This window comes from Mesorhizobium sp. LNHC252B00, from assembly GCF_000502955.1.
Classification (GTDB): Bacteria; Pseudomonadota; Alphaproteobacteria; order Rhizobiales; family Rhizobiaceae; genus Mesorhizobium.
In genome coordinates, this window is sequence record NZ_AYWO01000018.1 from 1 (window position 1) to 56,645 (window position 56,645).

Here is a 56,645-nt window from a genome sequence, read left to right on the forward strand (position 1 = left end):
GCCAGATGGAACAGAGACTTCCTCTTCCAGCTCTTTACTCATATGCGATAGCCCTGCCCACAAGGGGGAGGGTGAATAGTGCGTTTATGCCGACCGTACTGGGTCGAGCGTTACCTTGAAGAGTTCGTTGTCGTCGCGGTCCATCAGCCGCACCGTCATCTGCTCGCTGGCGCCTGAAATATCGACCAGCCCGAAGAATTGCAGGCCCGCCGATGGCGGCAGGTTCTGACCCTGTTCGGCAGTCGGCGCCTTGATGAACTTCAGCTCCGGCCCGAATGTCATGTCAAAATCGTTGGGGCCGAACGTGCCGGCGTGGATCGGGCCCGAGACGAATTCCCAGAACGGATTGAAATCCTGGAACTGCGCCTTGTCCGGGTTGTAGTGGTGGGCGGCCGTGTAGTGCACGTCGGCGGTCAGCCAGACTGTGTTGCTGATGCCGGCGTTCTTGATGAAACGCAGCAGGTCGGCGATCTCGAGCTCGCGTCCCTTTGGCAAGCCATTATCGCCATTGCTGACCGCTTCGGCGCCGACCTTCTTGGTGCCGTCATCCCAGACGACGAGGCCGAGCGGCATGTCGGCGGCGATGATTTTCCAGGTCGCCTTCGAACTCGCCAGCTCGCGCTTCAGCCATTTCGTCTGCTGTTCGCCGAGAATGCGCGATTGCGGGGTCATCTCATCTTGCATGTCCGGACCATTGGGGCCGCGATAGGACCGCATGTCGAGGAAGAACACGTCGAGCAGCGGCCCGTAAGCGATCTTGCGATAGACACGGCCGGGCTCGGAGGGTTCATAGCGGATCGTCGTCATCTCATGGAAGGCGCGCGCCGCGCGGGCCGCCAGCACGTGGATGGATTTCTCCGTATAGCGATTGTCGGCGCTGAGATTCTTCGAATCCGACCAGTTGTTTAGAACTTCGTGGTCGTCCCATTGGTAGAAGGTCGGGCAGATGGCGCTCAACCCGAGCACGTTCCGGTCCATCATGTTGTATTTCCACTGGTCTCGGTATTCGTCCAGCGTCTCGGCGACCTTGCGCTTGCCGTCGATCAGCACGACGTTCTTCCACTTGCCGCCACCGGGCAGGTCGACCTCGTCCTTCATGGCGCCGTCGGCATAGATGGTGTCGCCCGAGTGCAGGAAGAAATCGGGCGTATGCCTGCCGATCGTGGCGTAGGTCTTCATGCCGGTCTCGTCGATGCCCCAGCCCTGGCCGGCCGTGTCGCCCGACCAGGCAAAGCGGATGTCGCGCTTCGAGGCCGGCGCCGTCCTGAAGCGGCCGGTGATAGGCTCCGAAACGGCGTTGATGTCGGCGAGATCGGCTGATGTCATGCGGTAGAAGATGTCCTGGTCGGAAGCGAGGTCGGTGAGCAGCCGTTTGACGGTGTAATCGCTGGCCGGCGACGTATCGAGCGGTGCCAGGCGCGTCGCATTGGCGAAATTCTCCGTCGACGACACCTCGAACATGACGCGCGACGGGCGATCGGTGCGCGTCCAAACCATGCCGCTGGTGGCGTCGACATCGCCCGACTGGACGCCATGGGTGAAGGCCGGCCGCTGATTGGCGCGCGAATAGTATGGCAGTGCCAGGCTCGAAACGCCGGCCAGGCCAACGGCGCTGGCGGACGTGACGAAGGCGCGGCGGGTCATCGAAAGCTTGTTCATGGCTGTTTCCTGGATGGCTTGAACGGTGCCACCAAGATCCAGCGTCAATGTTTCAGGCGCATCTCGGGATGATGAAGGTTTGATAACAGTGAACAGGGTGATCTCCCCCCTCGAGGGGGAGATGTCGCCGAAGGCGACAGAGGGGGTCGCCGCGCATAGAGCGCCGACCTCCATCTGCACCAGGAGGCAGAGCCCGGTCGGACCGACCCCCTCTGGCCGCTTCGCGGCCATCTCCCCCTCAAGGGGGGAGATTAGCGCTCCGCCGTCGCAGCTACGCCGCCTGCGGCTCCGGATCGAAAGCCGGCCGGCTGGTGTTGATCAGCAGCGAGATACACGCCGCGGCAATCGCCGTCATGCCGGCAATCAGGAAGGCCAGTTCGTAATTGCCTTGCAGCTCGCGCATGGTGCCGCCGAAAGCGGCCGCGGCCGCCGCGCCGATCTGGTGGCCGGCGACGATCCAACCGAACACGATCGGTCCGCTGCGATCGCCGAACGCCTCGTTGGCGAGCCTCAGCGTCGGCGGCACGGTGGCGATCCAGTCGAGGCCGTAGAGCACGGCGAAGATGATCAGGCTGGTCGCCGAGAAGCCGGAATAGGGCAGATAGATCAGCGACAGGCCACGAATGCCGTAATAGACGCCAAGCAGCTTGCGCGGATCGTAGCGGTCGGTAAGCCAGCCCGACAGTGTCGTGCCGATCAGGTCGAAAATGCCCATCATCGACAGCAGGCCGGCGGCCTGAACCTCGCCGATGCCCATGTCGCCGCAGAACGCGATCAGATGCGTGCCGACCAGCCCGTTGGTGGTGAAGCCGCAGACGAAGAAGGTGGCGAACAGATACCAGAACACCCTCGTGCCGGCGGCGCGGCGCAGCGTCGAGAACGTATGCGCGAGGAAATTGCCCTGTGACGCGGGCGGAGCCGGCGGCACGTCGTCGGCCTCGGCGCCGTAGCGCACCATGCCGATCGAGGCCGGCCGTTCCGGCACCAGCAGCCAGACCAGCGGTATCAGGGCCGCGGTGGCGATCGCCACCGCAACGACGACCGGCTGCCAGCCACCCGACTGCGCCAGCGCGGCGATCATCGGCAGGAACACCAGCATGCCAGAGGCGCTTGAGGCCGACATCAGTCCCATGACAAGGCCGCGATTGGTCTTGAACCAGCGATTGACGATGGTGGCGCCGAGCACGCTAGCGACAGCGCCGGAACCAATGCCCGAGAACACGCCCCAGGTGATGAACAGATGCCAGGGCTTGGTCATAAGCAGGCTGAGCGCGGTGGAGCCCGACATCACCATCAGGGAGGCGAGCAGCGTGCGGCGCAGCCCGATGCGCTCCATCAGGGCCGCGGCAAACGGACCGGTGAGACCGTAAAGCAGGATGCCGACACCAGCGGCCAGCGAGATGACGTCTCGCCGCCAGCCAAAGCTGTTCTCCAGCGGCAGCATCATGACGGCGGGCGCGGACCGCAGGCCGGCCGCGACCAGCAGGCAGAGAAAGATGATGCCAACCACGACGAAGGCGTAGCGCTGGCCAAAGGGACGTGATTGAGTTATCATGTTACTGACCGGTACGTTGCAGGGTGTGAGCAGGTATACGTACCGATCGGTAACATTGTCAATCGAGTCACACGATGCCAACGGACAAAAATATTGATCTGACCATCAGCGACGGTCATGCATCGGCGCCGCCGAAAGCCGCCAAGAAGATTCTCGATGTCGCCTATGATCTGTTCTACCGCCGCGGTATCAGGGCGATCGGCGTCGACGAGATCGTCAAACGCGCCGGCGTCACCAAGCCGAGCCTCTATCGCAGCTTCCCTTCCAAGGATGAACTGGCCGCATCTTATCTCAGGCAATACGACCTTGAATACTGGGAGCGTTTCGATGAGGCTGTCGCCGCTCATCCCGGCGACCCGCGCGCGCAGATCAAGGCTTTCCTGACCCGCATCGGCAAGCGAACGCAAGTGGCTGACTATCGCGGCTGCGGCATGACCAATGCGGCGGTCGAATATCCCGATCACAGCCATCCGGCCCGCGTGGTCAGCGAGGCCAACAAGCAGGAACTGCGCCGCCGCCTGCGCGCCATGGCGGTTGCGATGGGCGCCCAAGACCCTGACACGCTCGGCGACGGCCTGCTGCTCCTGATCGAGGGCGCCTATATCAGCGGTCAGTTGTTCGGGCTCGGCGGTCCGGCAAAAGCGGTCGCCCGCAACGCCGATCTGCTGATTGAAGCCAGCTTGAAGAAATAGCATTTGGCGCTACGCTGCGATGGCCTGCAACGGAGTGTCCGCGATGCGCAGCCTGCTGATTCTGCTCACTCTCGCGGGCTTCTGCCAGGCCGCACACGCCGACGGCATTGCAAGCGCCTACACCGATCTCGACTCGAAGAAGGACTGCGTGACTTACGCGCAGGCCGAGGAAGGCGACGGCGACTGGGCCGACCTCGCCTGTTCGGGCTACCGCGGCTATCCTGTGCTGATTGCCTATGACGATGCTCGTGAATCGCTGTTCTACGGTTTTCCGCCCGGTGGCGACATGACGACCGTCTGGGAGAGCTTTTCCGGTTTCAATTCATCCGGAGCCAAGATCGAATGGCGCGTCGAGACCAAGGGCGAGACCGCAGTGCCCTTTGCCGTCATCCATCGCCGCACGATCAGCAACCCGGATGACGAAAAAAAGTCGACCGAAGTGTTGCTCGTCGCCAAAGTCGGCCAGATGGAGGCCCGCGACGGCTGCACGATCGGCCTGGTGCTGGCCACCGGCAACCCCGCCGCCAACGATCAGGCGCGCAAGCTTGCCGACGACAAGGCGCGAACCTTCGCCTGCGGCAAGGACAGGCACACCGTCATCGGCAACGTGCCGGCTTTCGGCCGGGTCGACAACTGACACGGTGGGAATTGGCCATCGCGCCCGTAGCTTCGTCATCCACGGGCGGGGCAAGGAGCGCAACGACACGATCCGCGGAATCTGTTCCGCCGCGAAGTTCGGCTAGCTTCACGGCATCGATCCTCGGGCCAAGCCCGAGGATGACGAAGCGCGGTTACTTGCTCGCCTTGGCCCGCTCGATCGCGTCGACGATCATCTTCCTGGCATATTTGGAATCGTGCCAGCCTTCGATCTTGACCCATTTGCCGGGCTCGAGATCCTTGTAGTGCTCGAAGAAGTGCTGCACCTGCTGGCGGGTGATGTCGGGCAGCTGGGTGTATTCGGTGACGTTCTCGTAACGCAGCGTCAGCTTCGGTGACGGCACGGCGATGATCTTCTCGTCCTGGCCGGCATTGTCTTCCATGATCAGCACGCCGATTGGCCGCACGTTGATGACGCAGCCCGGCACCAGCGCGCGCGTGTTGCAGACCAGCACGTCGATCGGATCGCCGTCGCCCGACAGCGTGTGCGGCACGAAGCCGTAATTGCCGGGGTAGCGCATCGAGGTGTGCAGGAAGCGGTCGACGAACAGCGTGCCGGCCTCCTTGTCCATCTCATACTTGATCGGCTCGCCGCCGATCGGCACCTCGATGATGACGTTGACGTCCTCAGGCGGATTCTTTCCACTGGCGATGGCTTCTATGCGCATGGCTTTGTCCCTCTCTCGATAAAAGATCGATAGCGGGCGGCGCGCCATGGTGCAATGCGGCGAATGGTGCCTAGGATCCGATCGGAACACGCGGACGGCCGGAAAGGCCGAGGTGTCATTCCCAGACGAAAGCGACCTTCTTCAGCGCCTTCTGCTCGAAGATCTCGACGCCTTCGGCGACATCGCGTCCGCCGGCGCTGGCATAGAAGGCGAGCGCGTTCTGGTTGTCTTCCAACGCCCAAACCACCATGCCTTTCAGCCCGTGATCGGCCAGACGGGCCCTGGCTGCCGCGAACAGGCGACTGCCGAGCCCGATGCCCTGATATTCCGGGCGCAGGTACAATTCGTAGATTTCGCCTTGCTGCTTGAGCTCTCGGGCGCGGTTCTTGCCGATCGTCGCATAGCCGGCGACCTTGCCGCCGATCTCCACGACCAGAACTGTGGCGGCGCGGCGAATCGCATTCGCCCACCAGTCGGCGCCGCGTCGGTTGATCATCGATGTCAGGGTGCGGTGCGGAATAATGCCGGAATAGGCGCCGCGCCAAGCCTCCAGATGCACCTCGGCGATGGCACTGGCATCGCGCGGGTCGGCCTTCCTGATGTCGATCGTCAGCGTATTCATGATTTGTTAACCATAAACCCGCATCGCCCGATTGCAAGAGTCCGGGCGGCCCGCCGCCGGCTTTCTCACAAGCGATCATCGCCTGGTGAGGCCTTCAATGTCTCTGTGGAAAGGCTCAAATTTCTACGAGGTGATCGTCCAACTCGTTGCTGTCGCCCAATGTGACCGGGAAATGCTCGACCAGAACCGCCCCCACCAGTTCGATGGCATTGATGAAGCCGTCGGCGAGCCGGTCGTCGCCGGCATGCGCGGTAAGGTCGCGCACGACACCATCCCAGACATGCTGGCCGACCTTGGCATCGATGCCCGAATCGGCGACCACTTCGGCGTAGCGTTCGGCGATCGAGACGAAGACCAGCACCCCGGTGCGCGCCGTGGTGCGGTGGACGTTGCGGGCGAGGAACTGCTTGACCGCATTGGCGTGCGCGGCCTGGTAGCGCAGCCGTCTCGGCACCAGATGGATGCGCAGGCCGGGCATCGCCCACAACATGGCCAGCAAGCTGGCAAGCGCCAGAAGCTGGGCAAGGACAAAATGCGGCAGCCGGATCGACAGCCACCAGGCTTCCAGCCCATAGCCGACGGCCAGACTGACGATCAGCAAGCATACTGTCGCCATGAAGGCAGCCGGGAAGAAATACCCATCGCTGGCGTGCGCCACCACGCAGTAGATTTCGCCGTCGGTCTTCTCCTCGGCGGCGCGGATCGCGGTTGCGATGCGCTCATGATCCTGCGGGCTGATTGGTCGTGTCGCCATGATCTGTCTCACCAGCTTCCTGAAGAACCGCCCCCACCGGATGAGCCACCGCCGCCGGAAAACCCGCCGCCGCCCGAGGACCAGCCACCGCCGGAACCTCCCGACGACCAGCCGCCACCGGAGGACCGCCGGTGTGGCTCGAAAGTCATGCCGAGCCAGCGATAGCGGCCGGGCCCAAGCTTCTGGCCGAAGATCGGCGGCAGGATCGAAGCCGCGATGCTGCCGAAGAAGATGATCGCCCAGATGCTGATGAAGACGCCGAAGAACAGGTCATCGGAATTGAAGGGCGCCTGCTGGTTGCGCTTGCCCCGCGCTTCCAGTTCTTCCGGATTACCTTCCAGCACCATGATCATGTCGTCGACGGCCTTTTCTATGCCGCCGGAGAAATCGCCGGCGCGAAAGGCCGGCACCATGTCGTTTTCGATGATCAGCTTCGTATGCAGGTCCGTCAGGGTACCTTCCAGCCCGTAGCCGACCTCGATGCGCATCTTGCGGTCGTTCTTCGCCACCAGCAAAAGGACGCCATTGTTTTCCTTCGCCTGGCCGAGTTTCCAGAAGCGAAACAGCCGGTTGGCGTAGGGTTCGATCTCTTCGCCATCGAGGCTGGGAATCGTCGCGACGACGATCTGATCCGAGCCTTTCGTCTCGAAATCGGCAAGCTTCTGCGTCAGCGCCGCCTTCGTCGCCGTATCGATGATGCCGGCATTGTCGACGACACGGCCGGTCAGGGCTGGAAGTTCGGCGGCGAAAGCGGTGAAAGGGAGGAAGAAGAGGCTGGCAAGAAGGCTAAGAAAGGAAAGGTAGGTGTTCCGCGGCGCCCTCTGTCCTGCCGGACATCTCCCCCTCAAGGGGGGAGATTGGACGCCACACCGGCCTTCCCCAATCACCGACGCAGAAGGATGAGCAATGCGCTCGAAACTGCCAATCTCCCCCCTTGAGGGGGAGATGTCCGGCAGCACAGAGGGGGGTGTTTGCACGCCAGCAGTCCGTGATTTCGCGAGATTTATTCCGATGACAGTCGACGATCACCCGCCCTGCTTCGTGCCGAAATCGACCTTCGGCGTCTGTAGCTTGTCGTCTTCGATGGTGAAATTGGCGAAGGGCTGGTTGCTGCGGAACCAGAACGTCGCCCAAAGCACCGAGGGGAAGGTCCTCAGCGTCAGATTGTATTCCTTCACCGCCAGGATGTAGTCGCGCCGCGCCACCGCGATACGGTTTTCGGTGCCTTCGAGCTGCGCCTGCAGCGCCAGGAAATTCTGGTTGGCCTTGAGGTCGGGATAGTTCTCGACCACGGCCAAGAGCCGCGACAGTGCGCTGGTCAGGCCGGCCTGGCTGTCCTGGAACTTCTTGAACGCTTCAGGATTGTTCAACGTTTCCGGCGTCACCGTGATCTGGGTGGCCTTGGCGCGCGCTTCGACGACCGCATCGAGCGTGTCCTTTTCGTGAGAGGCATAGCCCTTGACCGTCTCGACCAGATTGGGGATGAGGTCGGCGCGGCGTTGATACTGGTTCAGCACCTCGCTCCATGCCGCCTTGGCGTTTTCCTCTGCCGTCGGGATGGTGTTGTATCCGCAGCCGGCAAGCAGCGGCAGCACGATCGCCATTACCAGGAAGGCAGGCAGCGTGCGTGACATGGACGGCTGGGCAATGCGCTGGGCAAACATGAAGAGGTCCCTCGGTAGAAGTTGCGTGCGAAGCATTACCACAATCGGCACGCAAGAAAATGACCTCGACGGGCACGGTTATCGACACGTTACCTTCAGCCGCAAGGCCCTGTAATTGGCAAGGCGAACGCGGTAAGGTCCTGTCGAAACAGGACATCACCATGGCGGAACGCCAGGACAGCGAGAAGGAATCGCGCCGCATCCTCGAGCGCGTTGCCCAAGAGACGGATCCGGCCGGCAACTCGTTTGTCGCGCGGGCCACGAAAGGCATGCACGATCACGTCACCGCGGCCGATGCCGATCGTGCCGATCCGATCGAAGTCTGGGGCACCCGCATTGGCCGGACACTTGGCCTGCTGCTGGCGCTGGGCCTGATGGTCTGGCTCGTGCTTTACGTCATCCGGGGCAGTTAGGAATCAAGCAACAATGAGCGCCGAACCAACCGACGCGCCGCGTGCGGTCATCGTCATTTCCAGCCATGTCGCGCGCGGCTCGGTCGGCAACCGCGCCGCCGTGTTCGCGCTGGAGACGCTGGGCTTCCCGGTCTGGGCAGTACCGACGGTCATCCTGCCCTGGCATCCCGGCCACGGGAGGGCGACGCGCATCGTGCCGCCGCTCGACCAGTTCAAGGCTTTGATGGCCGATCTGGAGCGCGCGCCGTGGCTGGGTGAGGTCGGCGCCGTGCTATCCGGCTATCTCGGCGAGGCCGGCCAGGCCGAGGCGGTCGCCTCGCTGGTCGCCGCGGTGAAGGCAAGGACGCCTGACGCCGTCTATATCTGTGATCCGGTGATGGGTGATTCGGGCGGCCTCTATGTGCCCGAACCGACCGCCATCGCCATGCGAGACCGGCTGATGCCGATCGCCGACATCGCCACCCCCAATCGCTACGAACTGGAATGGATGGCCGGCGCTCCATTGCCCGACTTGAAATCGGTGATCGCGGCCGCCCTTCATGCCGGACCATCAACCATGCTGGTCACCTCGGCGCCGTCGATGATGACGGGCGGTACCGGCAATCTTATGCTCGATGGCAGCCAGGCCTTGCTGGCCGAGCATCGCCTGATCAACAAGCCGCCGAATGGCCTGGGCGATCTGACCGCAGCGGTCTACCTTGCGCGCATCCTGTCCGGTCAGCCGCCGATCAAGGCGCTGCAGTCGACGACGGCGGCGGTCTACGAGATCCTGGCGCGCACCGCCAAGCGCGGCGGCGACGAACTGCAGCTCGAAACCGATGCGCAGAGCCTGTCGCACCCGATGGCAATGGTGCAGCTTCGCCACCTCACGCATCCAGGGCGGGACCGCCGGGCGTGATACCGACTAAGACCGTTCTTGTCGGCGTCGACGGCTGCAAGGCCGGTTGGATCGCCGTCCGGCACGACCCCGGTTCGACACTTCGTAACCCCCGTTCGATACTTCGTAACCCCGGTTCGATTGCTTCCGTCGCGGTCTTTGCAAGCTTCGCTGCCTTACTTGCCTCGCTCCCCGACGATGCTGTCATTGCTGTCGACATGCCGATCGGGCTGCCCGAATTTTCGAGCAAAGGTGGGCGCGGCCCCGAAGCGCTGGTGCGCCCGCTGCTTGGGGCACGCCAATCCAGCGTCTTCTCGATCCCGTCCCGCGCCGCGCTCTATGCCGACACCAGCGACTTCACCACCATCGAAGCCTGGTATGCCGCTCACATCAGGGCAAGCGAGGTGGCCAAAGCCACATCCGACCCGCCGCGCGGCGTTTCGATCAAGGCGTTCGGCATTTTTGCCAAGATCCGCGAGATCGACGCACTGCTGATTGCGCGGCCCGATTTGCGCGGCCGTGTGTTCGAATCGCATCCGGAGGTCGCCTTCTGCCGGCTGAATGGCGATCAGGCCATGCGGCTGCCGAAGAAGATCAAGGGCAGCATCAATCCGGACGGCATGGCGGAACGCAAGGCGCTGCTCTGCCGGCACGGCTATGAGATGGGCTTCCTCGACCAGCCGCCGCCACGCGGTGCGGCCGCCGATGACTTCCTTGACGCGGCGGCGATGATGCTGATCGCCGGCCGCATCGCCGATGGCGTGGCACGGCCGTTTCCCGATCCACCGCTCATCGATCGTGTTGGCATACCGGTTGCCATTTGGGCGTGAGGGTGCCTGCGAGAGTCGCGCTTCGTGCCTGGCTTTTACGACGAGCTCCCACAATTCTGCATTGCTCGCTACGGGCTTTTGCCGCTAGAGGCTTGTCTCGACTGCAACGAGCTGCCGCCTCCAACCCGGAAAGGCCTTAGCCGCCCATGCCTCACCTCCCCGACCATCTCCTCGCCGGCTATCGCAATTTCATGAGCGGCCGCTACCTCACCGAGAGCGGACGCTATCGCGAGCTCGCCCGCGAAGGCCAGGCGCCGGAGACGATGATCGTTGCCTGTTGCGATTCCCGCGCCGCACCCGAAGCGATCTTCGACGCCGGACCTGGCGAACTCTTCGTGGTGCGCAACGTCGGCAATCTTGTGCCGCCCTACGCGCCTGACGGCGAATTCCATTCGACCTCCGCCGCGCTCGAATTCGCCGTGCAGAGCCTCAAGGTCAAGAACATCGTCGTCATGGGCCATGGCCGCTGCGGCGGCATCCGCGCTGCGCTCGACACCAATTTCGCACCGCTGTCGCCCGGCGACTTCATCGGCAAGTGGATGAGTCTGATCGCGCCGGCGGCCGAAACCGTCTCCTCCAGCACCTTCATGACGGCGACGGAGCGCCAGACCGCGCTGGAGCGCATCTCGATCCGCTATTCCATTGCCAATCTCCGGACCTTTCCGTGCGTCTCGATCCTCGAGGGCAAGGGGCGGCTGTCGCTGCACGGCGCCTGGTTCGACATTTCGACTGGTGAACTCTGGGTGATGAACAAGGAAACCGGCGATTTCGAACGGCCGGAGCTGGGATGAAGAGAGCGCGCAAGGCGGTGAATATCAGGTCGATCGTTTTGACGGCGACCGCGCTGCTGATCGCGACTATTGCCGCACGCGCCGATGACCGCGCCACCATCAGCCGCTGGTATTCGGCGTTGCTGGTCGCCGACCGCACCGAGCTGTCCGACCTGCTCTCCGATGATGTCCGCATCAAGCTGGACGATCTCGGAATTGTGCAAAGCAAGCAGGAATTCATCGCCTCGATCGACGAATGGAAAGGCGCGGTTGCCGGTGCTGCGATCCGGCACCGGATCGAGAAGAGCGAAGGCGGCGTCACCACGGTGGTCGCCTGCTACGACTTTCCAAACAACGACATGCTGACGCACGAAAGCTTCGCGGTGGCCGACAACCGCATCACCGCCAGCTCGCAAGTGGCGATCGCCGAGAACTGCGACGGCTTTTGAAGTTGATATCGGACACCTGCTGTATTGCGGGTCCGCCGGTCGCGTCCTACATCGGTAGCGACCCACCCTGCCTGCCATCACCAGCGAAAGACCGTCCATGCATTCCACGAAAGCCGTCGACCTCGCCGCCCATCCGCTGACTGCGTGGCAAGGACCGCTCGGCCTGCCCGATTTTACGCGCATTGGCGACGGCGATTTTTCCCCGGTCTTCGATGCGGCGCTGAAGGCGCATGAGGCCGAGATCGAAGTGATCGCCAGCAACGAAGATACGCCGACCATCGACAACACGCTTGCCGCGTTGGAACTCGGCGGCGAGGCGCTCGACCGTGTCTCGTCGATCTTCTGGTGCCGCGCCGGCGCCTACACCAATGAAACGATCCAGGCGCTGGAGCGCGACATCTCGCCAAAGATGTCCAGGCATTTCTCGGCGATTTCGATGAATGAGAGGCTGTTTGCCCGCATCGACGATCTCTACCAGCGCCGCGAGAGCCTGAAGCTCGATGCCGAGACCCTGCGGGTCCTGGAAAAGACCTGGAAGGGTTTTGTACGATCCGGCGCCAAGCTCGACGCCGACGGCAAGAGGCGGCTGGCAAAGATCAACGAGGAGCTGTCCTCGCTCGGAACGACTTTCGGCCAGAATGTGCTTGCCGACGAGCGCGACTGGGCGCTGTTCCTCGACGAGGCCGATCTTGCCGGCCTGCCGGACTTTCTGAAAAGCTCGATGGCCGAGGCGGCCGAAATGCGCGGCCAGAAGGGCCGCTATGCCGTCACCCTGTCACGCTCGATCTATGAGCCATTCTCGACCTTCTCTGAACGCCGCGACCTGCGCGAAATCGCCTTCCGCGCCTTCACCATGCGTGGCCAGAATGGCGGCGCCACCGACAACACATCCGTAGTGCGCGACATGCTGAAGCTGCGCGCCGAAAAGGCAAAGCTGCTCGGCTACGGCTCCTTCGCCGCGCTGAAGCTCGACGACACCATGGCCAAGACGCCGGAGGCAGTGCACGCGCTGCTTGATCCGGTGTGGGAGAAGGCGCTGGAAAAGGCAGCGGCCGACCAGACCGACCTGCAGCGGCTGGCGACGCAGGCGGGCAGCAACGAAAAATTCGCCGCTTGGGACTGGCGCTTTTACCAGGAGAAACTGCGTGCGGAGAAGTTCGCCTTCGACGAGGCCGAGCTTAAACCCTATTTGCAGCTCGACCGGATCATCGACGCCTGCTTCGACGTGGCGACACGGTTGTTCGGCATCACCTTCGAAGAGAAAAAGGGTATCGCCGCCTGGCATCCCGACGCGCGTGTCTTCGTGGTTAGGAATGCCGATGGCAGTGAGCGAGGCCTGTTCCTCGCCGATTATTTCGCGCGGCCGTCAAAGCGCTCCGGCGCCTGGATGAGCGCGCTGCAATCCGGCTATGGGCTCGGCCACGGCTCGAAACCGGTGATCTACAACATCATGAACTTCGCCAAGCCGCCTGTGGGCGAGCCGGCTCTGCTGTCGGTCGATGAGGCGAAGACGCTGTTCCACGAGTTCGGCCATGCGCTGCATGGCATGCTGACCGACGTCACCTGGCCGTCGGTCGCCGGAACCTCGGTCAGCCGAGATTTCGTCGAACTGCCCTCGCAGCTCTACGAGCACTGGCTGACCGTGCCGGCTGTGCTGGAAACGCACGCGTTGCACGTCAAGACCGGCAAGCCGATGCCCAAGGCGCTGCTCGATAAGATGCTGGCCGCGCGGACTTTCGGCGCTGGCTTTGCAACAGTGGAATTCACCGCATCTGCCTTGATGGACATGGCCTATCATGCGCGGCCGGACGCGCCGCAGGAGCCGCTTCGTTTCGAAGCCGAAACGCTCGAAAAGCTTGTCATGCCGGACACCATCGCCATGCGCCATCGCACCCCCCATTTCGGCCACGTGTTTTCCGGTGACGGCTACTCCGCCGGCTATTACTCCTACATGTGGTCGGAAGTGCTCGACGCCGACGCCTTCGCCGCCTTCGAGGAAACCGGCGACCCCTTCAACCCGGCGCTCGCCGAGCGGCTACGCAAGAACATCTATGCCGCCGGCGGCTCGAAGGACCCGGAGGAGCTTTATACGGCCTTCCGCGGCAAGATGCCGTCCCCGGAAGCGATGATGGTGAAGCGGGGATTGGTGTGATTAGCCAATCTCCCCCCTTGAGGGGGAGATGGCCGCGAAGCGGCCAGAGGGGGTCGTTGCGCGTAAAGCGCCGACCTCGCGCAGAAGAAGGCCGAGCCCGGTCGTACCGACCCCCTCTGTCGCCTTCGGCGACATCTCCCCCTCAAGAAGGGAGAACAGCAGCGTCACCCTTCCACGGATCCGCCACCCTCGGCCAGATCGGCCGCGTCAGCTTGGTGTAGTTGGTCACCGCTGGATTGCTCGGATACGAACTCGGCGCCGAGACATAGATGATCTCGGCAGCGATCGGCTCGAAGCCGGCGTAGAAATGATTGGTCGACTTGATCAGCAGCATGTCTTTGGCCAGCGGATCGACGCCGATATTGGAAAAGATATCCGGCTCGAAGGTCTGCGTGCGATTGGTGTTGAGGATGATGTCGACCTCGGTGCCTTCGATGCGAACCAAGGCCGCCGGCCCAAGCGTCACCCGGCTCGGCCCGAAACTTTGCCAACCCTCCGCAACCGCCCTCAGCACCTTGACCCGTGCGTCGATCGGCTCGCCGGCCTGCGGTCCGGCCTTGCCGCCGAAACGCAGGTCGATGACCGCGCCTTCGCCGGCCGCCAGGCAAAAGGTAACGGCAATCGGATCCCAGATCGTGGCAACGCCGACATTGTTCAGCCCACGCTCCAGCATCTGGCGCAGCACGAAGGTGCCGTCGCCGGGAACGCCGCCGCCGGGATTGTCCCAGATGTCGGCGATGACCACCGGCTTGCCTGGATTTTCCGCGCACACAGCCAGCGCCCGATTGATGCCGTCGGCGGTGCTCAGCATCGTCATTGCCGTCTTCTCGCGCAGCGCATAGAGTTCGCGCCCCAGCCGTTCCGCCAGCGCGTCGCCCTTGGCCTTGTCATTGTCGGTGACGACCAGGATGCGCGTGCCCATCTCGGCCACATCGGCGGCCATGAAGCCATGGATGACCGAGACCGACAGCACCCCGTTCTTGCCGTGCAGTGCCTTGATGCGGTCGATGAAGGAGCGCATCGGCTCGCGGCTGGTCGGCAGCACCTGGATCATGCGGCAATCGAAGGTCGAGATGACCGGCTTGATCTCGCCGCGCACCGCTGCCAGGCCTAGCTCGACGACATGTTCGCCGCGCTCGTAGAAATCGGTGTGTGGAAATTCGAGGAAGTAGGCGAGGATGTCTGAGGCCGCGACGCGCTTCGGCGTCAGATGGCTGTGCGGATCAAGTTCGACAGCGATCACCACCTCCGGACCGACCATGTCGCGGACGCGTTCGAGCAGATCGCCTTCGCAATCATCATAGCCTTGCGCCACCATCGCGCCATGCAGGCCGAGGATGACGGCATCGACCGGCAGTGCTGCCTTGAGCTGGCCCAGGATCTCGTCGCGTAGCGCCTCATAGGTCTGCCGCTGCACCAGGCCGCCCGGCTCGGCCCAGGTGGCGGTGCCCTCGATGACGGTGAGGCCCTCTGCGGCCGCGCACCGGCGCAGCGCGACCATCGGCGACGAGCACAGGGTCGGCGTTTCCGGATGCTTGCCGGGCCCGGCATAGAAGGCCATCTCGAATGACGCCCGGTCGGTCGGAACCGGCGAGAACGTGTTGGTTTCCGTCGCCAATGAGGCGGTGAAAATGCGCATGAAAGCTCCGTCGTGAATAGGCGCTATTTGACCGCTCCGAGCGCCAGCCCGCGAACGAGATAGCGTTGCAGCCAGATGAACAGGATCGCTACCGGCAAGGTCGCCAGCAACGTCGCCGCCATGACGTGGTGCCATTCGATCGTGTAGCGGCCGGCGACCAGCGAAAACACCTGGATCGGCAGCGTATAGCTTTCCTGGCTGCGCAGCATGGTGAGCGCCACGACGAATTCGTTCCAGGCGTTGATGAAGGTGAAGATCGCGGTCACCGCGACCGCCGGCAGGCAGAGCGGCAGGAACACCTTGCGCAAGGTCAACCAGCGGCCGGCACCTTCCATCCAGGCCGCCTCCTCGAGATCGCGCGGAATGGTGTCGAAATAGCTCTGCAGCATCCAAACCGTGAAAGCGACGTTGAAGGCCATGTAGATGAAGCCGAGCGCCGTGGTGCTCTCGACAAGGCCCCAGGCGGCCATCAGCCGGAACAGGCCGAGCACCAGCACGATCGGCGAGATCATCTGCGAGATCAGCAGGAACTGGCGCAAGGCGCCGTAACCGGCAAAGCGGAAGCGCGACATCGCATAGGCAGCCGGAACCGAGATCAGGATGGCGCCGACGGTGGCGATCACAGACACGTAGAGCGAATTGAGCAGCGCCTGGCCAAAGCCGGTCGCCACCCACATGTCGGAAAAATTCGACCAGCGGAATTCGCTCGGCCACCAAGTCGGTGACAGCACTTCCTGCCTGGGCTTGACCGCAGTCAGCAGCATCACGGCGAAAGGAAAGAGCGTCACCACGATCAGCGGCGTCAGCAGCAGCCAGGCAATGATCGAGCGCCTCAGTTTTCGCGTCATGAGCCGATTTGTCATGCGCGTTGCTCCCGCATTGCCAGCCGCACGTAGATCATGGTGAAGACCAGCAATATGGCGAACATCACCAGCGACACCGCCGACGCTTCGCCCAGTTTGCCGATGCGGAAGGCCAGCTTGTAGAGATGGGTGACCAGGATGTCGGTCGAGTTGGCCGGGCCGCCTTGCGTCATCACCCAGATGATCGGGAAGGAATTGAAAACGTAGATGGTGTTGAGCACGATGGCGATGTTGATGAATGGCTTCAGCAGCGGAAAGGTGATCTCGCGGAACTGCTGCAGCGGCGTCGCCCCCTCGAGTGCCGCCGCCTCGTAGAGGTCGTCCGGGATCGACGACAGCCCACCGAGGAAGATCGTCGTCGTGAATGGCACAGTCACCAGGATGCCGATCAGCACCTGCATCGGGAAAGCGGTCTCGGCGCTCGCCAGCCACTGGATGTTGTGGTCGATGAGGCCGAGGCCGATCAGCGCCGAATTCAGCATGCCGCTTTCGCCGCTCAGCGCCCAGCGCCAGACCACCGCGGTCATGGTCAGCGACACCGCCCAGGGCAGCATGATGATGACGCGGGCGATGCCGCGGCCATAGAAATCGGTGTTGAGGATCATCGCCACCGGAATCGACAGCAAAAGCGCACCGCCGACGACCATCAAGGTCCACTGGCCGGTGCGCCAAAGAGCGGCCATGAAATCGGGATCGGCGGTGAGCGCTGCGAAATTGGCGAAGTCGTTGAATTCGCGCAGCTGGCCGAAGCGGTTGACCTCATGTGTCGAGATCTGGATCAGGTCCCAGACGGGCCAGAAAATAACGACCGCCGCCAGGAACAGGCTGGGCAAGGTCAGGAGATAGGGCAAGAAACGATTTTGCATCGGCTGGGCTGTACCGTGTTTGCGGGCGGAGAGTGGATTGCGCTGCCTTAACAGATTGACTTAATCCCGCCTCGTTCTTCTCAAGGCACCGCTTCAGGATTCCTTGCAACCGTCGGCGCGCCCCTCACCTGCCTGCCCGTCCTTCGCAGCAGTTGCGGAAGGGGGCCTTCCTCTCCCCCGTCGATCGGGGGGAGAGGAAAGGAGACTGGCTGGGGCGGCGCTGTCAAGTCTGCAAGATGTGGCGCGCCCGCCTGAGCGGAGCGCGCCACGGGCGCAGGGAGATACGCCCTATTTCTTCAGGACGGCGTTGGCCTTGGCCGCTGCGTCCTTCAATCCTGCCTCGGGGTCGCCGCCGAGATAGATCTTCTGCATGGCATCCGACGTGATCTGCGCGACCTCTTCCCAGCCCGGAATGACCGGCGCGAAGCGGGCGTCGGGCAACAGTGCGGTGAACGCCGCCAGATCGGCATTGTTGACGTAATAGTCCATTTTCGCCTCTTCCTTGTTCACCGGCAGGAAGCCTTCACCCTGCGTGAACTTGGCGCGCTGTTCCGTGGTGAACAGGAAGTCGAGCAGCTTCCAGGCCTCGTCCTTGTTCTTGGAGTTTTTGAACATGATGATGGAATCGGTGACGCCATATGTGCCGCGCGCCCCGGTCGGTCCGGCGGGAATGGCCGCCACGCCGTATTTCAGGTTCGGCGCCTCCTCCTTGATCTGGTTGGACAGGAAGGGTGCGGTAATCATCATGCCGACCTTGCCCTGCTTGAACAGGTTCTGTACGTCCTCGCGGCTGTTGGAGGTGACGCCGGGCTCCGTCAGACCTTCGTCGATCATCGACTTGTAGAGCTTGGCGGCTTCAAGCGCGCCCGGGGTGCTGAGACCGGAGGTGCCGTCCTTGTTGAGGATTTCGGTACCGTAGGACCACATCGCATAGTAGTAGTAGACGTCGGTCTCGATCTCCTTGCCCTGCAGGCCGAAACCGAAGGTGCCGGACCCGAGCGCCTTGATCTTGCGGGCGTCCTCCTGCAGCTCGGTCCAGGTTGCCGGCGGATTGGCGATGCCGGCCTTCTCGAACAGCTCCTTGTTGTAGTACATGGCGCGCGCCGAGGCCGCGATCGGCAGGCCGTAGGTCTTGCCGTCCATGATCGAGGGCGAAAGGAAAGTGTCGATGAAGCGGTCCTTGAAGTCAGGCTTGATGTAGCTATCGAGCGGCTCCGCGACGTCCTGCTGCACGAAGTCGATCAGCCAGCGCGTGCCGATGATCGAAAGATCGGCATTGGTGCCGGCGGTGATGTCGGTGGTCAGCTTCTGCAGCAGCACATCCCAAGGTACCACCTCGAACTTGACTGATATGCCGGGGTTTGCCGCCTCGAATTCCTTCTTGACGTCGGCGAAATAGGGAGCAGTCTTGGCGCTGTACTCGGCAACGGTGACGCGCACCTCGCCCGCATCCGCCTGCGCCGCGATTGCCAGCATGCTCATTCCGGCCATCAGGCCGGCAGTCCATTTTGCAAAGCTCATTTGATCTCTCCCATTTGATATTGCGCATGCGCGCTCTTCGTAGCCTAGGCCAGAAGATTTATGTGACTTTCCTACATTATCCGGGATTTAATGGCTTGCAAGCAGATTTTTCTGTTGCTTACTTACATATTCTGGTCTAGGCCTTGCACGGATCTGTCAGCGAGGACGACGCACGGTGGTTTCGCGACCCAAATTCGAAGGCAAAGCCGAGTTCGAGGGCAAAGCCGTCGTGGTGACGGGTGCCGGCGGCGGACTCGGCTCCGCTATCGTGGCGCTGATGGCGCAACGGGGCGCCAGGGTTATCGGCTGTGATCGATCGAGCGAGACGTTGAGGAGCCCGCATCTTGCTTCCCGCCACGTCTTCGATCTTCTCGACAAGGCGTCGATTGCGACGGCGATCACCGCGATCCTCGAACGGGATGGCGTGCCGGACATTCTCATCAACAATGCCGGTTGGACGCGCGCCGAGACGCTCTCCGCGCTCAACCCCGGCAGTATAGAGCAGGAACTCGACCTCAACCTGACCGGAGTGGTGACTTTCGCCGATCCGCTGGTCAAGGCGATGGCCGGGCGCGGCTCCGGCAGCATCGTTTTCATCTCCTCGGTCAACGCCATCGCGCATTTCGGCAATCCCGCCTATGCCGCGGCCAAGGCCGGCATCAACGCCTATGCCAAGGCGATCGCCGTCGAGCTCGGCCGCAACGGCCTGCGCGCCAATGTCGTCTGCCCCGGGTCGATCCACACCGCCGCCTGGGACCACCGCCTTGCCAAGGATCCCGAAATCCTCGGCAAGCTGCAGCGGCTCTATCCGCTCGGCCGCTTCGTCAACGCTTCGGAAGTGGCGGAAGCGGTCGCTTTCCTTGCGTCCGATCGCGCATCTGGAATAACAGGCGTGGTGATGCCGGTGGACGCAGGGCTGACCGCTGGTTGCCTGCCGTTCATCGACAATATTCTGGGAGCGTGAGCATGACCGACGTCGAGTTTCGCGACCTGTCGAAATCCTTCGGGCAGCACAAGATCCTCGAAAACATCAGCCTCGATATCAAGAGCGGCGAGTTCGTCGTGCTGGTCGGCCCGTCCGGCTGCGGCAAGTCGACTTTGCTGCGCATGCTGGCCGGGCTGGAGACGATCACCTCCGGCGACCTGTTGATCGGCGGCGTGCGCGCCAACGCACTGCCACCGCAGCAGCGCAACATCGCAATGGTGTTCCAGTCCTATGCGCTGTTTCCACATCTGAAGGCATCTGACAATATCGGCTTTGGCCCGAAGATACGCGGCGAGGCGCGCGAGGCGGTCGACCAGAAGGTCAGGAAGGCGTCCGGCGTCCTCAATCTCTTCTCCTATCTCGACCGCTACCCTCGCCAGCTCTCGGGCGGCCAGCGCCAGCGCGTCGCCATGGGCCGCGCCATCGTGCGCGAGCCGTCGGTGTTCCTGTTCGACGAGCCCCTGTCCAACCTCGACGCGCAATTGCGCGTGCAGATGCGCGTCGAGATCAAGGCGCTGCACCAGCGGCTGAAATCGACGATCGTCTATGTCACGCACGACCAGATCGAAGCCATGACCATGGCCGACCGCATCGTCGTGATGGACCGCGGCAGGATCCAGCAGGTGGGGCCGCCGCTGGAGCTTTATGACAGCCCGGCCAACAAGTTCGTCGCCAGCTTTCTCGGCTCCCCATCGATGAGTTTTGTCTCAGGTTCTCTCAAGGCATCGCCCGAGAAAACCTGGTTCGAATCGGTCGGTGGCGGGCGGCTTGCGCTCGCCGGCAAACAGGTACCTGTGGGCACTGCAGTGGAGGCCGGCATCCGGCCGGAGCACTTTGTCATCGGCGAGGCTGCCGACGCGATGGCGATCAAGGTGGATGTCGTCGAGCCGACCGGCTCCGAAACCCACGTCTATGGCGCCATCGGCACTGACACGGTGCGCGCCGTGTTCCGCGACAGGGTGCCGATCAGCCCGGGCGACGTGCTGCCGGTGACTGTCGACCCCGGCAACATCCACCTGTTCGACAAGGCGACGGGCCTGCCTCTATGAAGACGCCGGCCGACATCATCACGCGACTACAGCTGATATTGCAGGACGGAACGAAGTCGGATCGCAAGCTGGCAGGCTTCGTGCTGGCCGATCTCGACTTTGTCTCCAAGGCGGCGATTTCGGAAATTGCCGCGCGCGTCGGCGTCAGCGAGCCGACCGTGACACGCTTCTGCCGCAACCTCGGTTGCGAGGGCTTGCGCGACTTCAAATTCTATCTGGCGCAAGCCATCGCCATTGGCGGCCAGTATCTGTCGCCGGAACCGTTGAACCGCGACGCGCGCGAACAGCGCATCGCTTCCGCCATCACCGAAGCGGCGATATCAGCCATCCAGCGCGCCAGCGAAAATCTCGACATGACGACGCTGGTCGCCGTCGCCGCACGCGTCGCCGTTTCCGGCAATGTGCTGTGCATCGGCTCCGGCGGCATTTCGTCGATGATGGCGACCGAGATGCAGAACCGGCTGTTCAGGCTCGGCGTGTCGGTGTTGGCGCAGATCGACGGACAGCTGCAGCGCATGTACGCCGCCGTTGCCACGCCCGACACCACGCTGATCGCCTTCTCTGTCTCCGGCTATGCGCGGTCGGTCATCGATGCGGTGCAGGTCGCCCAGCAATATGGCGCCACCACAATCGCCATCACCCCGCCGGATTCCGCACTCGCTAGGGTCGCCGACACGGTCATCCATTTCCAGTCGCTGGAGGACGGCAACATCTACAAGCCGACATCGTCGCGCTATGCGCTGCTGTCGATCGTCGACATGATCGTCACGTCGGTCGCCGAGACGCGTGGACCGCGGGTTCTGGAAAACCTGCGCCGCATCAAGCAGAGTGTGAACACGTTGAAAGTCGACGATCCGCGTCTGCCGCTGGGGGATTGAACATCCTATTAAGGCCATCACGACTGTTGGCCGAGCGCCTCGATGTTTTTCGCCAGCATCGCCGGGTCGCCTGCGATGCGCACGGTCTTCAGCCGGGCGGTGCCGCCAGCGACAATCGAGACGGCGGACACCGGCACGTCGAGCGTCTTGGCGATCAACTTTTCGAGCGCTTTATTGGCTGCACCGCTTTCCGGCACGGCGCGGACGCGAGCCTTGAAATGGCTTCGTCCGTCCGCTGACGTCTCGACGCCTTCAAGCCTGTCCAGCGCAGCCTTTGGCGTCAGCCGGACAAACAGGTCGACGCCACCATCGCGCAAGCGGAACGGGCTCACAGGATCAGAGGTGCCACCGTGGTGAGTATGAACTGCCGCAAGAAGAACAGGACCAGAAGCAGGATGATCGGCGAGATGTCGATGCCACCAAGGTCCGGCATGAAACGGCGGATCGGCCGCAATGCCGGCTCGGTCAGGCGGTAAAGCATGTTGCCTATGGAACCGACGAACTGATTGCGCGAGTTGACGACGTTGAAGGCGTAAAGCCAGGAGAAGATCGCCGAGGCGATGATGACCCACCAGTAGAGGTCTAGCGCCATGACGATTGTTTGAATGAGGGCGAGCATGCCGGTCTCCAATTGTTGCCGACATGTAGCCATTGCAGGCGAAACCGGCAAGTGCCGCCTTCCGCCGCATGCGGCCCGAAGTCGGCGGCCGCCGATTTCGGCAAAGCGCCGCCTTGACAGGAAACCACGGCGCCCGATAAATGCCCCATCCGCTGGACGGGGCTGTAGCTCAGCTGGGAGAGCGCGTCGTTCGCAATGACGAGGTCAGGAGTTCGATCCTCCTCAGCTCCACCAGCGGATTTTGTAGGGCATTTTTCGCAGCGAAATCAGGGTGATGGTCAAGGCGACCCTTTTGGTTTGGCCCACGCCTTTGGCCCACGTTTGCCCTTCAACTTGATGACCTGTTAGGAAAAGTGTGCAACATTGCTCTTGGGGGAGTAATGAGCGGCACATCCAACTTCGCGTTTCTGGCAACCCACGACCAGCGTCTTGCCACGCTCGGGACGTTAGCCGAACGGTATTTCCGGGACGACCCTTCCACCGCGATCTTCAAGTTGCGGCAGTTCGCCGAGCTGATGGCCAAGCTGATAGCCGCGCGCCATGCGGCCTATCGCGACGAGCGCGAGAGCTTCAACGATCTGCTTCGGCGGTTGTCATATGAGCGCATCGTTCCGAGGGAAGTCGCCGATCTCTTCCACGCGCTGAAGAACGTCGGAAACGACGCGGCCCATGAGATCAAGGGCAATCTCAGCCACGCGCTGACCGCTCTGAAGAATGCCCGATCGCTTGGTGTCTGGTTCCATCGGACCTATGGCAGGCAGCCCGGCTTCAACCCCGGCCCCTTCGTCCCTCCAGCCGAGCCGGCTGATGCCACTGCACCACTGCGTCAAGAGATCGAGGAATTGCGTCACAAGATCGCGGAGAGCGAGGAGGCTGTCACCATAGCCCGCCGCGACGCCGAGGAGCAAATTCGCGTCCGTGAGACGGTCGAGGAACAGTTCAAGCGTGAAGCCGAGGAACGAGCGGCATGGGAGCAGCTTGCGCATGAGAGCGAGGCCGAGAAATCAGTTCTTATCGCCCGGCTTGCAGGTATTGACGCGCTGGAGGTTCAGTCCCCGTTTGGGTTCAGCGAAGCATCCGATCCTTTCCTTGCGTTTGAGCGGGCGGAGACTGAAGCCGAGAAGGAAGCACTTGTCGCCAAGCTCGCAAGCATTCAGGCCGAGGCCGCAGCCGCGCCGCGCTCCGAAGTCGCCGAACTGGTTGAACGCGGCGAGGAAGCGGCCACGAAGATCGAACTCGACGAGAGCCAGACCCGCGCTCTTATCGACCAGCAGCTTCGGGATCGCGGTTGGGAAGCCGACACAAAGGCACTGCGCCATAGCGCAGGCATCCGCCCAGCCAAAGGTCGCAACATGGCGATTGCCGAATGGCCGACCGTCAGTGGCCCGGCCGACTACGCTCTCTTTGTCGGCACCATGCTTGTTGGGGTCGTGGAAGCCAAACGCCAGCGCAAGAATGTGTCGGCATCCATCGACCAAGCCGAACGCTACTCGGTCGGGATCAGTGACAGCGGCGATTTCGTCATGGCGGGCGGGCCATGGGGCGTCCATCGCGTACCCTTCGTCTTCGCCGCGAACGGACGCTCGTATCTGAAGCAGATCGAAACCGCGAGCGGCGTCTGGTTCCGCGACACGCGGCGCAGCGCCAATCATCGCCGCGCACTGGTGGACTGGCTGACACCAAAGGGATTGGCCGGGCTTCTGGAGGTCGATCAGGATGCCGCCACCGCCGCCTTGAAGACCGAGCCATTCCAGTTCGGCTTCCCGCTCCGACCGTATCAGGAAGGAGCCATCCGGGCCGTAGAGACTGCCTTGGCAGCCGAGCAACGCTCAATGCTGGTGGCGATGGCGACCGGAACCGGCAAGACCAAGCTCGCCATTGCTCTGCTCTACCGGCTGCTGTCGGCCAAGCGGTTCCGTCGCATCTGCTTTGTCGTCGACCGCAGCGCGCTCGGGCACCAGACCGAGGGCGAGTTCTCTACCACCAAGGTCGTCTCCGGCAAGACCTTCGCCGAAATCTTCGGCCTGAAGGGCCTGGAGGACGTAACGCCGGAGCTGGAGACCAAAGTCCACATCTGCACCATTCAGGGATTGGTCAAGCGCGTGCTGTTCGCCGACACCTCCGAGGCGCCGCCCGTCGACCAATACGATCTGATAGTCATCGACGAGTGCCATCGAGGCTACCTTCTAGACCGGGAGATGTCGGATGCCGAACTCAGCTTCCGGGGTCAGGACGACTACATCTCGAAGTACCGGCGCGTGCTGGAGTACTTCGACGCCGTCAAGATCGGACTGACCGCCACGCCCGCGCTCCACACCACCGACATCTTCGGCGACCCGATCTTCCGCTACTCCTACCGCGACGCTGTCATCGACGGCTACCTGATCGACCACGAGCCGCCGATACGCATTGAGACCGCCTTGGCGCGAGCAGGGATCAAGTTCCAGAAGGATGAGCAGCTCGACCTCTTGAACACCCACACCGGCGAGATCGACCTCGCCCATGCTCCCGACGAAATCCGCTTCGAGGTCGACCAGTTCAACAAGCAGGTGATCACGCCGGAGTTCAACCGCGTCGTCGCCGAGGAACTAGCGAAGCATATCGACCCGGCCTTGCCCGGCAAGACGCTGGTCTTTGCCGCCACCGACGCCCATGCCGACATGGTGGTGAGTGCAATCAAGAAGGCATTTGCCGAAGGCTATGGTGGGATTGACGACGCGGCGGTGAAGAAGATCACGGGCAGCGTGGATAAGGTGCAGAACCTGATCCGCTCGTTCCGCAACGATGCTTATCCACAGATCGTGGTGACGGTCGATCTGCTCACCACTGGCATCGACGTGCCGAAGATCACCAATCTCGTGTTCCTGCGTAGGGTCAACAGCCGCATCCTCTATGAGCAGATGATCGGGCGGGCGACACGCCAGTGCCCAGAGATCGGCAAGGAAGTGTTCCGCATCTTCGATGCCGTGGACCTCTATCCGCATCTCCAGGACCTTACCGACATGAAGCCGGTCGTGGTCAATCCCTCGATCACTTTCGAGCAGCTTGTGCGTGAACTGGTCGAGGCGACCGAGGATGCCCATCGCAACACCATCCGCGAGCAGCTTGCCGTGAAGCTGCGCCGTCGCCTGAAGAAGCTTCCCGAGGAGGCCCGACAGCGGTTCGAGGCGGTTGCGGGCGAGACGCCGGAGGCAATGCTGAGGCGCCTATTGGCCGACGATGCTCCTGCCCTCGCGGCATGGCTGAAGGATCGTTCCGCTGTTGGCCCGATCCTGGACTGGCAGGGCGATGGCGACAACCAGCGCTTCGTTCCGATCTCGCACCACGCCGACGAGGTCGTTGCCGTTACCCGTGGCTATGGAGAGGCGACGAAGCCGCAAGACTTCCTCGACGGGTTCTCGGCCTTCGTTCAAGGCAACGTCAACACCATCGCCGCCCTGAAACTGGTCGTGACGCGCCCGCGCGATCTGACCCGCGCCGACCTGAAGGAGCTTCGTCTCGCACTCGACCGCAATGGCTATTCCGAAGCCAATCTGCGCCGGGCATGGGCGGACGCGAAGAACGAGGAGATCGCCGCCTCGATCATCGGCTTTGTCCGTCAGGCCGCGATAGGTGACCCGCTGAAGCCCTATGCCGACCGGCTTCGAGCTGCCATGCGGACCATCATGGCGAAACACCAATGGACGGACCCACAGAAGCGATGGCTAAAGCGCATCGGCGAACAGATCGAGAAAGAGGTCATCGTTGACCGCGAAGCCATCGACAAGGAGCCGTTTATCGCCGATGGAGGGTTCAGCCGGCTCAACAAGGTGTTCGGAGGCGAGCTTGAAACCCTGCTCGCTGAGATCAACGAAGAAATGTGGAAGAAGACTGCATGATGACCAGCACCACCGACATCGTCGCCAAGCTTTGGGGCCTCTGCAACGTCCTTCGTGACGATGGCGTCACGTACAACGTATATGTAACCGAATTGACCTTCCTGCTATTCCTAAAGATGCTCGAAGAGACCGGACGAGAGAACCGCCTGCCGGACAACTACCGCTGGGGCATGCTCGCCAAGCGCGAGGGCATGGAGCAACTCGACTACTACAAGTCCATGCTCCTCGACCTTGGCAAGGCCAAGGATGGGCTGGTTCGCGCGATTTTCATCGACGCGCAGACATGTCTCCGCAAACCGGCCAATCTTAAGGCGCTGACCTCCAACATCGACCAGTTGGATTGGTTCTCTGCTCGCGAGGAAGGTCTGGGCAACCTCTACGAAGGGCTGCTGGAGAAGAACGCCTCCGACAAGAAATCCGGCGCAGGACAGTACTTCACGCCGCGCCCACTGATCGACGCCATCGTGCGTCTCATGCAGCCGCAGCCGGGTGAGATAGTGCAGGACCCGGCAGCGGGTACCGCCGGCTTCCTCGTCGCCGCCGATCATTACATCAAGCAAAAGACTGACGACCTTTACAAGCTGCCCGAAGCGCAAGCCTTCTTCCAGCGGCACAATGCCTTCGCGGGGGCCGAGCTTGTCCCAGACACGCATCGGCTCTGCATGATGAACCTATTGTTGCATGGCATCGAAGGTGGCGTGGACAACATCGACACGCTGTCGCCGGATGGGGAGACGCTTCCCAGAGCTGACCTGATCCTGACCAATCCTCCGTTCGGCACCAAGAAAGGTGGCGGCCGCCCGACGCGCTCTGATTTCTCGGTCACGGCAGACACGTCCAACAAGCAGCTTGCGTTCGTGGAACACATCGTGCGTGCCCTGAAGCCCGGTGGCCGCGCTGCCGTGGTGGTGCCTGACAACGTGTTGTTCGAGGACAACACCGGACGACGCCTTCGCACGTGGCTGATGGAACTTTGCAACGTGCATACGATCCTGCGCCTGCCGACCGGCATCTTCTATGCCCAGGGGGTCAAGACCAACGTGCTGTTCTTCCAGCGCGGCAAGACTGACAAGGGGAACACGAGCGCCGTCTGGGTCTATGACATGCGGGCCAATATGCCTGCTTTTGGCAAGACGCGCCCACTTACTATGGCGGACTTTGCCGACTTCGAGACCGCCTTTGGCTCCGATCCTAACGGAGCTGTCAAGCGAAAGGAGGAGGGCGAAGAAGGTCGGTGGCGCAAGTTTACCCGCGAGGAAATCACCGCCCGCAACGACAATCTCGACATCGCTTGGCTACGCGACACCGAGGCCGAGGCGGAGCAGTCGCTGACCGAGCCTGAAGACATCGCCGCTGCGATCATCGGCCATCTCAAGGCCGCTCTTGAGGAGATCGAGGCGCTGTCGGAAGAGATCGGGCCGGATAGTGTCGAGGAGGCCGCTGCCATCGCGGAGGCTGCGGAATGAGCGAGGAGCGATGGGAAGTACCGACGACTTGGGCGTGGGCTTCTATTGGTGAGATAGCCGAGGTTGTAGGTGGCGGCACGCCGTCGACCGGCGACGACAGCAACTTCGTCGAACATGGTATTCCGTGGCTAACGCCGGCTGATCTTACAGGCTATCGGGACGTTTACATCTCCCGTGGTCGTCGTGACCTTAGCGAGAGGGGGTATCGGGCCAGCGCAGCCCGCATTGTGCCGGCGGGAACGGTATTGTTCTCATCGCGAGCGCCTGTTGGGTATTGCGCCATTGCAGGTGGAGAGATCAGCACAAATCAGGGGTTCAAGAGCTTCGTTCTAAAGAACGGGCTAAGTCCAGAGTACACGCGGCACTACCTTCTGGCTTCGGTGGACTATGCCGAAAGCAAGGCGAGCGGGACAACATTTAAGGAGCTGTCCGGCAGCCGCGCCGCCGAACTTGCGGTTCCGGTTGCACCGGCCGCCGAGCAAACGCGGATCGTGACGAAGATCGACAGCCTTACCGGCAAATCCGGGCGCGCCCGCGATCACCTCGACCACATCCCCCGTCTCGTCGCGAAGTACAAGCAGGCCGTTCTGGCGGCGGCGTTCACAGGGGACTTGACGAGAGAGTGGAGGGAAACGAGCAAAGCCAGCGGTACTTGGAACTTTGTGAGTTTGGATGAACTGGTCGACGAGGGGCCAACAAATGGTTGGTCACCTAAGAGCGGACCAGATGCCAAGGGTGCGCTTACCCTCAAATTGACGGCGACCACCTCGGGCGTGATGCGACTGGACGCCGACGCCATAAAGCGCATCTTCGAGAGCCCGGCTCGCACATCGAGTTATTGGCTAAGACCCGGTGATTTGCTCGTGCAGCGGGCCAACAGTCTTGAATATGTGGGCGCCTCAGCGATCTTTGACGGGCCTCCTAACACATACATTTATCCGGACTTGATGATGCGATTGCGCATCTATGATCACGACAAGCGGCGATATGTCTGGAGGTTCTTGAACTCGCCGAACGCACGTGAGTATCTCCAGAGGCACGCTACCGGCACCGCCGGCAACATGCCTAAGATCAGTGGAGCAACGCTTCGAGCACTGACTGTGCCGGTCCCGAGCCTTGATGCCGAATATGCGGAGGTCGTCCGACGCATAGAAACCGCCTTCGCGTGGATCGACCGCCTTGCCTCCGAAACGATCAGCGCCCACAGGCTGGTCGACCACCTCGACCAAGCGATCTTCGCCAAAGCCTTTCGAGGCGAACTCGTGCCGCAAGACCCTGCCGACGAACCCGCATCCGTATTGCTGGAGCGGATCGGGGCCGAGCGCGGCACCGCACTGAAGGAGAGGCGCGGACGAGGCCGGCCGAGGCTTTCCTCGTAGGGCCGTAACATGACCATTCCCGACTATCAGTCGTTGATGCTTCCAGTCCTACGCCTTGCCGAGGAGGGCGAGAAGAGGGTTATGGACGTAGTTGGCCGTATCGCCGATGAGTTTGATCTGACACAGCAAGAGCGCGAGGAAATGCTCCCCAGCGGTCGCCAGCGCGTCCTGCACAACCGCATTCATTGGGCGAAGTTCTACATGTCGAAAGCAGGCTTGATCACCTCCCCTGGTCGCGGGCGGTTCATCGCTACCAGCGCGGGGCGCGAACTGCTGGCCGGAAATCCGCAGCGGATCGACGTGACGATGCTAATGTCCAATCCATCATTCAGGGAGTTCTACAAACCAGAACGCGCTGAGGACGAACCTGCGTCCTATCCCTCGCCAAATCCCGAGCCCGACGCCGCTACACCCGAAGAGCAAATCGAGGCAGCATTCCGCTCCGTTCAGCTCGCGTTGCGGGCCGAGCTGCTGGAACGCATTGCGCAAAACAGTCCAGCGTTCTTCGAGCAACTGATCGTCGACCTTCTCGTAGCTATGGGATATGGCGGGTCTCATAAGAATGCTGCCGAGCAGCTTGGCCGCTCCGGCGATGGCGGGATCGACGGCGTGGTGAACGAAGATCGCCTCGGGCTCGACAGAGTGTACGTGCAGGCCAAGCGGTACGCGTTTACAAACACAGTTGGACGACCCGACGTGCAGGCATTCGTCGGCAGTCTCGTCGGCTTAGGTGCAACCAAAGGCGTCTTTGTCACGACCTCGACGTTCAGCCCTCAGGCGCGCGATTTCGTAAAGCATCTGTCCCAAAGAGTGATCCTGATCGACGGCCAGACGCTCGGTGATCTCATGATCGAACATGGCGTAGGCGTTCGCATCAGCCGCGCCATCGAGTTCAAGCGGCTCGACGAGGATTTCTTCTCAGAAGAATAGGGCGGTGGAACTCAGCCATCCATGACGGTTTGTCGAGAGCCCGTCATTTGCCTATCCAAAATGGACACCTAAGGATTGGATAGGGTTAGGTTAGAACTCACTCTGCTCGTCGTCCTCCGGCAGGAAGTCCCGCAATTCAGCGACAACCTCAGGCAACTTGCGACCGAAATACGTCGCCAACGCCATCGCGGCGACCTCCGGATGCTTGGCCATGCTGGTTGAGAACTCCTTGGCGAGACGGTCCGCGAACCGCTGGGCCAGTTCCTCTTTCCATTGCTCGCGGTCTCCGTCGCTCATCTCCTCAGCGGAGCCTTCTGCTGCCTCACGAGCCCGCCACCATGAAGGATAGTTAAACGCGTCTTGCCCGAGCCTCTTACGAACGCCCCGCATGTTGCCGACTTGCGCTACTGACACACCGGCCGCCTTAGCGATCTCGGCCTTGCTGTGCTGATCGAGTTGAACGAGCCTCCAAGCGTAGTCCTGTCGCTCGCGCGAGGCCATGGGCAGCTTCACCTGAGAGTTTGCCCTTCCGGCCTCCAGCACGGCTTCCTGCGGCGTTCCTTGGAAGTACCGCACAGGGATGCCGACAACCGTTCCTACCCGCCGGTACGCTTCCATTCGGTGATGACCGTCAACGAGAACCGCCTTTGGTCCGACCGGCAGGACGGTCACGGGTTCAACCTTACCAAAATTCTGAATGGTTCGAGCAAGGTCACCTATGTGCTTCTCGCTGATCTCGCGAGGCTGGAACAGTTCCGGCATAAGCGTGATCTCGTCGAGTGCCAATTCAGCCGGTCGAGCGCATTGTTGCTCAACTTCAGTCGCTGACACCAACTCTGCCAGGAGCCGGGCGGGTTCAAATAAGCTATCGTTGGTTTCCTGGATAGCCGCAGTCATATCTCCATCCATCACTTTGGACCTATGCTCGTTGCGGTTCGGGGAAGGCTTTGCACCGATGCTCGACAAGAAGCTCGCAAGCCTTCTCCAGCGCCTCGCCCATGTGCCTCAGGACCCTTCCGCGCGGCCTCGGATACACGTGCAATTCGGTCGCGGTCGGGCCCTCACCCCATCGCTTGTGCGTGCCCGAAGCCATCCGATGAACGAGCTTGGCGGCCTGCACCTGCTTGAACTCAGCCTTCCGTTCGGCCTGTGCGTCGTCCCTAATGATCATCTCAACTGCCAGCCACGCGGCGACCACTCGACGTGGGTCGATGCCGACCTTTCGCAGCCTCGCCCAAGCGGCTTTGGCACGGTCCTGCGGTGACAGCCCGCGCAACCGGAAAGCCTCCATATGAGGCCCCGAGGTTTGCAGAAGAGTAGTCACGCGCTCGACCGCATTGACCACGTAGGTGTCGGTTTTGTTTCCCTCCAGCCATGCCAGGGCAGCGACCCGATAGGGGCTGATCTCTCGTGCCGCGTAGGACGGCCGGTAAGGGCTTCCGTGGCGGGCATAGTGATCGGCATGGGAGCGGCAGAACCGCGTGTCCAAGCCATCTCCTGTACCCGCACGAGCCGGCCTACTGCACCCGACCACGCGGCATCGGGTGAACATCGCGCTTGGTTCGTTGGCCCGGCCGTTCACTTCGGCTTTCCGCTCGTGCTTCGCAGTCCAGTTGGTCAATGGTCGTCATCCTCAAAGTAGCCACCCCGCATCAGCGGAGGGGCAAGCGTCTACTGCGGCGCAGCCGGCAGGGACAACCGCAAATGTGTCCTGACCTCGATTACCCAACGTCAGGGTTCGCCGCGAGATGGTCGGAAGGTGCAAGGCGCTTTGCCAGCTTTGCGAGGGTGGACCGCGAGCAGTTGGTGGCCCGCACAATCGTGTTCCAGCTCTGCCCCTTCCGAAGCATTTCCAAGATGGCCTCGTTGCGCTCAGCGTCCTCGGGCCTGCCCTTCATGCGCCCCTCGGCCTTCGCCTTAGCGAGGCCCTGAGCCTGTCTGCGGCGTCGGTCATCGTAGTCCTTACGAGCGATGGCAGCGAGCATGTCGAGCAGCATCTCGTTGATGGCGTCGAACATGCGTCCGGTGAAGGCGTCCTCGGTCTTCAGCATCATGTGCGAGGTCGGCAGGTCCAGCGCCACCACCTTAACCTCTCGGTCCTTGATCTCGCGCTTGAGCTGGTCCCAGTCCTTGTCCGACAGGCGGCTCAGGCGGTCGACCTGTTCGGTGAGCAGAATGTCGCCCGGCTTGCTATCCTTGAGCAGCCGGAACAGCTCCGGCCTGTGCAACGACGCGCCGCTCTCGTTCTCCTCATAGGTGGCGGCAATGGTCAGCCCCCGCTCCCGGCAGAACGCCTCAAGGTCCCCTCGGGCGCGCCCTGCGTCCTGTTCCTTGGTTGAAGCCCTCAGGTAGGCTCGGATGAATGTCATAGTGCCCTCCAGTTCGGTTTGACTGGTTCGCTAATAGGCGGTTCGCTTTGAGTGGTCAAGGGGTATTTCTCGAACCAGACCAAGCCCGGTTCGGAAAGGGCACACCTTAAGAAACCAAGCCTCACGGCAAGGTCAATCGCGGTAGGATTAGTCGCGGGTCAGGAGCGCCTTGACAGACTTGTGTTCCCATGTCGGTGCATTGAGTAAGACTGCAGCTCTGTCAGGCTGATCCCAGATAGCTGAAGAGTGGCCCCAATAGAAGAAATGCGCCTTCTTACCTGTCGTAAGAGCTTTCTCGCTGTCTGTGCCCGCTTTGGTGTACAGAACAACGAGGTCCCCGGCTGCCACGAGTTTGTACGTGAACCAGTATGTGTAATGCAGGCCGATGGTGACGTTTCCGTTCTCATCGAGACCTGACTGAGCCATCAGATAGTCTCCGACATCTGTCGACGACCTTACTCTCAGTGTAATCCTTTCGTGCGCTAGGTCGCCTGCTCTTATGATGGATCGAAGCTCTAAGTTCATTTGACCAGCCACTTTGTTAATGTGCCGCCGCAAACCAACGCTATCCCAAGCGCGAGCGCACCCGCCCCCGCCAATCCAGTGCCCCAGACGACCGGGGCAAACCCCAGAAGTGCAGAGCCCACCGCAACGGTGAGGGTGGAAAGAATGTCCCACCCCGCTGACTTTGTTGCTTGCACGGTGAGGATGGCGGCGCGCTTATCCGCTTCATAGAACTTGTCGCGATAGCTTTGGGCGTCGAACAGTTCCCTTTCCAGTCTGTCAACGTCATCCAGGAGCATCTTCCGGACGCCGGGCGCCTTCAACTCTTCCTCGCTGAGTTCTCGGCGAACACCGAGGAATGACCTACGCCCTTTCGACTGGGGTGCTTGCTGCTGTGGAACAGGTAGAAGCGGCTCCTCGTCAGGTGCTGCTTTGTCGGTCATGTTCCGGCCCTCCTGCAGCGATAGCAAACCTGTGTGACGATACCGTATCGCTTTCGCAACTTGGCGGATTGCTTAGCAGATTTCCGTCCTTTGGCGATAGGTTCGCGGAGGGGTACGGGGGGTCGGCGCGCGTGCCAGCTATCCGATCACCCGCGCGGATTTTTTGCCGGAGATTTCCGAGCCCTTTTGGCTGGCTGTACTTTCTCCCCCGGCTTCCTGATCGCGGCCAAGGGGACGGTCATGATTGCGCACTCGCCGCTATCGTGTCCGGCACGGGTGAACAGCCCCTCGGTCTCGCCATTGCGAGGTACCGGAACGCCCCTTCCCGTCCAGCCACAGTCGGCACACACAGGGCGCTCCCACGCAACCTCCGGCAAGTCCTCGCGCCACCCCTCCTCTGGAAAGAGGTGGGGGGAACCACATTCCGGGCACAGCTCGGGTACCCCGCGTATCTGCCGAACTACCAATGAAATAGCCAGGCCCAAAGCATGTTCGACTGCCGCAAGGGCGGCTTCGGCGTCGTGCCAAGTAGCTGAGTGGGCGTGTGTCAACCAGTTCGAGAACACCCATGCGTCGGTCAACATCGACTTGAAGAGATGGCGTCGTTCCCGCTGATCAGCCCCAGGAAGTGCTGTGTTGCAGATCAGATCGGTCCAAGCGCGAAAGTCTGCCCTCTTGGGGACCGGCTCCGTAGCCCATTCAGTGATGTCCTGAGCAACGCGAATAAACGCAAGAAGAACCTCGCGGGCTCGCATCCCTACGGCTTGGTAGTCGGCCACTTTCTGGGCCTGCCCCAAAGCGTCCGTGGCTTCGGCCAAGCCTGCGAGCACATCCCCAAAAGGAATAACGCGACTGTCAGACTTTCGCTGCTGCTCGGTGCGCGGGACACGCAAGCAGAGGCCCACGTGGAAAGTAACCACAAGATCCATGTTGGGAAACTGCTCTTGCGAGTAGAGGTTTGTCGGATTGGTAATGACCCACCAACGACCACCGTTCGTGTGAACATCCCACACATCGTGCCGGTGGCCGATAAGGGCCTCCGAATAGACCTTCTGTAGGAACGTCACCTTCGTGCGCTTAGGCGACTGCGATAGTAGGTACCTGACAACGTCGGCTCTTTCCTCCTCGGTTGCGGTCAACATGCGCGTGTCTGTCCTCGTTTTGCTACGGCAAATCTGCTCAGGTTTGGCGTCAGCCTGCAAGTGGTGGCTGCGGCAGCTTCACTGCCTCCACACACGCCCGCATTTGTTCCGCCGAGGCTCCCTTGGTGTAGACCCCGAAGGTAATTTCCTTCTTGTTCGGCTTGTGACCCACAATGTCCTTGATGGTCTCCAGGGGCTGCCCAGCATGACGCGCTGCTGTGATGAACCATTTCCTCGCCGAGTGGAAGTTGACGAGGCTCCGCCGCTTCCCTTCGCGCACATCATTAACCCTCAGGGACTTACGATACCGCTTGAACCGCTTGCCGAAGGTGTCGCCAGGGTCCCGCTCCTTAGCCAACTCATGAAACAGCCAGTCCTTCGGCGTTTTGTCCTTGGTCCTACGCTCAACGATCTCCTTCAGGTCTGGGTGGATTGGCACCCTGCGCGCCGCCGAGATGGTCTTGCCTTGCTGAATGTCGAATAAGTCGTCGTGGACCTCCTCGACCCACAAGGTGACAACCTCGGCGAGGCGCATGCCAGTCAAGCATGAGATGCGCAGGGCGTCTTCGATTTGCTGACGGAACTCTGTGTCCATCTCCTCGGGATAGTCAGTGTAGAGGAGGGCCTGCAATTCTTTGGTAGTGAAGGCCCTCTCGGTTTCGTTATCGCCACGCTCGATCCTACGCTTGTTGTCGGGAAGCGTTTGCCCCAGCCATGGGCTGTCAATCGCCCTTCCGCCGACGACTTTGCCGTCAACGTGCCCCCGCAGAGTTAGGTAGTCCCAATAGCCACGTAACGCCGTTAGATGCTTCTTGGCGGTGCTACGGTCCATTGGCTCGATGGCATCGGTGACATACCGGCCCACCGCTCTACGGTTGATGTCGGGCAGCTTCAGACCCTCTTGATCGCACCAGCGGGCGAACCGCTTGACCAGCCCACGGCGTTCATTGGTAGTCTTGTCCGCCAGCTTGATAGCCTTCAGGTAGGTCTCCAGATGCTCGTCAATCGGAACCTTCCCCGCAAAGGCGGCGGCGAACTCCTTGCGGTCTTTGCCACGAAGTCGCTCCGCCTCTTCCTCGGCAGCACTCACCGCCACATCATAGGCGGTCAGCTCGCCCTCCTCGGCGTGATCATCGGCGTGCCTGAGGTCGACCAAGGCCTCGCGCCAAATGGTGCCGCGTTCACGTGCTGACAGCGTTGCGGCGCTGACTACCTTCCCTGCCTCAATCTGTCGGAACAGGCTGCGGGTGTCCCTTTCGACTTGGTCACGCCGCGCCATCGCCTCCCGAATGTCACCAGTCTGAAGGTTCTCCCGGTAGTGAGTTTTGCCGCCGAAGTGGCCTCGCATTGCGACCGGAACCCCAATCTTGAACCACCACACACGGCGCTTCAGCTCAAGGTGGCGTCTGGCGCTGTTTCGCTGTCTCGGCATAGAAAAACCCCCAATTTGGCCCACGCATTTGGCCCACGTCTGGCGGTCTATCGCACTGATTTGCAACGATTTCAAGGGGGTCGGTGGCGTCAGCGTCGATCCTCCTCAGCTCCACCAGCGGAATAATCGATTTCTGCTTTTCACGACAAGAGAAACGCTGCGCGCTCGCCTGCCGGCGATATTTGTTGTGCCAACGTGCCGGCGAAGGCCGCTACTGCGCCTCGCGATACCGATAAAACTGTTGTCAGTTGGGCTTTTGGCGGAAGCTACCCGTGGATTGCCGCTATTTTTTTGGAAGCCGCCCCCCTAGATTGGCGCTACCAAATCAGTTTTCTGTGCGTTGTGACAAGGCGTTTCTGCGGGGCGACTGGAGACGCTATATGGGTTTTCGAATCGAAATGAAGAAGCCGCCTGCGGAAGCAAAAACGTGTCAATTCGCGAGAATCTCGCTGCAAACCTTAGACGGCTCTGCAAGGACCATGCCTCCGTAAGCGCGGTATGCCGTGAGCTGGGCATCAACCGCACGCAGTTCGAGCGCTACCTGCAAGGACAGACGGTTCCGAACAAGGCCACCGCCGCGCTGATATGCGACTACTTCCGGATCAACGAGCCCGAACTGTACCGGGATCCCGGTGTCGCCGAACCCCGGGTCCGCGGCCTGCCGCCGATGTCCGAGGGCTTGTTCAACCAGATGATCCGCCCGCCTAGCCCATCGATCGCGGGGGGCACCTATTTCACCTATTTTTCGATCCCGGCCCGGCCCGACCTCTTGATGCGGTCGGTAACCTTCGTGCGTCGCCAGGCCGAGCTGGTCACCTTCAGAAGGGTCAACGGATGGTCGGAACACCGGGGATCGACATGGGCGCGAGGCAACCACTATGGAGTGGCGATCTCGCGCCTGAACTGGATCTATTTCAGCGGCATCAACCGCCGCCAGACCGGCGAGCCGTCGCTGATCTCCGTGCAATGGGCTCCGATCTTCGAACCGGTGCTGATTGGCAAGGCCATGCTTCTGACGGAGGCCGGGCCGGCATTCGTGTCCGTCATCATGCGGCGCGACACCGCCAACATCCGTTCAAGGGACGCCATCCGCATGGCACATGTCATCAGGCTCGACGATCCCGGCGTCGATCAACTTGTGGTCAGCCTGACCCACGATGGGCTGGGCTGATCGGCCTCGATCACCGTAGTTTACGCTAAATAAGAATAAGCATATACCGAAAAAGCGTACGTTAGCGATTGTCTACTCTGTATCTGAATAAAAACGATATTTTACACTTTAAGACCAGGAAAGATGATCCGTCCGCCGGTCTTTGGCGTGCAGATTTACTACAATTTTAACAGACTATTAATGCTTTCGACCTTACCTTTCTTGCTGTGGATCTCGTTCTGGATGGGCTTTCAACGGATCCCGATGGTCAGGAAGGGTCAAAAATGGCCAGGAAAGTGAACAGACCTCCGAAGCTGACGATTGCGGCCGGCACGCAGACCGTCTTCTTTTCGCAGGCCATGCACGACAACAAGCGCTGAAGGCGTTCCGCGCCGGCATTCCCCAGGGTACCATCAGTCTGACAGGAGCAGCACGTGTCGAATCAGTCCTTACGTCAGTCGGAACTCGACAGTCTTCAGTATATTTCGGCGGTAACCAATGAGCTCGTGCAGATGGCCGAAGCAGGCCGTTTTCCCATGATCTCTTATCTGCTGGGCATGGCCTATGCGGAAGCCTTCGACGTTCTTCGCGGCGCACGGCCGGCCAGGCACACGCAGCTCAGTGGTAACCCGCTGCACCCCAAGGCAAAGGACATTCGCACTGCCCAGCCCAGGAGTGCGTAGCGGAATGCACTCGTCGCGGTAGCAATTGACGACAGCTGCCAAGCCGTCAGTGTCTGGAGCGGAGTGGACGCCTTCCGACGACCCGAATCTCAGGACGCTGCGCACGAAATACCGCTTCTATCTGCAGCAGCTCGAGGCCGTGGGCCCGTCGTTGAGCTACTGATGAGCCCGGCTTTGGTCTAGTCTCTAGTTGCGCAGGCTGAACACGAATGGCGCCGTTCGGCTCTGGCGCGAACCGAGTTCCGGCGGCGGTGCCGGCACTGTGGCGCCTTGCAGCACCGCCAGTGCGGCGCGGTCCAAATCCGCATCTCCGGACGAGCGAGAGAGCCTGGCGGACAGGACCCGGCCGGACGAGTCGACCGTGAAGGCGACATACGGCTTGCCTTCCACCCGGCGAGCCTTGGCCGAACTGGGATAGCGCGTGTGCCGCTTGATCCAAGCGCCCAGACGCGAGTCCCACTTGCTGGCGTCGCCGGAGCGCGTTGTCGGTGCTGCCGACTTCGGCGCTGCGGTCCTGGGTGCGGGCTTTGCATCGGTACTTGCGACGGTTGCCGTCCTCGGCGGCGGCGCCTTCTCCTTCTTCGACGGTGGCTTGGGCTTTTCGACAGGCTTTTGCGGCTTGGCCTCGATTGGTTTCTTGTCCTTCACCACCTCGACCGGTTTCGGCTGCGGCAAGGGAATGACGACCTCGGGTGTGACAGCCTCCACAACATCCGGAACGGCCTCATCCGGCGGCGGCTGGTCGACCTGTTCAGCCATTTCGGTCTGGGTGGGCTCGGCCTCGTCGGGGGCGACGGCTTCCGTCTGTTCGATAACCGGCTCCGCCTTCTCGACCGGCGCTTCAGGCGTCGGCTCGGTCGTCGGTGTTGGATCGGCCTGATCTGATGTCACCGCGTTCGGCGCTGCAACCTGTTCCTCCACGGCCGGCATCACCGCCATCGGCGCCAGCTCGATCACCAGGGCCGGTGGCGGACCGCCGTCCGGGTCGGTGACCATCGTGAAATTCTGCACGGCATAGGCGACCGCGACATGCGCTCCGAGAACCAGCGCGGCGGCACTGGCCCACAAGCCAAGGTCGCGCCAGCCGAAGCGCGATAGCTGGACCGAGGGCAAGGCGGCCGCTTGCATCATGGCGCCGCTGCACCAGTGGCTGCCGGCGCCGCCTCCAGGCCAACGAGCGCGATCTTCAGATAGCCGGCGCCGCGCAGCAGGTTCATCGCGTCCATCAGGTCGCCATAGGCGACCGCCTTGTCGGCACGCAGGAAGATGCGCGTCTGCTTGTCGCCTTTTGTCCTGCTGTCCAGCGTCGCGGCGAAAGCCGGGCGCGGCACGCTATCGTTGCCGATCGCCAGCGTCAGGTCGTCCTTCAGCGTCAGGAACAGCGGCGTTTCGGGCCGCGGCGCGGGCGTTGCGGTCGAGCCCGGCAGGTCGACATTGACATCCACCGTCGCCAGCGGTGCGGCGACCATGAAGATGATCAAAAGGACCAGGATGACATCGATGAAGGGGGTGACGTTGATCTCGTGGCTCTCCTCGAGATCGTCATCCATGGTCTGTCGGATTCTGCTGCCCATGGCGCTACTCCGCCGCCAGCGCCGTTGCCGGCCCGACCGTGCGGAAGTCGAGGTCGCGGCTGACCAGCCGTTCGACACCCGCCGAGGCATCGGCGAGGATCTGGCGGTAGCCGGCTATCGAGCGGGCAAAGACGTTGTAGACGACGACGGCCGGTATTGCCGCGACAAGGCCCATCGCCGTGGCAAGCAGTGCCTCGGCGATACCTGGCGCGACCACGGCGAGATTGGTGGTCTGCGCCTGAGAGATGCCGATGAAGGCGTTCATGATGCCCCACACGGTGCCGAACAGGCCGACGAAGGGCGCGGTCGAGCCGATCGTCGCCAGCACACCGGTGCCTCGCGACATGCGCCGCGACGCCGCCGCCTCGATGCGCGACAGCCGTGAGGTGACGCGCTCCTTCAGCCCGTCGCCCGAGACATGATCGAGAGCGCCGGCCGAAAGCGCGGTCTCCTCCTCGGCCGCCCGCACCAGAAGCGCGCCGGGGCCGCCGCTGCGGTCGAGCGCACGGCTGGCCTGGCTCAGCGTGGCGGCATCGCCGATTGCCCGGACGGCGCGGCGGATGCGCAGCTTGCCACCAAAAATCTCGAGCGATTTGGCCAGCCATATCGTCCAGGTGACGAGTGAGGCAAAGGCCAGCCCGATCATCACCGCCTTGACGATGATATCGGCCGCCATGNCGTTCAGGTGACGAGTGAGGCAAAGGCCAGCCCGATCATCACCGCCTTGACGATGATATCGGCCGCCATGAACATGCCCCATGGCGACAGATCATGCGGCAGGGTCGACTCCATCGCCGTTGAAAGGCCAGTCTCGCCCGGCAGGGTCGCGTTCGGCTGGTTGGCTGGCTGCGGCGGCGCGACTGCCGGTGCAACGGGCGCTGGCGGCGCGGCGGGCGCTTCGATCGCGGGCGCGCCCCTGACCGGTTGCTCCTGGGCGGTCGCGCTACCCACCGACAGGATGACGGATGCGACCAACGCCGCCAACAAACCATATCTAGACAACAGCGTCTTCCTTGTTCTCACAGCGGCCAGCCGCTTTCTATTTCCCACCGCTGCATCAAATCTCGTCACTGCACGTAACCGACGGGCTGGCCGGTGACGGGGTGCGCGAACACGCCCATCTCCACGCCGAAAATGCCTTTCAGCACATCGCTTCGCATGATCTCGCCAGGCGTGCCGCGCGTCAGCAGCTTGCCGTCCTTAAGCGCGATCAGCTCGTCGCAATAGCGCGCCGCCATGTTGGGATCGTGCAGCACCACCACCACGCAAAGGTCACGTTTGCGGCTGAGATTTCGGACCAGCCTGAGCACCTCGACCTGATGGGCGATGTCGAGTGCCGAGATCGGCTCGTCGAGCAGCATGACGCCGGCATTCTGTGCCACCAGCATGGCCAGCCAGGCGCGCTGGCGTTCTCCGCCGGACAATTCGTCCACCAGCCGGTCGGCAAAGCCTTCCATGTCGGTCAGGGCCAGCGCCCCGTCGACATGCTGCCTGTCCTCGGCACGGAAACGGCCAAGCGCGCCGTGCCAGGGATAGCGCCCGAGCGTCGCCAGTTCGCGCACGGTGAGACCGGTCGCCGCCGGCGTCGTCTGCGGCAGATAGGCAAGCGCGCGAGCGAACTCGCGGGCGCCCCATTGCGGCAGCGGACGCCTGGCGAAGGTGATGGCGCCCGAGCTTGCCGGCTGCTGGCGCGCCATGAGCTTGATCAGCGTCGACTTGCCCGAACCATTGTGGCCGATCAGCCCGTAGACGCGCGAGCGCTCCAGTTCGAGCGAGACCGGACCGAGCAGGGTCCGCGCGCCGACGGCAAAGCGCACCGCATCGATATGGAAGGCAGTCTGGGCATCAATTCCAGCCACGGTCATGGCATCTCTCCAATGCGGCCGCTTGCATCTCCAGATTCCGGCTTTCGGCAAGCCGATGCCCGGTTGACTAGGAAACATGACGTTGCTAGTCAACATTAAAGATGACTGCAACGATCAACAAATCGCCGTAACCTTCCGCACCTCGGCACTCTGCCGCTTCGCGTTGGGCTGCCACGCCGGTGGACGGCTGCTGCTTCGCCGGTCAGGATGGGCCCCGCAAATCGGTGAGGAGAGCCCAAAATGATCAAGGCGAGACCCTTCGACTTCCCCTTTGACGGCAGGCTGGTGGCCGAAAACACGGCACTGATCGTCATCGACCTGCAGCAGGATTTCCTGTCGACGACGGGTTACTTTGCCAGGCAGGGATATGATCCCGCACCGCTCAGGGCGATCCTGCCGACAGTGAGCCGGCTGATCGCCGCTGCCCGCAAGGCTGGCATAAGGGTCATCCACACCAGGCAGGGCTATCGGGCTGACATGGCCGACATGACGCCCTACGAGAAATGGCGCCGCAAGCGCGCCGGGCTCGAAGGCACCGAAATCCTGCTGCGCTCGGGCCCGGGGTTCCAGATTGTTCCGGAGATCGACGTGGCGCCGCAGGACATCATCGTCGACAAGACCTGCAACAGCGCCTTTACCTATACGGATTTCGAACTTGTCCTGCGCGCGCAAGGCATCACGCATCTGCTGTTTTCAGGATGCACAACGGACGTCTGCGTCCACACCACGCTGCGCGAGGCTTGCGACCGCAATTTTCAATGCCTGACGATCTCGGATGCCTGCGCCAGCGGCGACCAAAGGGCCCACGAAGCCGCGCTGCACATGGTGACGGTCGAGGACGGCGTCTTCGGCGCGCTGGCGGATTCAGCCGCCGTCATAGAAGGCCTGTCGCGGCTTGGCGACAGGCCTGAAGCACCGAAGGGCTGAAGGCCCTCAGCCCGCTGCGCGCGTCTCAATACTCGCGCGCGGCGCAAACGCCCCGGGCTGGAATGCGTCCGTTTCGCGGCGCACCAGCGAATTGCGCAGCAGGGCGATCGTTTCCCGGCCAACGGTGGCGATCTCACGCGGCGTGTCGACGCCGACAATCATGAATTCATCGATCCCGAGAGCCGCATAGGCAAGCAGCGACAGGGCGGCCTGGGCCGGCGGGCCGGCCACGTCGACCGCCTTGAGGCCGGGGGCGGAAGCACCCTGGTGGATCCTGACCGGAAGCGCAAAGCGCAATTTGCCCGCCCGGCCGTGTTCGGCGGCCGCGACCCGCACCCGCTCCATGGACTGCCGGACTTCGTCGATCGAGCCCGGCGCCAGTTCGAAGACATCGGCATGCCGGCCAGCCACCTTAACTGCCGTCCCGGATTGCCCGCCCATGCGGATGATCAGGTCGGCGCCGTGCGGACCCTTGCGCGGCACGTAGCCGCCTTTGATGCTGTAGAACGCGCCTTCATGGTCGAAGGGCCGGTCGTTCGACCAAAGCCGCTTGAGCAGCACCAGATATTCGTCGATGCGCTGCCAGATGACGGTGTGGCCGACCGGCCGTGTTTCGGCGTCGGCGTCGCTCAGCGGCTCGCTGATCATCCGCAGCACCAGCCGCCCGCCGCTTTTCCTATCGATCGACGCAAGCTGGCGGGCCGCGACTGTCGGTTCAACCACGCCCGCCCAGTGCGTTAGCACGACTTCCAGCGACAAGGTCCGGTCCAGCACCTGGGCAGCAAGATCCATATTGGTCAGCAGCCCGGCCGAATCGTCGACGACGATCTTGCGGAAACCGCCGTCCTCGATGAGTCCGAGCTTGGTCGCGGTCTCGGCGAAGTCATAGAAAAAGGGAACTGCAGCGTCGGCGGTCTTGCCGGGAACATGCGTGAACTCGATCGGCATTGCCATCTCCTCAATTGTGTCGGGCGCGCGCAAGCGCACCGAGGATTCGGTTCATTCAACTCCGATTGCCTGGAAGCGGTGGGGCAGCTAACCCCGGTCGATCTGACGAACGCTAGGGGATGAGGCCCAGAACAACGGCCCCGGTGAACACAAACGCAAGGGCAAAGACCACATAGGCGAAAGCGCCGGCATAGGCCGGGCGGAAGGTCTGGGCATTGGCCAGCCTCTGGCCGCTGCGATCCGTCTGGGCGTTCTGGATATAGGACATATCTGCCTCCGTCTCGCCGGTTAATCTATAAAACTTGTAGACTTTGTCGATTGCTATTTTCGCACCTTAGATAGAATAATTTTCTCATTTATGTTCGAAAATTGGTTGTCACTTGCTGAGCGCGTATGATAGAGCAAGCGGCCGAACATGGCATGTCCAAATCGCCTGTGCGTGGGATGGACCTATGGCCGTGTCCCTGCTGCACCCAATTCGTGCGTTGGCTGCCCGCTGCGAGCGCGGTAGCATCGCCCAACCATGCAGAGCGGAATCGTCAAATAGGGAGCGAGGCAATGGGCACAAGACTGGCCGGCAAGGTCGCTATCATTTCAGGCGGCGCGACGGGAATGGGCGGGGCGGCCTCGGAACTGTTTGCGGCGGAAGGCGCCAAGGTGGCGATCATCGACCGCAATAACGAGGCCGCTGTCGCAACCGCGGCGGCGATCCGGGAGCGTGGCCATGTCGCCGCGCATTTCGTCGCCGACGTCTCCGATGAAGGCCAGGTCGAATCGGCCGTGAAGGGCGCGACTGAAAAGTTCGGTCCGGTCACCGTGCTGTTCAACCATGCCGGCACCATCGTCATCAAACCCTTCCTGGAGACGACGGTACAGGAATGGGATTGGCTGCATGCCGTCAATGTGCGCTCGATGTTCCTGATGACGCGCGCCGTGCTGCCCGGCATGATCGCGGCGGGCGGCGGCTCGATCGTCTGCACCTCGTCGATCTCGGCGGTGGCGGCGACGCCGAACGAAGTGCTCTACGACACCACCAAGGGCGCCTGCCACATGTTCGCGCGCGCCATCGCCGTCGAGTTCCGCGACCGCAACATCCGCTGCAACGCCGTATGTCCCGGCTTCATCCGCACGCCGCACGGCTTGCGCGAGGTCGCCGATTTGGGCAAGCTCGGCATCGATGTCTCCGACGCCGCACTGGCCGTGCAACAAGGCCGCATCGGCGAGCCGGAAGAGGTGGCCAAGGCAGCGCTGTACCTGGCCAGCGACGAGTCGAGCTTCGTCAACGGCACGCATCTGTTCGTCGACAACGGCTTTACAGCGATGTGAGGTTTCTAGAATCCAGGTTCCTCGCTCCCAGGGACAGCTTGGCGCCCTTCCTCTACCCCGTCGATCGGGGGAGAGGTGTCGAGCGCAGCTCGACGGGGCGGGGGTCGACCGTTGGCGCGGCACAGGAAGGTTCTTGCACCTTGGTCCCCTTTCAATATCCGTTGGCGACCGTTGCCAGGTGGTTCCCCCACTCCGTCGCTGCTTCGCAAAGGAAGGGACACCAAGCCCTGCTCGCCTACCGCTCTTCCCGTCGAAATGGCTTGAGCAGCGCCGAGGGCGCCACCGCATTGCGCGACATCACCGCCATGGCGACGATGGTGAAAATGAAGGGCAGCATCAGGAACGTTTCGTAGGGGATGTGCCCGAGCCCGCTGGCCTGCATGCGCAGCTGCAAGGCATCGACAAAGGCGAACAGCAGCGCGGCCCCTGCCGAGCGCCACGGATCCCAGCGGCCGAAGACGACCAGTGCGATCGCCACCCAGCCGCGCCCCGACACCACGCCGAAGGTGAAGGCGTTGAACTGCGCCATCGACAGGAAGGCGCCGGCAAGCCCCATCAGCGCGCCGCCGAGGACAACCGCCTGGAAGCGTGTGGCGATGACGCTGACACCGGCCGAATCGGCGGCGCGCGGGTTTTCACCGACCATGCGCACCGACAGGCCCCAAGGCGTGCGGTAGAGCACGAAGGCGGCCAGTGGGATCGCAAGGATCGCCATGTAGACCAGCGCAAACTGGTTGAACACCGCCGGCCCGAGCACCGGGATGCCGGAGAGGACGGGGATCGGCAGCGTCTCGAACCCCTTGATGCTGGGCGGCACCGACTGCTGGCCAAAGATCAGCCGGTAAAGGAAGTAGGCAAGGCCCGACGAGAACAGCGTCACGCCGATGCCGCAGACATGCTGGCTCAAGCCCAGCACCACGGTGAACAACGCATGGAGCGCGCCCATCAGCATGCCGGTCAGTACCGCCGCCAGCACGCCGAGCCACAGGCTGCCGCTGAGGCTGGCGGCGGTGAAGCCGGTCATCGCCGACAAAAGCATGATGCCTTCGATGCCAAGATTGAGCACTCCGGCGCGCTCGGAGAACATTTCGCCGAGCGTCGCAAACGCCAGCGGCGTGGCGATGCGAATGATGGCGGCGAGGAAGCCTACCTGAAAGATCTGTTCGAACACCGCGCTCATCGGGCAGCCCCGACGCGACGGATGCGATAGGCGGTGAACAGCAGCGCCACCAGCATGGCGAGCAATGCGGTGCCCTGGATGACGTCGCTGAGGAACGCCGGCACCCCGGTTGCGCGCGACATCGCCTCGGCGCCGGTCATGACGGCGGCCAGGAAGATCGCCGCCGGCACGACACCGAGCGGATTGAGCCGCGCCAGCATGGCAACGACGATTCCGGAATAGCCATAGCCCGGCGAGATGTCGCTCATCACCTGGAAATGCACGCCGCCGACCTCGCCGACGCCGGCCAATCCGGCCAGTGCGCCAGACAGCAGAGCGGTGGAGATCAGCACGCGCTCGACATGGATGCCGCCATATCTGGCCGCTTCCTGGTTTTCCCCGGTGACCCTGATCCTGAAACCGAGCGTCGTGCGCACGATCAGGAACCAGATCAGCGGCGCCGTGATCAGCGCCACGACGACGCCGAGATGCAGCCTTGTGCCTTCGAGCAGCACCGGAAAATTGGCCGAATCCTCGATCGGCGGTGAGATCGGATAGCCGCTGAACGTGTCCTTCCACGGCCCCTCGATCAGAGCCATCAGTGCATAGTAGATTACTGAGTTGAGCAGCAGCGAACTGACGACATCGTCGACCTTGAATTTCACCCGCAGCGTGGCGGGAACAAGTGCTACCGCAGCGCCGGCCGCAGCCCCGGCCACCGCCATCAAGAACATGGCGAGCGGCCCCGGCATGGGGATCGCGCCGACAAAGCAGCTGGCCACGGCGCCGGCCAGCAATTGACCCTCGGCGCCGATGTTCCAGAATTTGGCCCGGAAGGCGACCGCGACCGCCAGTCCGGTGAAGATCATCGGTGCTGCACGCACCATGGTTTCGGTAATGGCATAGCTATCGCCGAGAGATGCCGTGAACATCACGCCATAGGATTCGAGTACGCCGGCACCGGCTAGCGCGATGAGCCCGCTGCACAGGACAAGCGTGGCGCCGATCGCCAGCAGCGGCAAAGCCAGATTGAACCAGGCAGGAGTGCTTGCGCGGACTTCCAGGCGGAACATTAGGCGGCACCCTCTGTTCGGTCTGTCGAACAAGGATTCTGACGAAGAGGAACCCCCACCCCTAGCCCCTCCCCACAAGGAGGGGAACTCTCGGAGGCGCTGACCACGACAAAACGGCTGAAGTTTGGGCTCGGAAGCTGTGTGAACGGCGCGCGGCAGCATCCCCCTCGCCCTTGTGGGGAGGGGTTAGGGGTGGGGGTCAGCGCCGCCAGAAGGTTCATCTAGACTCTCCCCCCGCCCCGGTCATCATTAGGCCGAGCCGCGCGATCGTCGCATCGGCGCTGTCGAGCGCGCCGACGATGCGGCCCTCATACATCACAGCGATGCGGTCGCAGAGCACCAGCAGCTCTTCGAGATCCTCGCCGATGACGACGATGCCGCAGCCCTTCGCCCGCATGTCGAGGAATTTCTCGTGGATGAAGCGGGCGGCTCCGATATCAAGGCCGCGCGTCGGCTGCGAGACAACAAGCACCTTCGGATCGAAGGCCAGTTCGCGCGCCAGCAGCGCTTTCTGCAGATTGCCGCCGGACAGCGCGCCGGCGCGGGTCATCGGCCCGGGGCACCTGATATCATAGGCCTTGATCTGTTCTTCCGCGAAGGCGCGGATCGCATCCGGCTTGAGCAGGCCCCTGCTGCTGAAAGCGGCGGTGCCGATGCGCGGCAGCACCATCGAATCGGCAAGCGGCAGGTTGGTGACCAGGCCTGTCGTCATGCGGTCTTCCGGGATGCGGCCAAGGCCAAGCGCCTGCACCTCGCGCGGCGAGAAGCGTGTGACCTTGCTGCCGGCGATCGTCATCTGGCCGGCGTCAAGCACACGCGTCCCGGAGATCACCTCCGCCAAGGCACGCTGGCCGTTGCCCGACACGCCGGCAATGCCGAGGATCTCACCGGCACGAACGGCAAGCGACACGTCGCGCAGCGGCGTACCCGAATGATGCGATGTCGAGATGCCCTTGAGAGTGAGCACATCAGCACCGGGCGTCGATGGTCCCCGCGCCGGCGGCACGATCTCGTGTCCGCACATCAATTGCGCCATTGCGGCCGATGTCGTGTTGGCGGGGTCATCGACCCGACCGGCAACGCGGCCATGCCGCAGCACCGTGCAGCGATGCGTCAGCGCCCGCACCTCGTTGAGCTTGTGCGAGATGAAGATGATGCCGAGACCTTGCGCCGCCATCGAGCGCAATGCCGAAAACAGTCCGTCGACCTCGCTCGGCGCCAGCACCGCCGTCGGTTCGTCGAGGATCAGCAGCCTGGCGCCGCGAAACAGCGCCTTGACGATTTCCAGCCGCTGCTGTTCGCCGACCGACAGCGCCGAGACCGGCAGGTCCGGGTCAAGTGTGAGGCCATGTTGGCGGCCGATCTCTGCCAGCCGTGCCAGCCCACCGGCGCGGTCGATCCGTCCTGTCTTGCCGGGAATGCCGATCAGAAGGTTTTCCAGCACAGTGAGCCGCGGCGCGAGATGAAAATGCTGGTGCACCATGCCAATGCCGGCAGCCAGCGCGTCGGCCGAACTGGTGATCCGCACCGGTTGGCCCTGGATGAGAATCTCGCCGGCGTCGGGCGCATAGGCGCCGAACAGCACGTTCATCAGCGTCGTCTTGCCGGCGCCGTTCTCGCCCAGCAATCCGAGGATCTCGCCGGGAGCGACGCTAAGGTCGATAGCCTCGTTGGCCTTGACCGCGCCAAAGCTCTTGGTGATGCCGCGCATTTCGATGAGTGGGGCGGGCAAGGGCAAGGATGCTCCTGATCGGAATTGGAATCGACGGATGGGGCGGCGCTGCACCCCCCTCTGGCCTGCCGGCCATCTCCCCCTCAAGGGGGGAGATCGGATGTCACTTTCGGCCTTCGCCAATTTTCCGCCCTGAAAAAACAGCGCGTCAACGAAGCTGCCAATCTCCCCCCTTGAGGGGGAGATGTCCGGCAGGACAGAGGGGGGCGCCTAGCACCACCCCTAAAGGCCGGCCATCAATCCGAAACCGGCGTGTTTTCATCCACGTCGACGCGGAAATTGCCTTCCAGAATCTCGGCCTTCTTCTTCTCGACCAACTCCTTGACGTCCGCCGGCAGCGTCTTGTCGAACTTGTGGTAGGGCGCGAGGAACGAGCCGCCCTTGGCCATCCGCGAGAAATCGCCATAGTCCTGCGCGGTGAAGACGCCGGCCTTGACCAGTTTGATCGCCTGCTCGACCGTCGGATACATGTCCCAAACGGGACCGGTGATCACCGTGTCAGGGCCGAGGCTTGACTGGTCGGACATGTTGGAGATGGCGAGGATCTTCTTGTCCACAGCCGCTTCGATGACGCCGAAGCGCTCGGCGTAGATGACGTCGGCACCGGCGTCGATCTGCGCGACCGCCGCTTCCTTGGCCTTTGGCGGATCGAAGAAGGAACCGATGAAGGCGACCTTCTTCTTGATGTTGGGATTGACCTCCTTGGCGCCGGCGAAGAAGGCATTGACCAGCCGGTTCACCTCCGGAATGCCCATCGCCGCGACCGCGCCGATCGTGCCCGACTTCGACATCTTGCCGGCGATCATGCCGGCGAGATAGGCCGGCTCGTGGATCCAATTGTCGAAAACGCCGAAGTTGGGTTCCGCAGGCCCGGCACCCGAGCCGAACAGGAAAGCGGTCTTCGGGAACTGCTTGGCGGTGCGGCGCGACTCGCGCTCGGCGGCGAAGGCATCGCCCAGCACCAGCTGATAGCCGCCTTGCGCATATTCGCGCATGACGCGGCTGAAATCGGCGGTCTGTACCTTTTCCGACCATTTGTATTCGATGCCGAGTTCCTTCTCGGCCTTCTGCAGGGCGACATGGATCTGGTTGTCCCATGGCTCCTCGATCGGCGTGGCGAAGATCGCCGCCACCTTCAGCTTCTTGTCCTTGCCGAAGGCAGCGCCCGGCAGCATCGCTGCGGCCAAGCCAAGTGCGCCGAGTTCCAGCACGTTGCGCCGCGAAATCCCTTCGCGTTTTACCTGGACTCTATTCTTTCGATTTTCCATTGCATTCCCCTCTGTTCGACAGCCGTGTCGAGCCGGCTGTTCGTGAAAATATTCAGACGGGGAACTATGGAACGACGCTGAACTTTTGTCCACGCGGTCAAATTTGGCAAGGCCTGTGATCAAACCCGTTCGAGCGCGATCGCGATACCCTGGCCGACGCCGATGCACATGGTTGCCAGCGCAAAACGGTCGCCACGCTCGCGAAGTTCCAGCGCAGCCGTTCCGGATATGCGTGCGCCCGACATACCCAGCGGGTGGCCGAGCGCGATGGCGCCGCCATTCGGATTGACGTGCCCGGCATCCTCGGCGATGCCGAGCTGGCGCAGCACGGCGATGCCTTGCGAGGCAAAGGCCTCGTTGAGCTCGATGACGTCGAACTGACTTGGCGTCAGCCCGAGCCGGGCGCAAAGTTTTTGCGTCGCCGGCGCCGGGCCGATCCCCATAATGCGCGGCGCCACGCCTGCGGCGGCACCGCCAAGGATGCGAGCGATCGGCGTCAGGCCATATTTCTTGATGGCAGCCCCCGCGGCAACGATCAGCGCCGCCGCCCCGTCATTGACGCCCGAGGCGTTGCCGGCCGTCACCGTGCCGCCCTGCCGGAACGGCGTCGGCAGCTTGGCCAGCGCCTCGACGGTGGTGCCGGCACGAGGATGCTCATCCTTGGCGACGACAACCGCATCCCCTTTGCGCTGCGGGATCGTCACGGGGGTGATCTCCTTGGCCAGCCTTCCATTGGCTTGCGCGACGACTGCCCTGTCCTGGCTGCGCGCGGCAAAGGCATCCTGGTCCGCGCGGGAGATGGCGAACTCTTCCGCAACGTTCTCGCCGGTCTCCGGCATCGAATCGACGCCATACTGGCTCTTCATCAGCGGGTTGACGAAGCGCCAGCCGATGGTGGTGTCGTAGATCTCGGCATTGCGCGAGAACGCCGTGTCGGCCTTGGGCATGACGAAGGGCGCGCGGCTCATCGATTCGACGCCGCCCGCGATCATCAGTTCCGCCTCGCCGGCCTTGATGGCGCGCGCGGCAATGATCAGCGCATCCATGCCCGAACCGCACAGGCGATTGACGGTCGAACCCGGAATCTCCTTCGGCAGTCCGGCCAGCAACAGCGCCATGCGCGCAACGTTGCGGTTGTCCTCGCCGGCCTGGTTGGCACAGCCATAGACGACATCGTCGACCGCCTGCCAGTCGATGCCGGGATTGCGCTCGACCAGCGCTCTTAGGGGTATGGCGCCGAGGTCGTCGGTACGCACCGACGACAGCGAACCGCCGAAACGGCCGATCGGCGTGCGGATGTAGTCGCAGATATAGGCCTCGGCCATGTCATGCAGCCTTTGCTTTTCCGGTTCCCTCATGCGCCGCCTTGGTGCGGGCCTGCAGGTCGCGCAATGTAGTGAGTTCGAGTTCGCTTGGCGCCGGTGTTTCGTCAAGCGCCTCGGCGAACTTAACCACCCAGCCACAGCTCTCCCGCACCTGTTCGCGTGTGACGCCGGGATGCAGCGACACGACCGTGAATTCCTTGGTCACGGGATCCGGTTTCCAGATGGCGAGATCGGTGATCAGCAAGGTCGGGCCAGCGGTGTCGATGCCAAGGCGTTGGCGATGATCGCCCCCCTCGCCATGGCCAAAGGAGGTGAAGAAGTCGATCTTCTCGACCATGCCGCGCTTGGTCTGCGCCATGGTGATGTAGGTTTCCTTCGACGAGGTCGCGATCTCCGGCGCGCCGCCGCCGCCGGGCAGCCGGGTCTTGGGGCGAAAATAGTCGCCGATGACCGTGGTGTTGATGTTGCCGAACTTATCGAGCTGCGCCGCTCCGAGGAAGCCGATCGAGATACGGCCGCCCTGCAGCCAGTAGCGGAACATCTCCGGCACCGCGACGGTGGTGACCGCGGTCTCGCACAATTCGCCGTCGCCGATCGACAGCGGCAGCACGTCGGGCGCGGTGCCGATCGTGCCGCTCTCGTAGATCAAGGTGATGTCAGGCGCGTGTGTCAGCCGCGCTACATTGCAGGCAGCGGACGGCGCGCCGATGCCGACGAAGCAGACATCGTCATTCCGCAGCGCCCGGCTGGCGGCGATGGTCATCATCTCGTTGGGGGTGAACGACAGCTCGCTCATGTCGGTTTCCTCAGATGCTCGACCCGCCCGGCGAAGTCGTCGGCGCTCTTCTCGATAACGTTGGCCTGCATCCACGCCTGGAATTTCTCGCGGTCGGCGGCGACCTCGTCCCATTCGAGATAGGCGGCATTGTCGCGCGCATAATAGCCATGCGCGTAGGACGGATGCGAGCCGCCGGGTACGACGGATATCGCAGCGATCGTCCAGCGCGGCAGCACGGTCAGGTTGGGGTGCAGATCGTCGAAATTGTCGACCACTTCCTCGACCGTCACCACCGCCCGTTTGGCCGCCAGCACAGCTTCCTTCTGGATGCCGATAATGCCTTCGACCAGTATATTGCCCTTCCTGTCGGCCTTCTGCGCATGAACGAAGGTGACGTCTGGCCGGATCGAAGGAACGGCCGCCAGCACCTCGCCGGTGAACGGACAAGAGACCGATTTGATGTTCGGATTGACCGTCGCCAGCCCAGTGCCGCGATAGCCGCGAAACACCGCGCAAGGCAGGCCGGCAGCACCTGCCTCATAGGCGTTGGCCATGCCGGCATGGCTGTGCTCCTCGACCTCGAGCGCGCGCGGATAACCGTTCTCGATGGCATCGCGGGCGCGCCGCAGCAGGCCAACGCCGGGATTGCCGAGATAGGAGAAGACGATTTTCTTCGCCATGCCCATGCCGATCATCTGGTCGTAGATCAGGTCCGGCGTCATGCGGATCAATGTCAGGTCGCGAAACCCCTGGCGGATCGCCTCATGCGCCGCCGCCGTCGGGATCAGATGGGTGAAACCCTCGAAGGCAGCGGTGTCGCCATGGTTCAAATTCTCCGCAACGGCCTGTTTGAGCGGCAGGAACTTGACCATCGCATCGGCTCCGGATTCAAAAAGGTCGTATTGCGAACACGTGTTTCGTATGTGCAGTTAGCATCTACTACATCAGGTTCGTCATCCTCGAGCGACGATGACACCGACGAAGTCCTCAATGCTTAATCCGATCACGCATTGCGTACCACAGCATCCCCAGCACATAGAGCGGACCGCGCAGCGCCGTGCCGCCGGGGAATGGCATTGGGGTCAGCGTCGAGAACAGGTCGAGCCGCGAGGCATCGCCGGTCATCGCTTCGGCCAGCAGCTTGCCCGACAGCGTCGACAGGATGACGCCCTTGCCGGAATAGCCGTGCGCGAAATAGACCTCGCCATAGTGTCCGACATGCGGCAGCCGCGATGTCGTCACCGACACCAGCCCGCCCCAGGCATGATCGATGCGGCAGTCCTTCAGCTGTGGGAAAGTGGCTTCCATATGCGGCCGCACGAAGCCGGCAATGTCGGCCGGCGGCGACGGCGTGTAGCGCTCGCCGCCGCCAAACAGCAGCCGTCCATCCGCCGACATCCGGTAGTAATTGACGACGAAACGCGTGTCGGATACCGCGACATTGGCCGGGATGACATTGCATTTGCCTTCCAGCGGCTCGGTGGCGACGATGTAGTTGCCGACCGGCATGATGCGACTGTTGACGCGCGGCTCCAGTCCGTTGAGCAGTGCATCGCCCGCCAGCACGACGTGTTTTGCCCGGACAGAGCCGTTTGATGTCGAGACCCGGATCGAAGGCTCGCGCTCCAGCCGCACGGCCACCGAATTCTCGTGGATGGTGACGCCGGCAGCAATCGCGGCGCGGGCGAGGCCGAACGTATAGTTCAGCGGATGCATGTGGCCACCAAGCGGCTCGTACATCGCGCCGTGATAGGGCGTATCGACCTTGCTACGTGCCTCCGCCGCTGACAGGATTTCGGCGTGCGGGAACTTCATCACCGTGGCCAGGCACTCAGCCTCTTCCTCGATCTCCCTAAGATCGGAGCCGTTGACCGCACCGACCAGATGGCCGGTCAGCCTGAGATCGCAATCAATCGCGTGGCGCTCGATGATTTCGAGCACCAGCCCGCGCGCCTCGAACGCAAGATCGAACAGCGCCTTTGCCCGCTCGGGCCCGTAGAGCCTGACCAGGCCCTTGGCGCCCTTGCGCAGGCCTGGGATCATCTGGCCGCCATTGCGCCCTGAGGCGCCCCAGCCGATCTTTCCGCCTTCGAGCAGCACCACCTTCAAGCCGCGCTCGGCAGCGTGAAGGGCGGCGGACAGGCCGGTGCAGCCGCCGCCGACCACCACCAAATCGGCGTCGACATCTCCCTGCAGGGCGGCGTGGTCAGGTGACGGATTTGCCGTCGCGACATAGTAGGATTTGCCGATATCCAAACCGGAATTAAAGCCCTCGGAATTGAAGCCCATCATCACACCTTGAGCAGCAGGTGGTCGCGTTCCCAGCTCGTCACCACGCCCTGGAACAGGTCAAGTTCGACGCTCTTGACGCGCAGATAGGTCTGGAAGAAATCCTCGCCGAGCAGCGCCCGCACCGGATCGCAAGCAGCGAAGCGGTCCAACGCCTCCTCCATGGTTTTCGGCAGCGTGCTTTTGATCTTGTAGGCGTTGCCAGACGCCTCGACCGACCGTGCCAGCTTCTGCTTGACGCCGAGATAGCCGGCAAGCAGCGAGCCGGCAATTGCCAGATAGGGATTGGAATCAGCACCCGGCAAGCGGTTCTCCACCCGCCGCGCGGCGCGACCACCGGCCGGCACGCGCAGGCCGCAAGAGCGGTTGTCGTGCGACCATTCGATGTTGGCCGGCGCACTGTGGTTCGGCCTTATGCGGCGGAACGAGTTCACGTTCGGGGCGAACAGCAGCATGATTTCGGGGACATATTTCTGCAGCCCGCCGATGAAATGGCCGAACATCTCGGTATCGCCATCATCAGTGTTGGCAAACAGCGTCTTGCCGGCCTCGTCGATGACCGACATGTGCAGATGCATCGAGCTGCCCGCCTGCGCCGCGATCGGCTTGGCCATGAAGGTGGCATGCATGCCGCTTTGCTGCGCGGATTGGCGCGTCAGCCGCTTGAACAACAACACCTTGTCGGCCAGCGGCAGCGCATCGCCATGCAGGAAGTTGATTTCCAACTGTGCCGTGCCTGACTCGTGGATCAGCGTGTCGAGCGGCAGCCCGGCCGCCGCCGCATAATCATAGATGCGGCGGATCACCGGCTCGAATTCCTCGAGCGCCGCCATGTCATAGGGATGCTGTACGGTTTCAGCGCGGCCATTGCTGCCGACTGGTGCGATCAGCGGCTGGCCGGGATCGGGATTGGGCGCGGTCAGATAGAATTCGAGCTCCGGCGCCACCACCGCCCGCCAGCCGCGTTGCTTGTAGAGATCGAGCACGGCCCGCAGCACATGGCGCGGCGAGGCCATCCATGGCCTGCCGTTCATGTGGAAAGCATCGGCAAAGACATAGGCCTTGCCGGCACCGGCGCCGGGCGCCAGGCAGAGCGTCGAAAGGTCCGGCACAATGCGCATGTCTGGGTCGGAATAGGCAAAACCCTCGTCGATCGAGCCGGAATAGCGGCCATCGATGCTGACCAGGAAGGCGCTGCTCGGCAGATAGAGCGCGCGGTCTTCCAGCGCCTGGAGGAACTTGGCCGTCGGTAGGGCCTTGCCGCGCAGGACGCCATTCATGTCGGGCACCAGGCACTCGACCTCGTTGATGCCGTGCTGGGCCAACCAGGCTTTGGGATCGTTGCGGCTGGAGAGCGAGATATTCGTGATTTGGTCAGGCATTTCGTTCATGTCCGTATCCGAGAGAGTATGGCTTGCGCGGCTACATCCGCTCCAGGTCGCAGCGTCATTTGGGCTGCATTGTCTCTGAGGCAGGCACGCATGGCGTCGTCGGCCAGCAGGCCGAGAATCGCTCTCTCAGTACTCCTTCGGTCCAGGCATCGCGGCCGATATGCTCGCCGACGCCAGTCTCGCCCGCACGGCGGGCCATGGCGTGCCCGTCCCCGGACCGGGCGCCTCTTACACGCAGTGCCTCCGCGAAGCCGACGCAATTCAATGCAGGTCCGAAACTCGCTTCGGGAAACAGCGCAATGGTCGGGCTGGCTTTACGCGTCAATTAATCCTCGTCATCCGGCCGGCGGATCATGCCGAACAGCGCGGGAGCGGAGAGCCGCAGACGAATGCGAAGCAGATCGGCAGCCAACTCATACTGCCGGCTTTCAAGATGGTCGAGTATATTCACGTGTTCGCGCAGCGATTGCTGCAACCGGAAGACATCGACGATGTCACGGTTGATGTCGGCCGCTGCTCGCTCTGGGTGCGGCGCAGACGCGAGAACTCGCGGGCAATGATCACCTTCGCAGACTGGTTGAAGACGGCCGGACCGGGAAACCAGCCCAATCATGGCCGGGAAACAGCAATGCCGCCGGGCGAGGCCCGGCGGCATCTTTATTAACTGGCTACCGCCGTTTCGGCGACGATTCGCTACGGCGTCGTTTCCGCTTCAATCGCGGCCGCCGTCTGGTCGATCTTATCGGCAAGGACGCCCTGGGCCCAGGCCGTGACCTCGTCGTCGACCGGCTTGTTGGCCATGTCCGTCAGCGCCGCGTCGAGCGATACATCGTCGGTGCCGACCGCTGCCGCCGTCGCCCCGTCATTGGCGGCGGTGACCTCTGCCTCCTGGGCAGTGATTTCGGCTTGCAGATCCGTTATCTTCCCAGGCAAGGCCGCCTGGTCTTCGGTCGACAGCGCGGCAATCTGCTCGGGCTTCAGCGACGTCAGCGCAGTCAACTGCGCATTCAGCGCATCCAGCTTGGCTTGGGCCGCTTCAGCCGCGGCCTGGGCGACCTTGGCTTTCGCGGACTGCGTCACGAAAGCCTGGATGGCAGCGAACTTCTTGCTCTTGGAGTTCATGTAAGCATTGATGTTACGCTGCAGCGAATTCAGCCGGCCAAGCTTGGCATGGATGTTCTTCTCCTTGGGCACGGACGAGACCTTTGTGGTCGTGTCGAGCGTGGTGTCGTCCGCTTCGGCCTTGGCCACCTGTCCAGGAGCGGACGACTTGCCGTGCGAAGCGCCGCTGTTGCCATGGCCGTTGCCATTGCCGCCACCGTGGCCATTTCCACCCCCATTGCCGCCGCCGTTACCGTGCCCGTTGCCGCCGGCTCCGGCTATCGCCGGAGACGCCAGGAGCGCCAACGCGGCAAGCGCCGCGAACAGAGTT

55 protein-coding genes, 1 tRNA gene and 1 pseudogene (1 of these 57 running past the window's edge) are annotated in these 56,645 nt (G+C 62.6%); 21 read left to right on the forward strand and 36 right to left on the reverse strand.

What is annotated here, in order from left to right:
- Positions 1 to 84: 84 nt before the first annotated feature.
- Both X744_RS149750 and X744_RS149745 read right to left on the reverse strand, forming a co-directional pair.
- A complete protein-coding gene (locus X744_RS149750; RefSeq protein WP_023760849.1) occupies positions 85 to 1,659 on the reverse strand; it encodes an alkaline phosphatase in 1,575 nt (524 codons plus the stop codon).
- A 271-nt stretch (positions 1,660 to 1,930) separates the two neighbouring features.
- Positions 1,931 to 3,214, reverse strand: coding sequence for an MFS transporter (locus tag X744_RS149745; RefSeq protein WP_031260689.1), 1,284 nt, complete (start codon positions 3,212 to 3,214; stop codon positions 1,931 to 1,933).
- A gap of 74 nt (positions 3,215 to 3,288) precedes the next feature.
- Between X744_RS149745 and X744_RS149740 the strand changes: the two genes are divergently transcribed.
- Entirely contained in the window at positions 3,289 to 3,906 is a 618-nt protein-coding gene (locus tag X744_RS149740) for a TetR/AcrR family transcriptional regulator (RefSeq protein WP_023760851.1), read from the forward strand.
- A 43-nt stretch (positions 3,907 to 3,949) separates the two neighbouring features.
- Positions 3,950 to 4,543: a hypothetical protein gene (locus tag X744_RS149735; RefSeq protein WP_023760852.1), complete on the forward strand. Its 594-nt coding sequence runs from the start codon at positions 3,950 to 3,952 to the stop codon at positions 4,541 to 4,543.
- A 154-nt stretch (positions 4,544 to 4,697) separates the two neighbouring features.
- Here X744_RS149735 and ppa read toward each other — a convergent pair whose 3' ends face one another.
- From ppa to X744_RS149710, 5 genes are all read right to left on the reverse strand, one after another.
- On the reverse strand, positions 4,698 to 5,231 hold the full coding sequence (gene ppa / locus X744_RS149730; RefSeq protein WP_023760853.1) for an inorganic diphosphatase: 534 nt from the start codon (positions 5,229 to 5,231) through the stop codon (positions 4,698 to 4,700).
- 115 nt (positions 5,232 to 5,346) lie between these two features.
- The gene (locus X744_RS149725) at positions 5,347 to 5,853 is read right to left on the reverse strand and encodes a GNAT family N-acetyltransferase (RefSeq protein ID WP_023760854.1); all 507 of its coding nucleotides are present in this window, start codon (positions 5,851 to 5,853) and stop codon (positions 5,347 to 5,349) included.
- Positions 5,854 to 5,968: 115 nt separating this feature from the next.
- A complete protein-coding gene (locus X744_RS149720; protein ID WP_023760855.1) occupies positions 5,969 to 6,607 on the reverse strand; it encodes a TPM domain-containing protein in 639 nt (212 codons plus the stop codon).
- A gap of 8 nt (positions 6,608 to 6,615) precedes the next feature.
- On the reverse strand, positions 6,616 to 7,455 hold the full coding sequence (locus X744_RS149715; protein WP_023760856.1) for a YgcG family protein: 840 nt from the start codon (positions 7,453 to 7,455) through the stop codon (positions 6,616 to 6,618).
- 177 nt (positions 7,456 to 7,632) lie between these two features.
- Entirely contained in the window at positions 7,633 to 8,271 is a 639-nt protein-coding gene (locus X744_RS149710; protein WP_023760857.1) for a LemA family protein, read from the reverse strand.
- Between the two features lie 161 nt (positions 8,272 to 8,432).
- On the opposite strand from X744_RS149710, the gene X744_RS149705 reads away from it, so the two are divergent.
- The 6 genes from X744_RS149705 (at position 8,433) to X744_RS149680 (ending at position 13,762) form a co-directional block, all read left to right on the forward strand.
- Positions 8,433 to 8,684: a hypothetical protein gene (locus X744_RS149705; RefSeq protein ID WP_023760858.1), complete on the forward strand. Its 252-nt coding sequence runs from the start codon at positions 8,433 to 8,435 to the stop codon at positions 8,682 to 8,684.
- Positions 8,685 to 8,697: 13 nt separating this feature from the next.
- Positions 8,698 to 9,582, forward strand: coding sequence for a pyridoxal kinase PdxY (pdxY, locus tag X744_RS149700; RefSeq protein WP_023760859.1), 885 nt, complete (start codon positions 8,698 to 8,700; stop codon positions 9,580 to 9,582).
- Positions 9,579 to 10,391: a DUF429 domain-containing protein gene (locus tag X744_RS149695; RefSeq protein ID WP_023760860.1), complete on the forward strand. Its 813-nt coding sequence runs from the start codon at positions 9,579 to 9,581 to the stop codon at positions 10,389 to 10,391. Before pdxY ends, X744_RS149695 begins: the two co-directional genes overlap by 4 nt.
- A 146-nt stretch (positions 10,392 to 10,537) precedes the next feature.
- Positions 10,538 to 11,182: a carbonic anhydrase gene (locus X744_RS149690; protein ID WP_023760861.1), complete on the forward strand. Its 645-nt coding sequence runs from the start codon at positions 10,538 to 10,540 to the stop codon at positions 11,180 to 11,182.
- The gene (locus X744_RS149685) at positions 11,179 to 11,610 is read left to right on the forward strand and encodes a hypothetical protein (protein ID WP_023760862.1); all 432 of its coding nucleotides are present in this window, start codon (positions 11,179 to 11,181) and stop codon (positions 11,608 to 11,610) included. The genes X744_RS149690 and X744_RS149685 overlap by 4 nt, the downstream gene beginning before the upstream one ends.
- A gap of 97 nt (positions 11,611 to 11,707) precedes the next feature.
- On the forward strand, positions 11,708 to 13,762 hold the full coding sequence (locus tag X744_RS149680) for a M3 family metallopeptidase (RefSeq protein ID WP_023760863.1): 2,055 nt from the start codon (positions 11,708 to 11,710) through the stop codon (positions 13,760 to 13,762).
- A 142-nt stretch (positions 13,763 to 13,904) separates the two neighbouring features.
- Here X744_RS149680 and X744_RS149675 read toward each other — a convergent pair whose 3' ends face one another.
- From X744_RS149675 to X744_RS149660, 4 genes are all read right to left on the reverse strand, one after another.
- A complete protein-coding gene (locus tag X744_RS149675) occupies positions 13,905 to 15,401 on the reverse strand; it encodes a M81 family metallopeptidase (protein WP_023760865.1) in 1,497 nt (498 codons plus the stop codon).
- A gap of 23 nt (positions 15,402 to 15,424) precedes the next feature.
- On the reverse strand, positions 15,425 to 16,264 hold the full coding sequence (locus tag X744_RS149670) for a carbohydrate ABC transporter permease (protein WP_031260690.1): 840 nt from the start codon (positions 16,262 to 16,264) through the stop codon (positions 15,425 to 15,427).
- The gene (locus X744_RS149665; protein WP_023760867.1) at positions 16,261 to 17,130 is read right to left on the reverse strand and encodes a sugar ABC transporter permease; all 870 of its coding nucleotides are present in this window, start codon (positions 17,128 to 17,130) and stop codon (positions 16,261 to 16,263) included. The genes X744_RS149670 and X744_RS149665 overlap by 4 nt, the downstream gene beginning before the upstream one ends.
- A gap of 288 nt (positions 17,131 to 17,418) precedes the next feature.
- Positions 17,419 to 18,651 carry a sugar ABC transporter substrate-binding protein gene (locus tag X744_RS149660; protein ID WP_023760868.1) on the reverse strand — a complete coding sequence of 411 codons (1,233 nt, stop codon included), beginning with the start codon at positions 18,649 to 18,651 and terminating at the stop codon, positions 17,419 to 17,421.
- Between the two features lie 175 nt (positions 18,652 to 18,826).
- Here X744_RS149660 and X744_RS149655 point away from each other — a divergent pair, with 175 nt between their 5' ends.
- Genes X744_RS149655 through X744_RS149645 form a run of 3 tightly spaced genes read left to right on the forward strand, consistent with a single transcriptional unit; the run spans position 18,827 to position 21,563 of the window.
- Positions 18,827 to 19,615: an SDR family oxidoreductase gene (locus X744_RS149655; protein ID WP_023760869.1), complete on the forward strand. Its 789-nt coding sequence runs from the start codon at positions 18,827 to 18,829 to the stop codon at positions 19,613 to 19,615.
- A 2-nt stretch (positions 19,616 to 19,617) separates the two neighbouring features.
- Complete coding sequence (gene ugpC / locus X744_RS149650) at positions 19,618 to 20,685, forward strand: sn-glycerol-3-phosphate ABC transporter ATP-binding protein UgpC (protein WP_023760870.1); 1,068 nt, start codon at positions 19,618 to 19,620, stop codon at positions 20,683 to 20,685.
- Entirely contained in the window at positions 20,682 to 21,563 is an 882-nt protein-coding gene (locus X744_RS149645; RefSeq protein WP_023760871.1) for a MurR/RpiR family transcriptional regulator, read from the forward strand. The genes ugpC and X744_RS149645 overlap by 4 nt, the downstream gene beginning before the upstream one ends.
- Positions 21,564 to 21,580: 17 nt before the next feature.
- On the opposite strand, the gene X744_RS149640 is transcribed toward X744_RS149645, so the two are convergent.
- Both X744_RS149640 and X744_RS149635 read right to left on the reverse strand, forming a co-directional pair.
- Positions 21,581 to 21,895 carry a DUF167 family protein gene (locus X744_RS149640; protein WP_023760872.1) on the reverse strand — a complete coding sequence of 105 codons (315 nt, stop codon included), beginning with the start codon at positions 21,893 to 21,895 and terminating at the stop codon, positions 21,581 to 21,583.
- Positions 21,892 to 22,182, reverse strand: a complete 291-nt coding sequence (locus X744_RS149635; RefSeq protein ID WP_023760873.1) for a YggT family protein — start codon at positions 22,180 to 22,182, stop codon at positions 21,892 to 21,894. Before X744_RS149635 ends, X744_RS149640 begins: the two co-directional genes overlap by 4 nt.
- 158 nt (positions 22,183 to 22,340) lie before the next feature.
- Here X744_RS149635 and X744_RS149630 point away from each other — a divergent pair.
- The 5 genes from X744_RS149630 (at position 22,341) to X744_RS149615 (ending at position 29,835) form a co-directional block, all read left to right on the forward strand.
- Positions 22,341 to 22,416: transfer RNA gene (locus X744_RS149630), tRNA-Ala, on the forward strand.
- A gap of 146 nt (positions 22,417 to 22,562) precedes the next feature.
- A complete protein-coding gene (gene hsdR, locus X744_RS149625; protein WP_023760874.1) occupies positions 22,563 to 26,060 on the forward strand; it encodes a type I restriction-modification system endonuclease in 3,498 nt (1,165 codons plus the stop codon).
- On the forward strand, positions 26,060 to 27,526 hold the full coding sequence (locus tag X744_RS149620; protein WP_023760875.1) for an N-6 DNA methylase: 1,467 nt from the start codon (positions 26,060 to 26,062) through the stop codon (positions 27,524 to 27,526). The genes hsdR and X744_RS149620 overlap by 1 nt, the downstream gene beginning before the upstream one ends.
- Positions 27,523 to 28,905, forward strand: a complete 1,383-nt coding sequence (locus tag X744_RS01000000170025; protein WP_023760876.1) for a restriction endonuclease subunit S — start codon at positions 27,523 to 27,525, stop codon at positions 28,903 to 28,905. The genes X744_RS149620 and X744_RS01000000170025 overlap by 4 nt, the downstream gene beginning before the upstream one ends.
- A 9-nt stretch (positions 28,906 to 28,914) precedes the next feature.
- Positions 28,915 to 29,835 (forward strand): restriction endonuclease, encoded by a 921-nt coding sequence (locus X744_RS149615; RefSeq protein ID WP_023760877.1) that lies wholly within the window; start codon positions 28,915 to 28,917, stop codon positions 29,833 to 29,835.
- A 90-nt stretch (positions 29,836 to 29,925) separates the two neighbouring features.
- On the opposite strand, the gene X744_RS149610 is transcribed toward X744_RS149615, so the two are convergent.
- The 7 genes from X744_RS149610 to X744_RS149585 form a co-directional block, all read right to left on the reverse strand.
- The gene (locus X744_RS149610) at positions 29,926 to 30,732 is read right to left on the reverse strand and encodes a ParB/RepB/Spo0J family partition protein (RefSeq protein WP_031260692.1); all 807 of its coding nucleotides are present in this window, start codon (positions 30,730 to 30,732) and stop codon (positions 29,926 to 29,928) included.
- Positions 30,733 to 30,754: 22 nt separating this feature from the next.
- Entirely contained in the window at positions 30,755 to 31,324 is a 570-nt protein-coding gene (locus X744_RS149605; protein WP_245266784.1) for a hypothetical protein, read from the reverse strand.
- A 232-nt stretch (positions 31,325 to 31,556) separates the two neighbouring features.
- Positions 31,557 to 32,204, reverse strand: coding sequence for a recombinase family protein (locus X744_RS149600; RefSeq protein WP_023760880.1), 648 nt, complete (start codon positions 32,202 to 32,204; stop codon positions 31,557 to 31,559).
- 147 nt (positions 32,205 to 32,351) lie between these two features.
- Positions 32,352 to 32,630, reverse strand: a complete 279-nt coding sequence (locus X744_RS0137635; protein ID WP_031260694.1) for a hypothetical protein — start codon at positions 32,628 to 32,630, stop codon at positions 32,352 to 32,354.
- 95 nt (positions 32,631 to 32,725) lie between these two features.
- Complete coding sequence (locus X744_RS149595; protein WP_023760882.1) at positions 32,726 to 33,151, reverse strand: hypothetical protein; 426 nt, start codon at positions 33,149 to 33,151, stop codon at positions 32,726 to 32,728.
- Between the two features lie 146 nt (positions 33,152 to 33,297).
- Complete coding sequence (locus X744_RS149590) at positions 33,298 to 34,293, reverse strand: hypothetical protein (RefSeq protein WP_023760883.1); 996 nt, start codon at positions 34,291 to 34,293, stop codon at positions 33,298 to 33,300.
- 49 nt (positions 34,294 to 34,342) lie between these two features.
- Entirely contained in the window at positions 34,343 to 35,725 is a 1,383-nt protein-coding gene (locus tag X744_RS149585; protein WP_023760884.1) for a tyrosine-type recombinase/integrase, read from the reverse strand.
- 427 nt (positions 35,726 to 36,152) lie between these two features.
- On the opposite strand from X744_RS149585, the gene X744_RS149580 reads away from it, so the two are divergent.
- Both X744_RS149580 and X744_RS149575 read left to right on the forward strand, forming a co-directional pair.
- Positions 36,153 to 36,896, forward strand: coding sequence for a helix-turn-helix transcriptional regulator (locus tag X744_RS149580; protein ID WP_023760885.1), 744 nt, complete (start codon positions 36,153 to 36,155; stop codon positions 36,894 to 36,896).
- A 413-nt stretch (positions 36,897 to 37,309) separates the two neighbouring features.
- Positions 37,310 to 37,558, forward strand: coding sequence for a hypothetical protein (locus tag X744_RS149575; protein ID WP_023760887.1), 249 nt, complete (start codon positions 37,310 to 37,312; stop codon positions 37,556 to 37,558).
- Between the two features lie 186 nt (positions 37,559 to 37,744).
- Here X744_RS149575 and X744_RS149570 read toward each other — a convergent pair whose 3' ends face one another.
- The 4 genes and pseudogenes from X744_RS149570 to X744_RS149560 all read right to left on the reverse strand — a co-directional run bounded on the left by X744_RS149570 (position 37,745) and on the right by X744_RS149560 (position 40,997).
- A complete protein-coding gene (locus tag X744_RS149570) occupies positions 37,745 to 38,689 on the reverse strand; it encodes an energy transducer TonB (protein ID WP_023760888.1) in 945 nt (314 codons plus the stop codon).
- Positions 38,686 to 39,132 carry a TonB system transport protein ExbD gene (exbD, locus tag X744_RS149565; RefSeq protein ID WP_023760889.1) on the reverse strand — a complete coding sequence of 149 codons (447 nt, stop codon included), beginning with the start codon at positions 39,130 to 39,132 and terminating at the stop codon, positions 38,686 to 38,688. The genes X744_RS149570 and exbD overlap by 4 nt, the downstream gene beginning before the upstream one ends.
- Before the next feature lie 4 nt (positions 39,133 to 39,136).
- A pseudogene (exbB, locus tag X744_RS1000000176040) lies at positions 39,137 to 40,134 on the reverse strand (tonB-system energizer ExbB).
- 65 nt (positions 40,135 to 40,199) lie between these two features.
- Entirely contained in the window at positions 40,200 to 40,997 is a 798-nt protein-coding gene (locus X744_RS149560; RefSeq protein ID WP_023760890.1) for an ATP-binding cassette domain-containing protein, read from the reverse strand.
- Between the two features lie 240 nt (positions 40,998 to 41,237).
- On the opposite strand from X744_RS149560, the gene X744_RS149555 reads away from it, so the two are divergent.
- Entirely contained in the window at positions 41,238 to 41,924 is a 687-nt protein-coding gene (locus tag X744_RS149555; protein WP_023760891.1) for an isochorismatase family cysteine hydrolase, read from the forward strand.
- Positions 41,925 to 41,930: 6 nt separating this feature from the next.
- On the opposite strand, the gene X744_RS149550 is transcribed toward X744_RS149555, so the two are convergent.
- Positions 41,931 to 42,872, reverse strand: a complete 942-nt coding sequence (locus X744_RS149550; protein WP_023760892.1) for an LLM class flavin-dependent oxidoreductase — start codon at positions 42,870 to 42,872, stop codon at positions 41,931 to 41,933.
- Between the two features lie 112 nt (positions 42,873 to 42,984).
- Entirely contained in the window at positions 42,985 to 43,140 is a 156-nt protein-coding gene (locus tag X744_RS1000000172335; protein ID WP_023760893.1) for a hypothetical protein, read from the reverse strand.
- Positions 43,141 to 43,430: 290 nt separating this feature from the next.
- Between X744_RS1000000172335 and X744_RS149545 the strand changes: the two genes are divergently transcribed.
- Complete coding sequence (locus X744_RS149545) at positions 43,431 to 44,198, forward strand: SDR family oxidoreductase (protein ID WP_023760894.1); 768 nt, start codon at positions 43,431 to 43,433, stop codon at positions 44,196 to 44,198.
- A 235-nt stretch (positions 44,199 to 44,433) separates the two neighbouring features.
- Here X744_RS149545 and X744_RS149540 read toward each other — a convergent pair whose 3' ends face one another.
- The 9 genes from X744_RS149540 to X744_RS149500 all read right to left on the reverse strand — a co-directional run bounded on the left by X744_RS149540 (position 44,434) and on the right by X744_RS149500 (position 55,204).
- On the reverse strand, positions 44,434 to 45,378 hold the full coding sequence (locus X744_RS149540) for an ABC transporter permease (RefSeq protein WP_023760895.1): 945 nt from the start codon (positions 45,376 to 45,378) through the stop codon (positions 44,434 to 44,436).
- On the reverse strand, positions 45,375 to 46,430 hold the full coding sequence (locus X744_RS149535) for an ABC transporter permease (protein ID WP_023760896.1): 1,056 nt from the start codon (positions 46,428 to 46,430) through the stop codon (positions 45,375 to 45,377). Before X744_RS149535 ends, X744_RS149540 begins: the two co-directional genes overlap by 4 nt.
- Before the next feature lie 217 nt (positions 46,431 to 46,647).
- Positions 46,648 to 48,162, reverse strand: coding sequence for an ABC transporter ATP-binding protein (locus X744_RS149530; protein WP_023760897.1), 1,515 nt, complete (start codon positions 48,160 to 48,162; stop codon positions 46,648 to 46,650).
- A 236-nt stretch (positions 48,163 to 48,398) separates the two neighbouring features.
- Positions 48,399 to 49,430 carry a BMP family protein gene (locus X744_RS149525; protein ID WP_023760898.1) on the reverse strand — a complete coding sequence of 344 codons (1,032 nt, stop codon included), beginning with the start codon at positions 49,428 to 49,430 and terminating at the stop codon, positions 48,399 to 48,401.
- 119 nt (positions 49,431 to 49,549) lie between these two features.
- Positions 49,550 to 50,755 (reverse strand): 3-oxoadipyl-CoA thiolase, encoded by a 1,206-nt coding sequence (gene pcaF / locus X744_RS149520; RefSeq protein ID WP_023760899.1) that lies wholly within the window; start codon positions 50,753 to 50,755, stop codon positions 49,550 to 49,552.
- A gap of 1 nt (position 50,756) precedes the next feature.
- A complete protein-coding gene (locus tag X744_RS149515; RefSeq protein WP_023760900.1) occupies positions 50,757 to 51,551 on the reverse strand; it encodes a CoA-transferase subunit beta in 795 nt (264 codons plus the stop codon).
- Positions 51,548 to 52,405 (reverse strand): CoA transferase subunit A, encoded by an 858-nt coding sequence (locus X744_RS149510; RefSeq protein ID WP_023760901.1) that lies wholly within the window; start codon positions 52,403 to 52,405, stop codon positions 51,548 to 51,550. Before X744_RS149510 ends, X744_RS149515 begins: the two co-directional genes overlap by 4 nt.
- A 115-nt stretch (positions 52,406 to 52,520) precedes the next feature.
- Entirely contained in the window at positions 52,521 to 53,825 is a 1,305-nt protein-coding gene (locus X744_RS149505) for an FAD-binding oxidoreductase (RefSeq protein WP_023760902.1), read from the reverse strand.
- Positions 53,825 to 55,204 (reverse strand): glutamine synthetase family protein, encoded by a 1,380-nt coding sequence (locus X744_RS149500; protein ID WP_023760903.1) that lies wholly within the window; start codon positions 55,202 to 55,204, stop codon positions 53,825 to 53,827. The genes X744_RS149505 and X744_RS149500 overlap by 1 nt, the downstream gene beginning before the upstream one ends.
- Before the next feature lie 169 nt (positions 55,205 to 55,373).
- Here X744_RS149500 and X744_RS1000000174550 point away from each other — a divergent pair, with 169 nt between their 5' ends.
- Entirely contained in the window at positions 55,374 to 55,877 is a 504-nt protein-coding gene (locus X744_RS1000000174550; RefSeq protein WP_023760904.1) for a hypothetical protein, read from the forward strand.
- A gap of 29 nt (positions 55,878 to 55,906) precedes the next feature.
- Here the strand turns inward: X744_RS1000000174550 and X744_RS149490 are convergent, their stop codons facing one another.
- Positions 55,907 to 56,645: the 3' portion of a hypothetical protein gene (locus tag X744_RS149490; protein WP_023760905.1), read on the reverse strand. Its footprint extends 14 nt past the window's final position; the window shows 739 of its 753 coding nt (coding positions 15-753); the start codon falls outside the window, past its right edge — the gene reads right to left on this strand; the stop codon is at positions 55,907 to 55,909.

Coding starts and splice junctions, on each gene's coding strand:
- X744_RS149535 (WP_023760896.1), bottom strand. CDS start 46,430: ATGTTCCGCCTGGAAGTCCGCGCAAGCACTCCTGCCTGGTTCAATCTG.
- X744_RS149620 (WP_023760875.1), top strand. CDS start 26,060: ATGACCAGCACCACCGACATCGTCGCCAAGCTTTGGGGCCTCTGCAAC.
- X744_RS149670 (WP_031260690.1), bottom strand. CDS start 16,264: ATGACAAATCGGCTCATGACGCGAAAACTGAGGCGCTCGATCATTGCC.
- X744_RS149685 (WP_023760862.1), top strand. CDS start 11,179: ATGAAGAGAGCGCGCAAGGCGGTGAATATCAGGTCGATCGTTTTGACG.
- X744_RS01000000170025 (WP_023760876.1), top strand. CDS start 27,523: ATGAGCGAGGAGCGATGGGAAGTACCGACGACTTGGGCGTGGGCTTCT.
- X744_RS149585 (WP_023760884.1), bottom strand. CDS start 35,725: ATGCCGAGACAGCGAAACAGCGCCAGACGCCACCTTGAGCTGAAGCGC.
- X744_RS149745 (WP_031260689.1), bottom strand. CDS start 3,214: ATGATAACTCAATCACGTCCCTTTGGCCAGCGCTACGCCTTCGTCGTG.
- X744_RS149590 (WP_023760883.1), bottom strand. CDS start 34,293: ATGTTGACCGCAACCGAGGAGGAAAGAGCCGACGTTGTCAGGTACCTA.
- X744_RS149635 (WP_023760873.1), bottom strand. CDS start 22,182: ATGCTCGCCCTCATTCAAACAATCGTCATGGCGCTAGACCTCTACTGG.
- X744_RS149510 (WP_023760901.1), bottom strand. CDS start 52,405: ATGGTCAAGTTCCTGCCGCTCAAACAGGCCGTTGCGGAGAATTTGAAC.
- X744_RS149710 (WP_023760857.1), bottom strand. CDS start 8,271: ATGTTTGCCCAGCGCATTGCCCAGCCGTCCATGTCACGCACGCTGCCT.
- X744_RS149600 (WP_023760880.1), bottom strand. CDS start 32,204: ATGACATTCATCCGAGCCTACCTGAGGGCTTCAACCAAGGAACAGGAC.
- X744_RS149540 (WP_023760895.1), bottom strand. CDS start 45,378: ATGAGCGCGGTGTTCGAACAGATCTTTCAGGTAGGCTTCCTCGCCGCC.
- X744_RS149525 (WP_023760898.1), bottom strand. CDS start 49,430: ATGGAAAATCGAAAGAATAGAGTCCAGGTAAAACGCGAAGGGATTTCG.
- X744_RS149550 (WP_023760892.1), bottom strand. CDS start 42,872: ATGCCGATCGAGTTCACGCATGTTCCCGGCAAGACCGCCGACGCTGCA.
- X744_RS149680 (WP_023760863.1), top strand. CDS start 11,708: ATGCATTCCACGAAAGCCGTCGACCTCGCCGCCCATCCGCTGACTGCG.
- ppa (WP_023760853.1), bottom strand. CDS start 5,231: ATGCGCATAGAAGCCATCGCCAGTGGAAAGAATCCGCCTGAGGACGTC.
- X744_RS149660 (WP_023760868.1), bottom strand. CDS start 18,651: ATGAGCTTTGCAAAATGGACTGCCGGCCTGATGGCCGGAATGAGCATG.
- X744_RS149675 (WP_023760865.1), bottom strand. CDS start 15,401: ATGCGCATTTTCACCGCCTCATTGGCGACGGAAACCAACACGTTCTCG.
- X744_RS149500 (WP_023760903.1), bottom strand. CDS start 55,204: ATGCCTGACCAAATCACGAATATCTCGCTCTCCAGCCGCAACGATCCC.
- X744_RS149735 (WP_023760852.1), top strand. CDS start 3,950: ATGCGCAGCCTGCTGATTCTGCTCACTCTCGCGGGCTTCTGCCAGGCC.
- X744_RS1000000174550 (WP_023760904.1), top strand. CDS start 55,374: ATGCTCGCCGACGCCAGTCTCGCCCGCACGGCGGGCCATGGCGTGCCC.
- ugpC (WP_023760870.1), top strand. CDS start 19,618: ATGACCGACGTCGAGTTTCGCGACCTGTCGAAATCCTTCGGGCAGCAC.
- X744_RS149645 (WP_023760871.1), top strand. CDS start 20,682: ATGAAGACGCCGGCCGACATCATCACGCGACTACAGCTGATATTGCAG.
- X744_RS149570 (WP_023760888.1), bottom strand. CDS start 38,689: ATGATGCAAGCGGCCGCCTTGCCCTCGGTCCAGCTATCGCGCTTCGGC.
- X744_RS149515 (WP_023760900.1), bottom strand. CDS start 51,551: ATGAGCGAGCTGTCGTTCACCCCCAACGAGATGATGACCATCGCCGCC.
- pdxY (WP_023760859.1), top strand. CDS start 8,698: ATGAGCGCCGAACCAACCGACGCGCCGCGTGCGGTCATCGTCATTTCC.
- X744_RS149545 (WP_023760894.1), top strand. CDS start 43,431: ATGGGCACAAGACTGGCCGGCAAGGTCGCTATCATTTCAGGCGGCGCG.
- X744_RS149595 (WP_023760882.1), bottom strand. CDS start 33,151: ATGACCGACAAAGCAGCACCTGACGAGGAGCCGCTTCTACCTGTTCCA.
- exbD (WP_023760889.1), bottom strand. CDS start 39,132: ATGGGCAGCAGAATCCGACAGACCATGGATGACGATCTCGAGGAGAGC.
- X744_RS149560 (WP_023760890.1), bottom strand. CDS start 40,997: ATGACCGTGGCTGGAATTGATGCCCAGACTGCCTTCCATATCGATGCG.
- X744_RS149555 (WP_023760891.1), top strand. CDS start 41,238: ATGATCAAGGCGAGACCCTTCGACTTCCCCTTTGACGGCAGGCTGGTG.
- X744_RS149665 (WP_023760867.1), bottom strand. CDS start 17,130: ATGCAAAATCGTTTCTTGCCCTATCTCCTGACCTTGCCCAGCCTGTTC.
- X744_RS149610 (WP_031260692.1), bottom strand. CDS start 30,732: ATGACTGCGGCTATCCAGGAAACCAACGATAGCTTATTTGAACCCGCC.
- X744_RS149740 (WP_023760851.1), top strand. CDS start 3,289: ATGCCAACGGACAAAAATATTGATCTGACCATCAGCGACGGTCATGCA.
- X744_RS149720 (WP_023760855.1), bottom strand. CDS start 6,607: ATGGCGACACGACCAATCAGCCCGCAGGATCATGAGCGCATCGCAACC.
- X744_RS149505 (WP_023760902.1), bottom strand. CDS start 53,825: ATGATGGGCTTCAATTCCGAGGGCTTTAATTCCGGTTTGGATATCGGC.
- X744_RS1000000172335 (WP_023760893.1), bottom strand. CDS start 43,140: ATGTCCTATATCCAGAACGCCCAGACGGATCGCAGCGGCCAGAGGCTG.
- X744_RS149705 (WP_023760858.1), top strand. CDS start 8,433: ATGGCGGAACGCCAGGACAGCGAGAAGGAATCGCGCCGCATCCTCGAG.
- hsdR (WP_023760874.1), top strand. CDS start 22,563: ATGAGCGGCACATCCAACTTCGCGTTTCTGGCAACCCACGACCAGCGT.
- pcaF (WP_023760899.1), bottom strand. CDS start 50,755: ATGGCCGAGGCCTATATCTGCGACTACATCCGCACGCCGATCGGCCGT.
- X744_RS149690 (WP_023760861.1), top strand. CDS start 10,538: ATGCCTCACCTCCCCGACCATCTCCTCGCCGGCTATCGCAATTTCATG.
- X744_RS149725 (WP_023760854.1), bottom strand. CDS start 5,853: ATGAATACGCTGACGATCGACATCAGGAAGGCCGACCCGCGCGATGCC.
- X744_RS149615 (WP_023760877.1), top strand. CDS start 28,915: ATGACCATTCCCGACTATCAGTCGTTGATGCTTCCAGTCCTACGCCTT.
- X744_RS0137635 (WP_031260694.1), bottom strand. CDS start 32,630: ATGGCTCAGTCAGGTCTCGATGAGAACGGAAACGTCACCATCGGCCTG.
- X744_RS149750 (WP_023760849.1), bottom strand. CDS start 1,659: ATGAACAAGCTTTCGATGACCCGCCGCGCCTTCGTCACGTCCGCCAGC.